This window comes from Streptomyces sp. NPDC101227, from assembly GCF_044767545.1.
Lineage (GTDB): Bacteria > Actinomycetota > Actinomycetes > Streptomycetales > Streptomycetaceae > Streptomyces.
In genome coordinates this window covers 1-57,671 of sequence record NZ_JBIWOD010000029.1, presented here as the reverse complement: position 1 = coordinate 57,671, position 57,671 = coordinate 1, and the positions used below count along the sequence as shown (strand labels likewise).

The following is a 57,671-nucleotide window of genomic DNA, read 5'->3' as shown; positions in this document are numbered from 1 at the left end:
GTGGCCGAGGTCTTCCGGGCCGGGATCGAGTCCGTCCATCCCTCGCAGCGGGCCGCGGCCCGGTCCCTGGGGCTGACCAGCGGGCAGGCGCTGCGCCATGTCGTACTGCCGCAGGCCGTACGGCGGGTGGTGCCGCCGCTGCTCAACGACCTGGTGTCGCTGCAGAAGGACACCGGCCTGGTCTCCATCGCGGGCGCGGTGGACGCGGTCTACGCGGCGCAGATCATCGCGGGCAAGGACTTCAACTACACGCCGTACGTCGTCGCCGGGCTGGTGTTCGTCGCGCTGACCATCCCCATGACGCGCTTCACGGACTGGGTCACCGCCCGGATGGACCGCCGGCGCGCCCAGGGAGGGACGGTATGAGTACGACAACGGACGGGACGACGGACGGCACGCGGGACCGGGACGGCACGGCCGGTGGGCCGGTGCTGCGGCTGGAGTCCGTACGCAAGACGTACGGGCGGGGCACGGTCGTCCTGCGGGATGTGGACCTGGAGGTCGCGCCGCACACCGTGACCGCGCTGATCGGCGCCTCGGGATCCGGCAAGTCCACCCTCCTGCGGTGCGCCAATCTGCTGGAGGAGATCGACGACGGCGCGATCTTCCTGGACGGCACGGAGATCACCGACCCCCGGGCGGACGCGGACGCGGTACGGCGCCGGATCGGGGTGGTCTTCCAGGCCTACAACCTCTTCCCGCACATGACCGTGCTGGACAACATCACGCTGGCGCCGCGCCGGGTGCACGGCGTACCGCGCGCCGAGGCGGAGGCGCGCGCCCATGAGCTGCTGGGGCGCCTGGGGCTCGGCGGGCGGGCGGGCGAGTACCCGGACCGGCTCAGCGGCGGGCAGCAGCAGCGGGTGGCCATCGTGCGCGCGCTGGCGGCCCGGCCCCGGCTGCTCCTGCTGGACGAGATCACCGCGGCGCTCGACCCGGAGCTGGTGGGCGAGGTGCTCGGGGTCGTCCGCGATCTCAAGGAGGACGGCATGACGATGGTCATCGCCACCCATGAGATGGGCTTCGCCCGGGAAGTGGCCGATCAGGTGTGCTTCCTGGACGGCGGGGTGGTGCTCGAGCGCGGCGCACCCGAGGAGGTCTTCGGGGACCCGCGGCAGGACCGCACCCGGCAGTTCCTGGAGCGGATCATCGCGGCCGGGCGGCTGTAGGGCCTTCCGGCGCCGGTCCACCGGCCGGCGCGCGGCCGCCCAGGGCGTCAGCCGAGCGGCTTGACCAGCAGCTCGAACTCCAGGTCAGCGCGCTGCGGGATGCCGAACCGCTCGTCGCCGTACGGGAACGGGGTGAGCTCGCCGGTGCGCCGGTAGCCGCGGCGCTCGTACCAGGCGATGAGCTCCTCGCGCTGGCGGATGACCGTCATGCGCATCTCGCGGGCGTCCCAGAGGGCCTGCGCGGTCCGCTCCGCCTCGGCGATGATCACCTTGCCGAGGCCGCCGCCCTGGAGGGCCGGGCGGACCGCGAACATGCCGAAGTAGGCATGGTCACCGCGGTGTTCGAGCTGGCAGCAGGCGATCAGTTCGCCGTCGCGCTCGGCGAGCAGCAGCCGGCCGGTGTCGTTGCGGACCACGGCGGCGACGCCGTCCGGGTCGGTGCGCTGCCCCTCCAGCAGATCCGCCTCCGTCGTCCAGCCGGCCCGGCTCGCGTCCCCGCGGTACGCCGACTCGATCAGCCCGACGAGCTCGGGTATGTCGGCGTCGACGGCGGTACGGAAGGTCAGCTCGCTAGTGGAGGGCATGGTGTACGGGTTCCTCTCGGGCCGGGCGGAGGGGTGCGGGGAGGGCCGGAGGGGTGAAGCTCCGAGGCTCCCCTGGAGGCTAACAAGAGGGGTGACCGCCATGTCAGGGCCTTTCGTCCTCCCGGCCGCCCCGCCGCCCCGGCCCGCGCGCCCCGGCGGCGTAGGGTCCGTCCCATGGTGCAGGTACTGAGCAGCAGGATGCTGCTGCGGCCGTCCGACCCCGCGCGCTCGAGGGCGTTCTACGGCGAGGCGCTGGGGCTGGAGATCTACCGGGAGTTCGGTACGGGGACCGACCGCGGCACGGTGTACTTCCTCGGCGGCGGCTTCCTGGAGGTCTCCGGGCGCTCCGCGGAGCCCGCCACGGGCACCCTCCAGCTGTGGCTCCAGGTGGCGGACGCGGCGGCGGCGCACGAGGAGCTGCTGGCGCGGGGGGTGGAGGTGCTGCGCCCGCCGGTGCGGGAGCCGTGGGGGCTGATCGAGATGTGGCTGACGGACCCGGACGGCCACCGGATCGTGGTGACCGAGGTCCCCGCCGACCATCCGCTGCGCTACCGCCCCTGACGGCTTCCGGCACCGTCTGCGCTCCCCCGGTGCGCCGGTGCGCTCCCGTGCGCCCGGCCGGCGCTGGGCAGTCTGCCGTCGTGCGGGAGCGCCGCCCCGCACCGATGGGTGCTGCCCGCGACGCCGGGCGTGGGGAGGTGCTCCGTGCACGGACCGCCATTGGTCGGCTGGCTGCTGGTGCTGCTGTGCGGTGCGGCGGGTGCGTACTGCCTGGCGCGGGCGCGTACGGGCACGGCCGCGCGGCGGGGAGAGCTGCGGGGCGAGGGGCTGATGGGGCTGGGGATGGCGGTGATGGCGCTGCCCGCGTCGGCCATGGCCGCGCCGGCGTGGTCGTCCTGGCTGTTCGCCGGGGCCTTCGGGGCGATGGGGCTGTGGGCGCTGGCGCGGCGTCATGTCCATCACGCGGTGGGCGCGCTGGCGATGGTCTACATGGCGCTGGCGATGGTCCTGCCCGCGGCGGCTGCCGGAGGTGGGAGCGGCGGCCCGGCACACCTGGCGGAGATGCACCACGCGGGACCGATGGGCCAGGTGGGACCGATGAGTCATGCGGCGCCGGGCGGACTGCCGTTGCTGACCGTGGTGTTGCTCGCGTACTACACGGTCTTCGTCATCGCCGCCGGGCTCCGGCTCGTCCCCGCGGCCGTGGCGGCCGAGGGGCCGGTGGCGGCGGTGGCCGCCGGCCGGCCCGCGGTCATACGCGCCTGCCGGGTGGCGATGGGCATCGCCATGCTCGCCATGCTGCTGACGCTCTGACCTGCGACGGACGCCCCGCCGCCGGTTTCCTGGCGGAACGCGTTCTCACACCTGACGCAAGGGTGGCGTACGTCACATACATCGCGCGGCCGTACCCACTGGTAGCCCACGCTCATAGGCTGGCGCCATGATGGTCCCCCTCGCGCTGATGGTTCTCGGCGTGCTGGCCGCGGCGATGGCGCCGCGCCTGATGGCCCGTTCCGACTGGCCCGACCGCGAGCCGGTGCTCGCCCTGTGGGTGTGGCAGTGCGTGGTGGCCGGGGTACTGCTGTGCTGCGGGCTCGCGATGTCGCTGAGCGCGGCCGCGGCGTGGGAGACCGTCCGCAGCCCGGTCTTCGGGTTCGCGCCGCGGGTGGTCGTCGAGGCGTATGCGCTCCAGGCGCACGGGCCGTGGGCCGGGACGCTGGCCCTCTTCCTGGCGGGCGGTGGCGCCTGGACGGCCGTCGCGCTGACCCGCGAGGTACGGGCCGCGCGGGCCCGCCGTCGCCGGAGCCGGGCCGATCTGCTGCGCCGTGCCCCGCTGCTGCCCGGCGAGGAGCCGTCCGGCGAGCGTCTGGTGGTCCTGGAGGGCGACCGCCCGGAGGCCTGGTGGCTGCAGCAGTCCTCCCCCCAACTGGTCATCACCACCTCGGCGTTGCGCAGGCTGAAGGACCGTCAGCTGGATGCGCTGATCGCCCATGAGCAGGGGCACGCCCGCGCCCGGCACGACGTCCTGCTGTACTGCGCCTCGGCGCTGGCCACCGGCTTCCCGCAGATCCCGGTCTTCGCCGCCTTCCGCGACCAGGTCCACCGGCTGGTCGAGCTGGCCGCCGACGACTCGGCCTCGCGCCGCTTCGGCCGGCTGACGATCGCCCTGGCGCTGGTCGAACTCAACGAGGATCGCGGGGTGTTCGGCCCCTGTCCGCCGCAGCTCGCGCAGGTACCGCAGCGGGTGGACCGGCTGCTGACGCCCGCGCCCCGCTTCACGCCCGCGCGCCGGCTGCGGATGACGGCGTTCGCGGCACTGGTCCCGGCCGTGCCGCTGCTGGTGACCTTCATTCCCGGGCTGAGCGCGCTGACGTAGCGCGTCCTCGCCGCTGCCCCCGCGCGTCGGCGAGGATCGGGCCCATGGCACTTCCGGCACCGACCTCGCGCCCGGCGGCCCGCCCGCGCCGCCCGTTCGTCCGCCGTCCGTTCTTCTCCTCCGCCCTCCTCGCCCTCCTTTCCGCTCTCCTCACCGCCCTCGTCGTCGCGCGCTGGGGCCCGCTCCGCTCCCTGGACGCCTCCGTGGCGAACGCACTCCACCGGTGCGCCGTCGCCGCGCCCGCCTGGACGGAGGCCAACCGGATACTGACCGACTGGGTGTGGGACCCGTGGACGATGCGCGCGGTGCTGGCGGCGGTGGTCCTCCGGCTCGTACGGCGGGGCGCCTGGCCGCTGGGGCTGTGGGTGGCGGGCACCGCGCTGACCGGTACGGCGCTCCAGCAGACGCTCAAGGCGGCGGTCGGCCGGGCGCGCCCCACCTGGCCCGATCCGGTGGACTCCGCGCACTACGCGGCCTTTCCCTCCGGGCATGCGCTGTCGGTGCTGGTCGCGGGCGGCCTCGTCCTGTGGCTGCTGCGGCTGCACGGGACGCGCCCGCGCCTGCGGCGGGCGGCCCGGGCGATCGTCGCCGTCTCGGTCGTCGGCGTCGGCTTCACCCGTGTCCATCTGGGCGTGCACTGGCCGTCGGATGTCCTCGGCGGCTGGCTGCTGGGCGGGGCGCTGGTGGCCGGGGCGGCCGCGGCGTATCCGGCGTACGCGCGCCGGGTGGGCCGCGGGGCCGCCCGGGATTGGCCCGGCGCCGGACAGCGGTGAGGATGGCCTGCATGACCACGATCAAAGGTGTGCTCTTCGACTTCTCCGGAACGCTGATGCGGATCGAGCCCGCCGAGTCCTGGCTGCGCGCCGTCCTCGACGCGTCCGGCACCGCCATGGACGACGCGGAACTCGCCCGCACCGCGGCCGCGCTCGAGCGGGCGGGTGCGCAGCCCGGCGGCGCCTCCCCCGCCCGGCTCCCCGCCGAACTGGCCGGCCTGTGGGAGATCCGCGACCGCGATGCCGTTCGCCACCGCGCGCTCTACACCGGCCTGGCGCGTCAGGTCCCGCTCCCCAGGCCGGAGTTGTACGACGCGCTCTACGAGCGCCATATGACGCCGGAGGCCTGGTCCCCGTACCCGGATGCCGCCGAGGTGCTGGCCCGGCTGCACGAGGCCGGGATCAGAACCGGGGTACTGAGCAATATCGGCTGGGACCTGCGGCCGGTGCTGCGCGCGCACGGTCTGGACCGCTCCCTCGACCACTGCGTCCTGTCCTTCGAACACGGCATCCAGAAGCCGGACCCCAAGCTCTTCGCGCTCGCCTGCGACGGGCTGGGGCTGGCGCCGTCACAGGTCCTGATGGTGGGCGACGACCGCACGGCGGACGGCGCGGCCACCGCGCTGGGCTGCGCGTATCTGCCGGTCGACCATCTGCCGGTGGAGCGGCGGCCGGGCGGGCTGCGGCCGGTGCTGGAGCTGGTGGGTCAGTGCGCGGAGGGCGGGCGCGGGGCCAGCCACTGCTGAAGCTCGATGACGTTGCCCTCGGGGTCCTTGAGGTGGGCGACGCGCATCCGGTCCGTCATCGGGCCGGGGCCGTGGACCAGTACGGCCCCGCGCCCGGTGATCTCCGCGCAATAGCCGTCGACGTCGTCGACCCGCAGCACGACGAGCGACCGGTACCCGGCCGGCCGTGCGGCCAGATCGTCCACGAACTCCGCCATGTCCGACCGCAGTTGGAGCGCGATCCCCGCCGTGCCGCCGTCGCACAGGAATTTCGCGTACGGGCCGTCCTCGGCCTCGAACTGCGGCGCCAGTCCCAGGACATCGCGGTAGAAGCGGTAACAGCCGCGGAAGTCCTCGACGAGCAGCCGGACTTGGGACAGTTCCATGGTTTCGGTATCCCCCTCGATGCGCCGTGTTGTGGGGGTAACGGTAGCCGCCTCAGTCACTTCCGTCCCGCCAAGGTGCGCCCGCGGCCCAGTTCCGCAGCGCGGCGAAGTCGTCCGGGAGGAGGCCCTTCGTCGGGTCCACGCGGTACGGGAGGGCATGGCCCGTATGGTGGCGGGCGATCCAGTCGAGGTCGGCCGGGCCGATCTCGTCGTCGACCCAGGCGAACGGGCGTCCCGCGGCGTGCGTCAGGAGCTGCCGGGTCTTCCAGTGGACGCCGTCCGGATCGCGACGGTGCATCTGCGGCCATTGCACGGCGGGCAGTTCGGGCAGTCCCAGTACCGGCCCTATCCAGGTGTTGGCCTCCTCCTTCCAGGTCGTCGCCCAGATGAGGCGGTAGCCCAGGCCCATCAGGAGCGGCCCGTGCCCGGGATTGAGCCAGACCCGCAGCGGGCCGCGCGGAGGCTCCCAGCCGGTGGGCCGCATCCGGTGCGTGGTGTAGCCGGCGGGGCGGCGGTGGGGCTTGGCGAGCCAGGGGTTGAGGGGGCCGTCGACGTCGAGGAAGAGCAGCGGGCGGTGAGAGGTCACGCCGTGATGATGCGCCTCGGGGAGGGCGGGCGCGAGGGTCCGGGCGGGGCGCATCGCCTCGCTGCGAAGCATGCGGGCCGTCCACGCGTGAGCCCTCCGGCCGCTTTACTGAACGGCAATTCAGCAGCTTCCGTTGACAGTCCACTCAGGCGCTCCGGATACTGACTCGCGGTTCAGTTACTTCCGCCGCTGTCACCGCCTGGAGGCGCCGTGCCCCCGCTCCCCTGCGCACCGGTCCCGCTCACCCCCGAACGGTCCGGCGCCGTCGACCCGACCGCCTACGGGACCGCCGCGTACCGCACCGCGCGGGGGCTGCGGTGACCACAGCGGCCAAGCACCGCGACATCACCGGCGGCGAGGCGCTCGTCGCCGCCCTGGCCGCCCACGGCGCGGACCTGGCCTTCGGTATTCCCGGTACGCACAACCTGGAGATCTACCGGCACCTCGCCGCGTACGGCATCCGGCACCTCGCACCCCGGCACGAGCAGGGCGCCGGATACGCCGCCGACGGATACGCCCGCGCCACCGGCCGCCCCGGCATCGCGATCACCACCACCGGCCCCGCCCTGATGAACATCGCGGCCGCCGTCGGCCAGGCCTACTCCGACAGCGTTCCGCTGCTGGTCGTCTCCCCCGGCATGCCGCTGCGGCACCCCCGGCTGGCCACCGGCCTGCTGCACGAAATGCCCAGCCAGAGCGGTGCGTTCGGGCAGCTGACGGCCTTCAGCCACCGGGTGTCGTCGGTGGCGGAGATCGGTGCCGCCGTCGCCCGGGCGTTCACCCGCTTCCGTACGGGGCGGCCCCGGCCCGTACACATCGAGGTGCCGCTCGATCTGCTGACGGCCGCCGAACCGGCGGGGCCGCCGCCGCTCGCGCCCGTACCCCTGCCCGTCCGCCCGCCGCCGGAGGCGGTGCGGGCGGCGGCCGAGGCGCTGGGGAGGGCCCGCCGGCCGGCGCTGGTGCTCGGCGGGGGCGCCCACGGGGCGCGGGCCGAAGCGCTGGCGCTCGCCGAACGGCTCGGCGCGCCGGTGGCCACCACCGCCAACGGCAAGGGTGCCTTCCCCGAGTCCCATCCGCTCTCGCTCGGCGTACGCCTGCACACCCCCGCCGTCCAGAAGTGGCTGGCGGACAGCGACGCGGTCCTGGCCGTGGGCACCGAACTCGCCGAGTCGGACCTGTGGTCGGCGGCGCCCGAGATCGGCGGAACCCTGATCCGCGCCGATATCGATCCGGCGCAGATGTACGCCGTCCTGCCGGCGGACATCGCGCTGGTCGCGGACGCGCGGGAGGCACTGCGAGGGGTGCTGGACGGGCTGCGGGGGCTGCCGGGCGGGCCCCGCGAGGGACGGGCCGGGCAGGCCCCGTCGGCAGGTGCGGCGGCCGCCGTGCGCGCCGAGTCCGGCGCGGCCACCGGTGAGCGCGACGCGGCCCGGCTGCCGTACCTCGCCGCGATCCGGTCCGTACTGCCGCCCGCCACGGTCCTCACCTCCGACAGCGCCCAGTGCTGCTACTACGGCGCGCTCCCCCATCTGCCCGTCGACCCGCCCGGCCGCTACCTCCACCCCACCGGATTCGGCACCCTCGGCTACGCGCTGCCCGCCGCCATCGGCGTCAAGGCGGCCGAGCCCGAACGGCCGGTCGTCGCGCTGAGCGGGGACGGCGGGCTGCAGTTCACCGTGCAGGAGCTGGCGACGGCGGCCGGGCTGGCGCTGCCGCTGCCTGTCGTGGTGTTCGACAACGGCGGTTACGGAGAGATCCGCGACGAGATGGCGGCGAGGGGCGACGTCCCGGTGGCCGTCGACCATCCGCCGCTGGACCTGGGCGCGCTGGCCCGCGCGTACGGCGGGCACGGCGTCCGCGCGGACAGCCCCGGCGCGCTCGCCGAGGCGCTGCGCACCGCCCTGACCGTGCCGGGGCCCACCGTGATCACCGTCCCCGAGCCCCGCTAGGCCGTGTCCGACGGGTCATGGCCACCTTGCCCGACCCGTATCCGCCCGGCCCGCACCTGCCCGAGCCGCCCGCCGAGCCCGCCGAGGAGACCACCCCATGACCGCACCCTCCGCACCTTCCGCTCTCCCCGCCCCGCTCATCACCCTCACCTGGACCGACGCCCTCACCGGCCGCCGCGGCCATCTCGTCATCGACCGGCTGGTGCGCGGTGTGGCCAGCGGCGGACTGCGGATGCGGGAAGGCTGCACGCTCGAGGAAGTCACCGGGCTCGCCCGCGGCATGACGATGAAAGAGACGCTGCACTACACCCCCGGTGCCCGCTACATCCCACTCGGCGGCGCCAAGGGCGGCATCGACTGCGATCCGCACGACCCGCAGGCGTACGGCGTGCTGACCCGCTATCTGCGCGCGATGCGGCCGTACATCGAGCAGTTCTGGACGACCGGGGAGGACCTCGGCCTGACGCAGGACCTCGTCGACAAGGCGGCCGCCGAGGCCGGGCTGGTCTCCTCCATACAGGCCGTCTATCCGCTGCTCGACGACGAGGAGGCCGCCCGGCAGCGGCTCGCCGACGCCTTCGCCGTGACGGTGGACGGGATCGGGCTGGACGAGCTGGCCGGCGGCTGCGGGGTCGCCGAGGCGGTGCTGGCGGCCCTCGACCGGGACGGGACGCCGTACGAGGGGACCCGGGTCGCGCTCCAGGGACTGGGCACGATGGGCGGCGCCACCGCGAGGTTCCTGGCGCGGGCGGGCCTGGTGGTCGTCGCCGTCGCCGATGCGAAGGGGACCGTGGCCAACCCGGACGGCCTGGACGTCGAGGCGCTGCTGCGGGGCCGGGACGCCTTCGGGGCGATGGACCGAACGACGCTGGGCCCGGGTGATACGGAGCTGCCGTCCGGTGCATGGCTGTCCGCGGACGCCGAGGTGCTGGTCCCGGCGGCGGTGTCGTACTGCGTGAACGCCGCCAACCAGGTGGAGATCACGGCGCGTTGGGTGGTGGAGGCGGCCAATATGCCGGTGCTGCCGGAGGCCGAGGCGCCGCTCGCGGCGCGGGGCGTCACCGTACTGCCGGATGTGGTCGTCAACTCCGGGACCAACGCCTGGTGGTGGTGGACCCTCTTCGGCGACATCGGGGCGGACGCGGATCAGGCCTTCGCCCACATACGGGGCTCCATGCGGGCGCTGATCGGGCGGATGCTGGACCGGGCGGCGGCCGACGGCACCACGCCACGAGCCGCCGCGCATGCGCTGGTCGCCGACCGGCTGCCGGAGATCGCCGAACGGTACGGGTGCCACCGGTGAGGAGGAACGCCGGCCCGCCGGGCCGCCGCGAGGTCGCCAACTGGGCGGCCCGGGCGGGCGCGCCGCGCCTGTCGCCCGCCGGCGTACGGCCACGCTGCGAGGCCCCCTGCCACGGGCGGCGGCGCGGGCGGCGGGCGAAGATGCGGGTGCCCGGCAGCTGTGAAACCGTGGACGAAGCAGCATGACCAGCATGTCCGCCGGCGGGCTCGGGTGTCGACGGCCACGTTCTCCTTGTTTCTCGTGTGAGGAGCGGGCCATGGCCTCTCGGAATCACCTCAGCGGCTGGACGGTTCTGGCCGGGGTGCTGATGATCATCGGCGGCGTGATGGCGATCCTCGAGGGGATCGCCGCCCTCGCCCACGACCACGTCTTCCTCGTGACGCGGGACTACTTCTTCAGGTACAGCCTCACGGGCTGGGGATGGATCCATCTCATCCTGGGCGTCGTCATCCTCCTCGCGGGCTGCGCGCTGTTCAGCGGCGCGGTGTGGGCGCGGATGGTCGGCGTGACGCTGGCGGCCATCGCCGCGCTCGCGAACTTCCTGTGGATCCCTAACGCACCGTTCTGGGCCATCGTGATGCTCGCCATGAACATCACCATCATCTGGGCGCTGTGCACGGCCGACCGGCGCCGCGTGACCTAGGGCCGCTCCGATGGGTCATGGCCCGGCCATGTCCGCCGTACCGGAAGGCCCTTGCCCGCGTGAGCGCGCGGCAGCCGGCAAGGCGCTGCGCCGCGAGGTCCCCCGCTCCCGGCACGCCGAGTACGCCCCGGCGGCGGACCGCGCCGATCCGATCGAGCTGATCGAGGTGCAATCGGCGCTCCGTGTCCCGGAGTTGGTGCCCCTTCGCTACGCCCGGATGCTGGAGTCACCGTTCCGCTTCTACCGCGGCGCCGCCGCGATCATGGCCGCGGACCTCGCCACCACCCCGGCCACCGGGCTCACCACCCAGCTGTGCGGCGACGCCCACCTCCTGAACTTCCGGCTGCTGGCCTCGCCCGAGCGCCATCTGCTCTTCGACCTCAACGACTTCGACGAGACCCTGCCCGGCCCCTGGGAGTGGGACGTCAAACGGCTCGCCGCGAGCCTGGTGATCGCCGGCCGCGAGAACGGCTTCGACGAGGCCGTCCGGTCGGGCATCGTCCGTACCGCCTGCGCGTCATACCGCGAGCAGCTGCGCCGGTACGCGGGGATGCGCACCCTCGATGTCTGGTACGCGCGCGCCGACATGGAGGACGTGCGGGCCGCGGAGGCGCACTGGCTCAGCAGCATCGGCCGGGGACGGCTGGCCGGCCTCATGGACAAGGCCCGCTCGCGCGACTCCCTCCAGGCGTTCCGCAAGCTGGTCCGGGTGGACGGCGACCGGGTGCGCTTCGCGGCCGATCCCCCGGTGATCGTGCCGCTGACCGACCTGCTCCCCGGTGTCGAGGGCGACGAGATGGCGGAGGTGCTGCGCGGGCTGATCCGCAGCTATGCGCGCAGCCTCCGCTCGGACCATCGCCACCTGCTGGAGCAGTACCGGGTGGTCGACATGGCCCGGAAGGTCGTCGGGGTGGGCAGCGTCGGGACCCGCTGCTGGGTCGTACTGCTTCTGGGCAAGGACACCGACGACCCCCTCCTGCTCCAGGCCAAGGAAGCCGACGAGTCCGTCCTCGCCGCGCACACCGCCCCGAGCCGCTACGCCAACCAGGGCGAACGGGTCGTGGCGGGACAGCGGTTGATGCAGGCCACCAGCGACATCTTCCTCGGCTGGGAGCGGGCCACCGGCTTCGATGGCCGTCAACGCGACTTCTACGTACGGCAGTTGCGGGACTGGAAGGGCATCGCCGAGACCAGGATCATGGTGCCGCGGGGCATGCGGCGGTTCGCCGCGCTGTGCGGGGCGACGCTGGCGCGGGCGCATGCGCGAAGCGGGGACCGGATCGCGATCGCCGCCTATCTCGGCCAGGGCGACGCCTTCGACCGGGCGCTGGCGCAGTTCGCCGAGCGGTACGCCGACCAGAACGAGCGGGACCATCAGGCGCTGGTGGAGGCGGTCGGCGCGGGCCGGGTCACCGCCGTACCGGGCTGACGCCGCCGGCCGCGCGCCCCGAGCGCCACGAAAACCACCCCCACCACCACGAAGAGCAGCAGCGGCACGACCTGACTGAGGGTGTACTGGAGCCGCTGCCCCGCGAAGCTCTCGGGCAGCGAGGCGGCGGGCGTACCCGCGGTGCCGAACCAGCCGACGCCGAAGCCGGGCCAGATGAGCACCACGACGGTGAAGGCGACCAGCCCGGTGGCCAGTACGGTGACCGCCCATGCCCCCGCCCGGCCGCCGGGTACGCGGTACGGGCGCGGGGTGCCGGGGAAGCGGCGCCGCAGCATCAGCAGGCTGGGGAAGGTGATGACGTAGGAGATGAAGGTGGTGCTGATGGTCAGCCCGAGTCCGGCCGCGAAGTACTTCTCGCCGTCGCCGCCGGTCAGCCGCAGCGCGACGACCAGCAGGACGGACGCCAGGGCCGCGGAGAGCAGATTGACCCGGACCGGGGTGCCGTGGCGCTCGGAGAACTTCCCCAGCCAGGCCGGTCCCGCGCCGTCCGCGCAGGCGACGGCCTGCGCCCGGTGGGCACCCATCGCCCAGGTGACGCCGCTGGTCAGCACGCCGACGATGAGTCCGGCCGCGGCGACACTGCCGAAGAGCGCGCCGAAGCCGGTGAGGGTGACCGTTCCATCGGCCGCGACCTCTCCCCCGTAGACGGTGAACACCGCCTTGCAGGCGTCGATGAAGCCGCCGAGGCTGCCGATGCGGTCGCCGGGCAGGACGAAGAGGATCCCGAGGATCGGGCCTCCGTAGAGGACCAGGGAGGCCATTCCGGAGCGGAGGATGGCCAGCGGGATGTCCCGTTTGGGGTGGGTCATCTCCTCGGCGGCGGTGCTGGGGAGTTCGAAGCCCACGTAGTTGAAGATGAGGACGGGGACGAGGGCGACGAAGCCGGTGTAGGTGGGGGCGAAGTCGTCGGCGGGAAGCGGGTGCACGCCGTGCCGGAGGGCGTAGACGATCACCGAGACGAGGAAGAAGCCGAGGAGGACGATCCGGGCGACGGCCCCCGCGATGGGTACCCACTTGCCGACGCGTACGGACCTGACGACGGCCAGCGCCCCGGCCCAGATGAACGCCAGGCCGGCGGCGTACTTCCACGGCCCCGGCAGCGGGGTGAAGAACTGCTCCCAGGTGGTCAGGGCGATGATGCAGAGACTGCCGCCGAGCCAGACCGGGTTGGAGAGCCAGTACAGGACCTGGTTGACGCCGGCGATCTTCCGCCCGAAGGCGAGCCGGGTCCAGACGTAGGGGCCGCCCTCGACCGGGAAGGTCGAGCCGAGTTCGGCGACGAGCAGGCCGTAGGGCAGGAAGAAGGCGACGGCCAGGACGGCCATCCAGGTCAGCCCCTGGGGTCCGGCGGCGGCCACCGAGCCGATGGTGTCCAGGCCGACGAGCGTGCAGACCAGGAAGAAGAAGACATCGCGGCGGCGCAGGTCCTTGCGGAGCCGGGCCCGCTGTTCGCGCCAGCCGGCGGACAGATCGGGCGGGTTGGCTTCGTTTGCTGGGGTCACGTACACGACCTCCTACGGGCGCGGCAGGGCACGGCGACCGGTCCGGACAGTCCTGGAACTCCAGAACTGACTGAACGTGCAGTCAGTAAGAGCAGACTGTGGACGGCGCCACCGGAGCCGGTCAAGGGGTCGTTCGCAGGTTTGTCGGCGAGCGGTTCCGCGGGTGCGCCACCGGACTTCGCGACCGACGGCGGCGACGGCGCCCGAGGCACTGAGTAGGGTGACGGCGTGGCGAGAGTACGGTTGAGCGTGGCGGAGCGGCGCGAGGAACTGCTGCGCGCGGCGGTCGGGCAGATCGAGCGGCGCGGGGTCGCGGCGCTGCGGGTGGCCGATGTCGCCGCCGAACTCCAGGTGAGCAACGCCCTGGTGCTCTATCACTTCGCGACCAAGGAGAAGCTGGTCGCGGCGGCCTTCCAGTACGCGGCGGAGGCCGATCTGACCCATCTGCGGTCACTGCTGGACCGGCGGGGCAGCGCCCTGCGCCGACTGCGCGCCGCGCTGCGCTGGTACTCCCCCACCGGCCAGGCCAAGGGCTGGAAGCTGTGGATCGAGGGCTGGGCCGCGTCGCTGCGGGAGCCCGCGCTGCGCGAGGTGGCACAGGATCTGGACCGGCAGTGGAAGGCGGCGCTCGCCGAGGTCATCGCGCAGGGCGCGGCGGCCGGCGAGTTCGGCTGCGCGGACCCCAAAGGCGCGGCCTGGCGGCTGACCGCACTGCTCGACGGCTTCGCCGTACAGACCATCACCTACGAGGGCGGGCTGCCGCGGCGGACCATGCAGCGGTGGGTGGACGAAGCGCTGACCCGCGAACTCGGCCTCGGCACCGGGGAAGGCGCCGAGGCCGCGGGCTGAGGCGCGGCCCCGTCAGGCGGTCAGCGCCGCGAGCTCCGCGTTGGCGCGCTCGGCGACCAGGGCGAGGACGCGGCCGGCGGCGGCCAGGTCCCCGGCGGGTATCCCGCCCCAGATGCGGGCGCTGATGGGGGCGGTCTCCGCGCCGATGGCGGCGAGCAGCTCGCGCCCCGCGTCCGTGGGGCGAAGGTGCGCGCCGTCCGCGACCAGCAGCTGCCCGGCCAGCAGCTCGTCGAGGGTGACGCGGATGTCGGCCGGATCGGCCTTGAGGGAGCCCTGGACCTGGCTGACGAGATCGTCCGGCGTCTGCGGTGCGTCGGCGGTGACGGCGGCGCGCAGGGCGACCTGCTGCGGGAACGTGCTGCCGTGCCGGGCCAGGACGCGGTCCAGGACGCCGCGGGCGGCGTAGTGGGCCAGGCCGAGGGCGCGGGAGTCGGCGACGGGTGCGGTGGTGGTCATCGGGTGGTCTCCTGAGTGCTCTCGTCGTTCGGTACGGATGGATCAAGAGGATGGATCAAGAGGTACGTCGAGCAGGGTGGTCAGCTCGGCGGTGAACGCGCGCGTCCGCGCGGCGTCCAGGCCGCCGAGCGGCTCCAGCAGCCTCTGCAGCAGTTCCTGGACCACCGCGACGGCCTGCCGCGTGACGGCCTGGCCCTGCTCGGTGAGGGCGAGCTGTACGGCGCGGGGGTCACGGGGATCGCGGGTGCGCTCGATCAGACCGGCCGACTCCAGGGCGCGCGCCAGCTTCGAGACGTACAGCGCCTCCAGGCCGGTGTGGTCGGCGAGTTGACGCTGACTGGGCCGCTCGCCGGCGCGCTGCATGCCGTACAGCGACGCGACCAGCGAGTACTGCGCGTGGGTGAGGCCCAGCGGAGCCACCGCGCGATCGACCGCGACGCGCCACTTGTTGGCGAGTCGCCATACCAGGAAGCCGGGCGTGGGGCCCGGTGCACCGTTGCTCATGGCAGATAGATTACATGGCTACTATGTCCATGGCTACTATTTTCTGGGGGTGAACAGCGGACCCGACTCGGCGCCACGGTGGGACGGGCCCGTTGGCGGGGGCGGATCGCGCGGGAGGAGCACGCGCGATCCGCGGTGACCGCATCCGGCCGGCTGCGGGGGCGTCCGGGCCGGTGCGGGGCGGGCGGCGGGCGGCTCAGTCCTCGGCGACGAGGGAGTCGAGGATGCCGCGTACGGTCTCCCGGGTGATGCCGGGATGCAGGAAGGCGAGGCGGGCGACGGTCTCGCCCTCCCAGACGCTCGGGGTGATGAAGGCGGCGCCGGAGGCCAGCAGTCGCTTGGACCAGGCGTAGTAGTCCTCGGGCCGCCAGCCGGCGCGCCGGATGAGGACGATGGTCAGTTCGGGCTCGCGCAGCAGCTCCAGGCCGTCGGTGCGCTCCACTTCGCGGGCGGTCCAGCGGGCGATGTCCGCGCCGTGGGCGACGGCGTCGCGGTAGGCGTCGGTGCCGTGGACGGCCAGCGAGAACCACAGCGGCAGGCCACGGGGGCGGCGGGTGAGGTGATACGCGTAGTCGCTCGGGTTCCACTCGTCGGGGCCCGCCCCGTCGGCGCCGTGGATGGCGTCGAGGTAGGAGGCGTCCTGGGTGTGGACGGCCCGCGCCAGGTGCGGTTCGCGGTAGAGCAGGGCGCCGCAGTCGAAGGGCGCGAACATCCACTTGTGCGGGTCGACGACCAGCGAGTCGGCGTGCTCGATGCCGCGCAGCCGGTCGCGCAGTCCGGGGACGAAGAGGGCGGCGCCGCCGTAGGCCGCGTCGATGTGCAGCCAGAGGTTGCGGGCGCGGGTCTGGTCGGCGACGCCCGCCAGGTCGTCGATGATGCCGGCGTTGGTGGTACCGGCGGTGGCGACGGCCGCGACGACGGGGGCGCCGCCGTCCCGTTCGGCCGCGTCCAGGGCGGCCCGCAGGGCGTCCCCGGTGAGCCGGTGGTCCTCGGTCGGGACGACGAGCGCCTCGACGCCGAGGATGCGCAGGGTGTTGCCGACGGAGGAATGGACCTGGTCGCTGACCGCGATCCGCACCGGGGCGCGGTCGTCGAGGCCGAGCCGGCGCCGTCCGGTGTCGCGGGCCACGACGAGGGCGGAGAGGTTGCCGGCCGAGCCGCCGCTGACGAAGCAGCCGCCCGCGCCGGCCGGCATCCCGGCGAGGTCGGCGAACAGCCGCAGCACCTGGTTCTCCGCGGCCACCGCGCCGGAGGCCTCCAGCCAGGAGACGCCGTGCAGGGAGGAAGCCGAGAGCACCATGTCGAACAGGGCCGCGGCCTTGGTGGGGGCGCCCGGGATGAAGGCCAGGAACGCCGGGTGGTCGCAGGAGACGACGGTGGGCTCCAGATCCTCGGCGTAGGTGCGCAGCACGTCGGCGGGCGGGCGCGGCCCGGAACCTATCGCTTCCTTGAGCGCTACGGAGAGCTCGCCGGCGTCGCCGAGGCGGCCCAGCGGCGGGGCATCGAGCCGGAGCCGGTGCAGGAGGTGCTGCATGACCTGCTGGGTGAGGTCCTCGTCGTAAGCGTGCACGGGCGTGTCTCCTGATGGCGCTGTGGGTCCGATTATTTGGATCCCGTCTGGATCCATTTCTCGGAGCGTAAGCGTCCGCGACGCGATGCGTCAATCGAGGACGGGTACGGCGGGGGCGGGGGCCCGGGGCGCGGTGGCCCGCGGGCTTCCCGGCCGGGCGCCGGCTACTCCTGCGCGGCGAACTGGTCGAGGACCGTCAGGAACTGCCGGTGCGATTCCCGCAGATGGTCGCGCATCCGGGCCTCCGCGGCGACACCGTCCCCCGCCAGTACCGCGAAGGCGATGGCCTCGTGCTCCTCGCGGAAGGCCAGCCCGAAGTCCCCCGCGGTCGGATAGACCCGGCTCCAGTCCGAACCCAGCCACAGGGCGTTGCCCGCCACGAACATCTCGGCCCGCGCCCGGGTCACCGCCTCGGAAAGCACCTCGTTGCCGCCCGCCGCGGCGATCCCGAGGTGGAAGCGGGTGTCGATGCGGTGATACGCGCCCAGGTCCTCGACCTTGGTGTCGAGCATCGCCACCAGCTCGCGGCGCACCGCGCCCGCGCCCCGCTCGGCGGCCAGCCGGGCCGCGTACGGCTCGATCGCCTGCCGGTATTCCATGTAGTCGCGCAGCGCGGCCCGGATGCCGGCGGTGACCGCCACCCGCGCGCTGTCCCCGCCGGGCCGGGCCGGCGCCACCCGGGTGCCGCCCGAGCGCCCGAGGGTGGTGGTGACCAGGCCTTCTTCGGCGAGCTCGCGCAGCGCCTGGCGGACGGTGTTGCGGCCCACGCCGAAGGCGGCGGCCAGCTCCCGCTCCGGCGGCAGCCGGTCGCCGGGCCCGAACCCGCCCAGCGCGATGCGCTGCCGCAGCGCCTCGGCCACCACGGCGCGCGACGACGTCTGCGCCGTGCCGTTCGTCAGCTCCTCGGAACCCTCACCGTTCACAGCCGCTCCCCCTCGGAACATGGCACGCCTACAACGCACTCCATGTTATTGGACTTGCGCCGGAACCTATTGACACCGGGATCGCCTGCTCTTAGCGTCACCTCAACATTTTTGGATCCCAAGCAAGCCCATTGAATCTGCCCCCGCCGACTTCCTTGGGTTCCGCCATGAGGAGCGTCAACATGAGCACAACCGCAGGTGCCCCACCCGGCACCGGCACCGGCACCGCGAAGCGGTCAGGCCCCTGGAAGATCGCCACCGCCTCGCTGATCGGCACCAGCGTCGAGTGGTACGACTTCGGGATCTACGCAACCGCCGCCGCCCTGGTCTTCCCCGAGCTGTTCTTCCCCGAACTCAACCGGGCCCTGGGCACCCTGATGTCCTTCGCCACGCTGTTCGTCGGCGCCCTCGGCCGCCCCCTCGGCGCCATCGTCTTCGGCCACATCGGCGACCGTTACGGGCGTAAGAAGGCGCTGATCTGGTCGCTGGTCCTGATGGGCGGCGGCACCGTCTGCATCGGCCTGCTGCCCGGCTACGGCACCATCGGCGTCGTCGCCCCCGTACTGCTCGTACTGATCCGGATGGCACAGTCGCTCGCCATCGGCGGCGAATGGGGTGGCGCGGTGCTCTTCGCCGTCGAACACGCCCCGCCCCGGCGCAAGGCGTTCTTCGGCTCGTTCCCGCAGGTCGGCGACGGTGTCGGCTACTTCCTTTCGACCGGCGCGTTCGCCGCGATCGCCCTCCTCGGGCACGACGCCCTCGTCGGCTGGGCCTGGCGCATCCCCTTCCTCCTGTCGGCCGCGCTCGTGCTGGTCGGCCTGCTGATCCGGTCGACGATGGAGGAATCCCCGGAATTCGAGGCCGCCCGGGAGTCCGGCGCCGCCACCGAGAAGCGGGAGACCCCGGTCGTGGCGGTGGTACGCGATGCCTGGCGGACCTGGCTGCTGGCCTCCGGCGCGTTCCTGATCACCGTCGGCGGCTACTACATCGTCGTCACCTTCATGTCGACCTACGCGGTGTCCGATCTCGGCTTCAGCGACTCCCAGGCGGCCGGCGCGGGCACCGCGGCGTCGATCGTGGTGATCGTCTGCACCCCACTGGCCGCGCTCGCCGCCGACCGCTTCGGCCTGCGCAAGGTGACCCTCACCGGAATCCTCCTCCACCTCGTCGTCGCGTTCCCGATGTTCTGGCTCGCCGAATCCCGCTCGGTGGCCGGGCTCTGGCTCGCCATGTGCCTGCCGATGCTGGCCAGCACCATCGCCTACGCCGCGATCGGCACCCTTGTCTCCGGCTGGTTCACCCCCCGCACCCGCTACACGGGCCTCTCGATGAGCTTCCAGACCGCCGGGCTGCTGGGCACCCTGGCCCCGGCCGCCACCAGCTGGCTGTTCACGTCGTTCGGCGATTCCTGGACCCCGGTGGCCCTCGCCTTCGCCGCCATGGCCCTGGTCAGCGCGGTCTGCCTGATGGCCGCCAGGCCGACGGACGGGGCGGCGGACGAGGCTGCCCCGGCGGATGTCCCGGACGCAGACCGGCAGACGAAGACCGTCACAAGCTGAACCGAACCGGCCCTTCACGCACGGAGCGCCCGGCCGGGAAACCCCGGCCGGGCGCTCGTGTCATCTGCTCGGCTGAGCCGTCAGATCACCGGGTCGTGCCCCAGCTCGATGTCGAACTCGCTGCGTCCGGTGCCCTCCAGGCGCAGCGGCCGGGCGGCCGGCGGATAGCCGGAGGCGATCACGGTGAACTCGCCGCCGTCGAGGTCGGTGAAGACATACTCGCCGTCGCGGCCGGTGGTCGCGGTGCCCACGACGTTGCCCGCCGGGTCGAGCAGCGTCACCCGGGCGTCCTCGACCGGGTTGCCGTTCGCCGCACGCACCACGCCGCGTACCCGCGCGCCGTGCGTCAGCCGGATCTCGTACCAGTTACGGGTGCCGGAGACGACCTCGACCTGGAGGGCCGAGGGGCGGTGGCTGTCGGCACTGACGGCCAGCGTGTAGCTGCCCGGGACCAGTTCACCGAAGGCGAAGCCGCCGTCCTGGCCGGCCAGGCCCGAGGCCACGACCTCGCCCCGCACATCGGTGGCCACGACCAGCGCGCCGGGCACCGGCTCGTCGCCCTTCCCCTCCCGGACCTCGCCGGAGAGCCCCGCCGAACCGCTCAGGGTCAGCTCGAACCGCACCGGCTCGTTCCCGACGACGACGGTCGCCGCCTGCGGCTGCCGGGATCCGGCGGAGCCGATCAGCACATAGGTGCCGGGTCCGGGGACGGGCAGCTCATAGCCGCCGTCCACCGACGTCGAGGCGCGGCCGAGCTGCCGCCCGCCGACGTCGATGAGGGTGACCACGGCCTGCGCCACCGGGCTGCCGTTGCCGTCGCGTACGGATCCCTGGATGACGGGACCGGCCGGCGTCTCCCCCACGGCGGCCACGGGGACCGGCTCGGGGGGAGCAGCCTGAGCGACGGTGTCGTCGATCGCGGCATCGGCCGCCGGCACGTCCGTGCTGCCGGCGCCCGGCGCCTGGCCGTTCGCCTCCGCCTCCGCCTGCGCCCGCGCCTGGAGGCCGGAGATCTGCCGCAGCGGCACCTCCTTGATGAACAGCACCAGCAAGAAGGCCAGCGCGACGACGATGGCGCCCATCAGGAAGACGGTGTGCATCGAGTCGGCGAAGCCGCGCTTGAACGGCTCGGCCAGCCGCGGGTCGAGGTGCTGGATGAACGACGAGTCGCTGAGCACCCCGGAGGAGTTGCCGCCGCCGGAGCCCTTGAGCATGTTCAGCACCGGCTTGTTGGCCGGGTCGTGCAGCACCGACGGGTCGTGCAGGGCCGCCTGGAAGCGGTCGGTGTGCATGGCGTCCTTGAACGCCGAGGAGATCTTGTCGCCGACCGTGCTGAAGAGCACCGACAGGAAGACCGCGGTACCGACGGTGGCGCCCATCTGCCGGAAGAACGTGGACGAGGCGGTCGCCACGCCCATGTCCCTCGCCGGCACGGCGTTCTGCACGGCCAGTACGAGGGTCTGCATGCAGCCGCCCAGGCCGAGGCCGAAGACGAGCATGTAGATCATGGATTCCCACAGCGGCGTGTCCCACTGGACCCGGAAGTGGAAGAGCAGCATCGCCGCGACCATCAGCACCGTGCCGACGATCGGGAAGATCTTGTAGCGGCCGGTCTTGGCGGTGATCTGGCCGGACGCGATGGAGGCGATCAGCATGCCCGCCATCAACGGCAGCATTTCCAGGCCCGACTTGGTGGGGCTGGCGCCCTTCACGATCTGGAGGTACTGCGGGATCATCAGCATCCCGCCGAACATCCCCATGCCGATCAGCACGGACAGCAGGCTGGTCATGCTGAAGGTGCCGTTGCGGAACAGCCGCATCGGGATCAGCGCGTCATCGCCGATCCACCGCTCGACGAAGATCCAGGCGATGATGCCGACGGTGCCGACGGCGTAGCAGACGATCGAGTTGGTCGAGCCCCAGCCCCACTCGCGCCCCTGCTCCGCGACGAGCAGCAGCGGTACGACGCCGATGGCGATGGTGAGCGCGCCCCACCAGTCGATGCGGTGGTCGCGCCGGGTGTGGGGGATGTTGAGCACCTTGGCGACGACGAACAGCGCGATGATGCCGACCGGCACGTTGACCAGGAAGACCCAGCGCCAGCCCGTGATGCCCAGCAGCTGGTCCTGACCGGCGAGGGCGCCGCCGATCAGCGGGCCGGCCACGCTGGAGATCGCGAACGTACCGAGCATGTAGCCCTGGTAGCGGGCGCGTTCCCGCGGCGGGACGATGTCACCGATGATCGCCAGCGCCAGCGACATCAGACCGCCGGCGCCCAGGCCCTGGACCGCGCGGAACGAGGCCAGTTCGGTCATCGACGTGGAGAACGTGCACAGCACCGAGCCCGCGACGAAGATGGTGATCGCGGCCAGGTAGTACGGCTTGCGGCCGTGCAGGTCGGACAGCTTGCCGTAGAGCGGCGTGGCGATCGTCGAGGTGATCAGGTAGGCGGTGGTGGCCCATGCCTGCTGGCTGAGGCCGTGCAGATCGTCGGCGATGGTGCGGATCGACGTGCTGACGATGGTCTGGTCGAGCGCGGCAAGGAACATCCCCAGCATCAGACCGCTGAGGATGGTGAGGATCTGCCGGTGGCTCAGTCCCCCCGAGTCGGATATCGCCGAGGGTTCCGCCACGGGTGGCGAGGTGGATGTGCTCATTCGTGTGTGTCTCCCTGCTCCACGGTGGCGCCCTGGTCTCCCCCTGGGAGCTGCCGTGCGTGTTGTTCTGCCAAGTCCTCGTTGAGCCGGCCCAGCAGCCGGATCAGATCTGCCCGGTCCTGCGGCGGCCACGGCTCCAGAAGCGCGGCCAGTTCCGCGTCGCGCTGACGCCGGTAGTGCGCGAAGGCGACGCGCCCCGCATCGGTTGCGGTCAGCAGCGTCCCGCGGCGGTCCTCCGGATCCGGACGCCGGGCGACCAGACCCCGCTCCACCAGGGAGCGCACCTGACGGCTGACCGTCGAAAGATCCAGGAACGCGTCCGCGGCCAGATCGGTGGCCCTGCGGTCGCCGCCGACCACGAGCCGGGCCAGCAGCACCCGGTCCGCGGCGCCGGCGTCCTTCTTGGCGCGCTGCTTCCATGCCGCGATCAGCCGCGAAAAGCGGACGATCTCCGTGCCCAGCCCGGAAGCCGCCTCAGCGAGCCCCGACGCCGCCGTGACCTGCGGGCCCGTCTGGTCACCGGAACGGACCGTGCCGTTGCCCATCGTCGTGATCCCCCGATAAGTCTGTCGGTAGCCCTGTCGGTCCGATAAGAATATTGCTTGTACCTAGCAAGTCTAGCCTCGCCCGGCAGTGTGACGGACCACCCCCTCCGGCTCCAAGGGTCCGGACCGCGAACCGGTCCGGACCCCACGACGGCCTGACGGCCGGCGTTCGCCGATCTCCCCGTGCCGCCCCTGCCGCCCGCTTCAGGACACCGCGGCCAGTCCCCCGGCGGCCGACCGGCGACGGGCCAATTGGGCCGCCCCCGCGCTGAGCAGCGACAACACCGCGGAGATGCACAGCACGATGCCCAGGGCGCCGGCCGAGAGCTGCGCCGAACCTCGCTCCGCGAAGGAGAGATAGACGCCTCCCAGCGTGGCGACCCCCAACGCCCCGGCGAGCTGGGCATTGGTGCTGATCACGCCGGAGAGATCGGCGGCGTAGCGCTCCGGCAACGCGAACGTCATCGCGCTGATGAGGGAGTTGGAGCTGATCCCCAGCCCCAGACCACCCAGGCCCAGCAGGACGAACATCAACGGTCCGGAACGCCCCCCGGCCAGCAGACAGACCCAGATCGCGACGTACCCGACGGCCAGGACCAGACAGCCGATCGCCGGCATCACCGCCCTGCTGCGCTCCGGGGTCCGGGCCAGCAGCGGACCGCCGAGGCCGAAGGCCGCCACCCAGGAGACCATGGCCAGACCCGCGTACGCCGGGCCCCGGCCCAGGCCGTCCTGGAGGTAGACCGCCAGGACGAACAGCAGGGCGAAGTACGTCATGGTGGTCGCGCCGTGCGCGCACAGCCACCAGCGGACGGCCCGTTGCCGGATCACCTCCTCGGCTATCAGCGGCCGCCCGCCGCGGACGGACAGCGCTCGCTGGCTCAGCCGGAAACCCGCCAGTGCGGGCAGGCTCAGCCCCAGGCACACCCACGTCCAGGCCGGCCACCCCTGATCCGTGCCGAGCAGCAGCGGCACGATCAGGAGCAGGACCGCCGCGGACAGGAGCACCATCCCCCGCAGGTCCAGTTCCTGTGCCTCGCGGGCCCTTTCGTCCCTGGGCATCATCCGTATCGCCGCCGCTATGAGCAGCACCCCCACCGGGACATTGATCAGGAATATCGGACGCCAGCCCGTACCGAAGATGTCCGCCGCGATGAGCACACCGCCCAGCGCCTGCCCCGCCACGGCACCGCCGGACAGCGCGATGGCGTAATAGCCCAGGGCCTTGATCCGCTGCCGACCGGGGAAGTGCAGCTGGATGCCGCTGAGCACCTGGGGAACCATCAGTGCCGCTCCAGCGCCTTGGACGACCCTGGCGATGATCAGTACAAGAGAGTCCGGTGCCAGGGCACAGGCGAGCGACGCCCCGGTGAAGACGGTCATCCCTATGTTGAAGATCCGGCGGTGCCCGTGCAGGGAACCGAGCCGGGCGCCGGTCACCAGGAGGACGGCGTACGCCACCACATAGCCGGAAATCACCAGGCCCGCCTCGCCGCCGGAGGCGCCCAGATCGCTCTGGATCGACGGCGCGGCGATATTCACGATCGCGGTGTCCACATTGGCCATGAACTGTGCCGCCAGAAGCACCGCGAGCAGCCGCCATCTCCGCGCCGGGCTCTCGCCGTCCCGGGCGCCGGGACGCGGCGCGATGACGTGACGGGGGGCTTCCCCGCTTTCCGTACCAGGGGGCTGTTGTTGCATGGTGAGGCCAGTCCTTGTGAGAGAGCGTCAGGCGGTCGCGTCGACCGGAAACGGCGGCCAGTCGACCGCGGTGAGATCGGGGACCACGAGATCCGCGGCCCGGAGAGCCGCGCCGGTGTGCGTCGTCGTGATCCCCACACAGGCCAGACCGGCCGCCCGGGCGGCCGCCACACCGGCGGGCGCGTCCTCGAAGGCCACCGCCTGCCCCGGCTCGACCCCCAGCGCCGCGCAACCCGCCAGATAGCCCTCCGGATGCGGCTTCCCCCGGCTCACGTCCTCGGCGGTGATCATTGCGGCGAAGAGATGCGCGCCCCCCACCAGGTCGAGCAGGGCCCCGGCGTGCTCCCGCAGCCCGGAGGTGACCACGGCCATCGGGACCCCGTCGGCGTACAGCCTCTCCACCAGTGCCCCGGCTCCCGGCACGGCGTAAGGGGGCGGCATATCGGCGCCGTTGAGATATCCGACGGCCTCGTCGAAGAGCTCCTCGACCGTGCTGCCCGGGAAGCGGTGCGCATGATCCCCCAGGGCCTCCTGGCCGCGCCGCCCGACGAAGGTGGCGAGCAACGCGTCGTCGACGACCAGGCCATGGGCCTCGAAGAGCCGGGTCCAGGCGGCACGGCTGCGGTGTTCGGTGGCGATGAGCGTTCCGTCAAGGTCGAAGAGCGCCGCTCGGGCCGCCGCGGGCAGGGGCTCGGGCTGCGGCGCTGCGGAAGAACCGTGGGTCATCAGGGAATTTTCCTTAAAGGCTTAAGGGGTCGTCTCGCCCTGTGGGGGCAGACCGGGTCGGTGAAGCGGGTGCGGCCAGTAGGGCTGGTAGGGCTGGCGATGCCGGTAGGGCCGGTGGGGTGGGTGGCTGGTGGACGTGGGGCTGGTGGTCACCGGTGCGGCGGGGATGCCGGGTCAGCCACGCTCGCGGAGCGAGCCCTCAAACTCCTGGTAGAGGCCCTGCCACGGCGACTGCCTCTGGAGAGCGACGGCGCCTCGGACCACCGCCGCGTCGTTGTGCCGGCGCGCGGCGATCTGCAGGCCGACCGGCACGCCATTGGCCGCCCGCCCGACGGGGACCGTCGCGGCGGGGCTGGCTATCAGGTTGAACGGGCTGGTCAGCGACCAGCCGACGAAGGGGTCGACCTCCTGACCCCCGACCCGGCACGGTCCGACGGTGGTGCGGGTGTCGTCGTTGGGGATCCCCGCGACGGAATTCACCGGGCTGATGACGAGGTCGAACTCGTCGAAGAGGTCCTCAAAGACATCCAGCACCTTGGTGCGCACCAGGTCACCCAGCCGGAAGTCCACGGCGCTCAGTGCGGCGCCGGTACGCACGCTCGCCAGATAGTGGGGGTCGACCACCCGCCCCTGTTCGCCGAGCAGATCGATCCCCTGGCTCCGGCTGACCTCGGCGGACTCCGCATGGCAGAGGGACAGATAGCGGCGCCACATGGCGGTCAGCTCCGCATGTGGCAGGGGAAGCCGGAAGTCGACCTCCGTGACCTCGGCGCCGGCCTCCTTGAACGCCGGCAGTGCGGCCCGCACGAGGGATTCGACTTCCGACTCGACCGGATAGCCGCCGAGGTCGGGGCTGTAGGCCACCCGCAACCCCGCCAGCGAGGGCGTCAGGGCCGAGGCGAGCGACCCGTGCAGCGGGAAGGAATACGGGTCCCTCGGATGCGGCCCCGACATCAGGTCGAGGCCGAGGACCGCATCCTCGACCGTACGGGCCAAGGGGGCGTAGCAGACCATCGGGTTGAGCCTGCGGAAGGCGTTGGGCCGGGCCGGCACGGCCACCCGGCCGAAGGTGGTCATCATCGTGAACACGCCGCAGAAGGCCCCGGGCACCCGGAGCGAGCCGCCCGCGTCGGACCCCTGCGCGAGTGGGACCATTCCCGTGGCGACCGCCGCGGCGCTGCCGCCGGAGGACCCGCCCGCGTTCATGGCCAGGTTGAAGGGCGTGGAAGTCGGCCCGAACAGGGCGTTGTCCGTGGTGGCCTTGAATCCGAACTCGGGCGTATTGGTCTTTCCGACCACGATCGCACCGGCCTTCACCAGCCGGTCCACGCACATGATCGTGTCCTGTGCCACCTCCTCGGCGAACAGCCTGGAGCCGCGTGTCACCCGGACGCCCGCAACCGGGTCAAGATCCTTGACGCCGATCGGCACGCCGTGCAGCGGGCCCAGCTCGGCCCCCGACGCCACTGCCCGATCTGCCCTCTCCGCTGCGGCGAGCGCCTCGTCATGGCAGACGGTCACGAAGGCGTTCACCGCGGGGTTGAGGAGCTCGATGCGATCGAGACTCGCCTGCACCGCTTCCGTCGCCGAGAGCTCACGCTTTCGGATGAGCTCAGCGATCTGAATAGCCGTCAGAGAAGCTGCGTTGTCCATGAATCCGGCCCTTCTCGAGAACGCTGCGGGCACAGGCGTCGCTACGATCGGCGCCCAAGAGCCCCCCGAACTCTCCGAACTCCTCCCGTGCTTCCGGCCTCCTCCCGCCGTCACCTCAAAGAACACCGGACACCGATCACGGGTTGCAGCGGCCACGACGGGGCCGGGACGGCCGGCCACAGACGACCAGTCGCAGACGACCGGTCGCAGACGGACGATGACCGATGTCCAATGACCTCGTGGCCCATGACTGATGACGCATGACCGACGGAAGACCGCGGTACCGCGGACCACACTTCCCTCCCGCGGCGTCTCAGCGCCCCCGTTCAGGACCCGCAGGCTCCGCCGTCCGAGCGAGCGTCAGCGAAACGCCACCCCGTGAACTTGCCGGGCATCGCCCCGGAGCGCCGAGCCGAGGCGGTACGTCAGACCGCCGTGGAGCGCGGCGACGCCGGAGTCGAGAGGACAGGTCACCCGCGCCCGGGGGCAGGCAGGTCAAGGGCCGCTTGTGCGGCGGAAACAAAGTCCCGCTTGGCGCGCTCGAGGTGGTCCGGCGACTGTTGACGCCGCAGACCGTCAACGACCTCGCCCGCCGCGCGAGCGACTTCCACAGGGCCTTCCAATGCCACTGCGCCGAAAGCCCGTTGGAGGGCGGCGCCGTCGCCACTGACGCCGATACCGGTGCGGCTCGTCAGCATCACGACCTCCGCGGCCTCCAGGAAGGTCACGTACGTCTGACGCCGCAGATCCAGCACTCGTACCGCCCGCTGCTCCTGAAGCGTGAGGCGGACCGTTTCGAGCAGGGCGTCCGCCTGCCGATCGCCGGCGTGCCGCGCCGCCTCCGCCTGTCTGGTGCCCGCGCTCCGCGTGTACCAGCCGGTGACCAAGCTGCCCGCGAGTGCCGCGCCCGCCGCGATCAGTGCGATCCCCCACTCACCCATGGCGGCCATTCTTCCCCACCGCCACCAGCGCCGCGCACAGGTTCGACGGCGGCGGTCGGGAAACGGCGTCGCCGATCACCCACAGGCCCGGAGGTACCATCGCAACATGCCACCCGAAGAGCCGAACAGACCCGTCCTGATCTGCGGAAACGGCATGTCCGAAGGGCCGCAGATCATTAGGATTGACGCTCGGTCGACGGGTCGACGGGTCGACGGGTCGACGGGTCGACGGGTCGACGGGTCGACGGGTCGACGGGTCGACGGGTCGAGCCGTTCTGTTCGCCGCGCGTTCGGCGACCGCGCTGCACCGGCTGCTCGACGTCCTGCCGGTATTCGCCGGTGATGAGCGCATCAGCAGGCTCTTCACGCTCGTTCCCGGTTCCGACTTCGGGGTCGACGCGCTGGCGGCCCTCGAACGGCTCCACGCCCGCACCGTGCCCTGGGACGAGGCGTGTCGCGGGCAGTACGACCTGATCGTCGCGGCGAGCCCGAAGGGTGAGATCAGGCTCCTGCGCGGCCCCCGGGTGCTGCTGCCGCACGGAGCCGGCTACAACAAGACGGTCCCCGGGGAGGGTTCGGCGGACCTGGCTTCAGGGCTGGACCCGGAGTACCTGCTCCCGGGCGGCGGCGCCCTGGCGACGCTGCACGCGTTGGCCCACCCCAGCCAGATCGCCCGGCTGACGGCCCTCAGCCCCCGGGCCGCCGCACACGCCACCGTGGTTGGCGATCCGACCCTGGAACGCATCCTCGCCTCGCTCCCGCTCCGCGGCAGCTACCGTGCCGCTCTGGGAACGGGCGCGCGGAAACTGATCGCCCTCACGTCCACCTGGGGCCCTGAGTCGCTGCTCCGACTCCGTCCGACGCTGCCCGCCGACCTCGCCGCCCGGCTCCCGCAGGACGCCTACCAACTCGCGCTCGTCGTGCACCCGAACCAGCGCAGCCGGATCGGCGACTTCGACCTGGCCGAACGCCTCGCGCCCGCGCTCGACGCCGGAATGATCCTGGCCGGGCCGCACGAGGAGTGGGCCGCGGTCCTCGCGGCCGCCGACGCCGTGATCACCGATCACGGTTCGACCGCCCTGTACTACGCGGCGGCGCTGGACGGCCCGATACTCGCCGCCTACGACGGGCGCGACGAGCTGCTGCCCGGCAGCCCGATGGCCGAACTGCTGGCCCGTATACCGAGGTTGGACCATGCCGCCGACCTGGAAGCGGCGCTCGGCAGATATCAGCCGGGCACCGGGCGCGCCGCCGCCGCGTCCGCGTTCGCCGAGCGGGGGAATGCGCTGCAACGGCTCAGCCGGGAGCTCTACCGGCTGCTCGGGCTCGCCCCACCGGCCGCCCCCCTCACCACCCGGCCGCTGCCCGCCCCGGCCCCGCCCGCCCGTACGCCCTCCGCCTTCGCCGTGCGCGTCCGCATCGACGGCGACGAGGTGCAGGTGGAGCGGTTCCCCAGCCACATCGACCCGCCCGCGCATCACCTCGCAGCAGAGCACGGAGCGGCCGGTGAACGGCACCTGCAGAGCGCCGGGTTGCTGTACCGGCGCGAGGCCCGCCCTTCGACCGGCCCGTACGGCGCCGCCTGGACCGTGGCCGGCTGGATCGCGCACGCGCTCGACAGCTATCCGGGCTGCCGCACCGCGGCGGCCGTACTGTCCCCGGGGCACTGCGTGGCACAGATCCGTCACGGTGCGCTGCTGACCGTCCGGATCGAGTCGCCCCTGGAAGACGGCCGGATCGTGTACACCGACCCCGCAGCCGTACTCTCCGCGGTCCACGCGCGACTGGCCGCGCCCGACGACGGCGTGGCCGCCCTGACCTGCGTGATCGGGGGACGACCGTACCGCGTACGCCTTTCTCCCGCCGCTCCGGAGGAGGCGGCACGCCCTTTCTAGCCGAGGCCGTTGCGCACCCGGATGGCGTGGGCGGCCGCGCGGTGCTCCTCGGCCTCGTCCGGGCGCCCCGCCTCCTCCGCCAGCGCGGCGAAGGCATCCAGGATCCGCGCCTCGTCGGCCTCGGAGCCCCGGCCTCGCGCGCCGGCCAGCGCCGCCTCGTACCACGCGCGCGCCTCCTCCGTGCGGCCGAGTCCGCGCAGCACTCCGCCCAAGGCGAAACCGGTGCGCGCCGTCAGCCGGTCGCGCTTCAGCTCGACGGCCGCTCCGTGCGCCTGCTCCAACAAGAGCGCCGCCGCCTCCAAGTCGCCGAGTTCGGCCGTCGCCTGGCCCAGCCGGTACGTCTGGAGCATCACACCGTACGGGTTGGGGATGGCGCGGTGCGCTTCGCGGGACCGCCGGAAGTCCGCCGCGGCGGCGGCCCACTCGCCTTGCGCCGAGCGCAGCATGCCGCGGAACTCCACGGCCGACGCCGTCAGTTTTCCCGCCTGCGCAAAGTCCCCGAGGGTGTTCAGCGTCGCGAGCGCCCGCTCCAGCTCGTCCGCCGCTTCGTCCGTCTCCCCCTGCTCCCACAAGGGACGGGCCAGCTGACACCGCATACGGACCAACGCGGGAAGGTGGCCGGCGCGGCTCGCGGCGGCGACGCCCGTGCGGAACGCCTCGATGTCGTCGGTGCGGTGCGGGTGGTCGAGGTAGTGGGTCCACAGCGGTTCGCACAGCGCCCATGTCTCGGTGTCGAGGCCCAGCGAGTGGGCGAGACGCACGGACGCGAACAGCGCATGCCGCTCGGTGTGCAGCCAGCGTGCCGCGCGCCGCGCTCTCGCCGTGGCCTCATCGGGGCGCTCGGCGCCCTCGGGGTCCGCGAGCGGAAGGTCGGGGGCGCCCGGGACCGGCGGCACCGCATCCGCCAGGACCAGCCTCGGGCCCGCGGCGAGGGCGTCGGCCCGCTGTGCCTGCCGCAGGAACCAGAGCACGATGCGCCGCCGCGCGTCGGCGAGCCCCGTCTCGTCACCGTCCTGCAGACCCCGGCGACGGGCGTGCGCACGCAGCAGTTCGGGCAGCCGCATCCGGCCATCCTCGGTACCAAGCACATCACGTGTGTCGAGCAGGCCGGCGGTCTCCAGCTCCTCCAGCGCCTCGTCGGCCGCGTCCCGTCCGAGTCCGAGGATCGCCGCTGCGGATTCCGGAGTGAACGACGGTCCCGGGTGCTCGGCGAGCAGCCGGTACAGCAGGGCGGCCCGGTCGCCGAGGCTGCGATACGCCGCGTCCCACACCTGCTCGACCACCGGTACGCCCTTCTCGTTGAGTTCCCTCGTCAATTCGGCGAGCAGGCGCGACAGCGGCCTGCGACGGTGCTTGCGGATCCAGCGGGCGGCGACGTGCAGGGCCGCCGGCAGCCCGGAGCACAGGTGGACGAGCCCACGCGCCGCCTCCGGCTCGTCGGTGAGCCGGGGGTCCCGCACGATGAGCCGCAGCAGTTCCGCGGAATCCGCTTCGTCCAGCGGGGGCAGCTCCAGGTCGACCGTGGCGCCGTCCTCGATGTCGTACAGCGGCCCGTGGCTCGCGATGATCGCCACGCCGGCACCGGACGCCGGGAGCAGCGGGACGACCTCGGCTCCGTAGCGGGCATTGTCGATGATCACGATCAGCCGTTTGCCGTCCGTCTGTGTCCAGTACTGCCGGCAACGGGCCTTGAACGTGTGCCCCAGCATCTCCGGCCCGATGCCCAGGGAGCCGAGCATCTGGCCCAGCGCGTCGGCGGCCTCCACCGCTCCGTCCCGCCGGAAGTCGTCGAGGTCGACGTAGAGCACGCCGTCCGGGCAGCGGTCCCGCAGCGCGCGAGCGATACGGAAGGCCAGCTCCGTCTTCCCCGAACCTCCGGGCCCGCTCAGCGCGAGACACAAGGGCCGCGACCGCCCGTTCCACTCCTCGACCGCAGCGAACGCCCGCGTCTGCTCGTCCTCCCGGTTGACGAAGTTCATGATTTCCGGAGGAAGTTCATACGCCATGCGACCCGCCCGACTCCGATATCCCGTGCCAGGAAAGCCCGGTGGACGAGACCACGACCCCCGACCTGACATGCCCTCATGTACACCGCAACTCTAGGCCGTCGGGAACATCACGGCTGGTGGTCCCGCTTCATCGGCGCCGCCAGGGCGTACGGAGTCGCCCGTCGGTCGGTCGTGGTCCGGCGACGGTGGGTGGTCGTTCCGTATGCGGTGGTCAATAGGTAGTGGTCAGTAGGTAGTGGTCAGTAGGTAGTGCTCACTACGTACGACCAGCACGTAGTGAGCAGTGCCCGTGGTCACCGGGCAGCGAAGTGCGCGGTGGCGAGGACGCGGCCGTCGGCCGACGTCAGGCGGGCGCCGGAGAGCGTGGCGAGGTCCACGGGGGCGGGGGCGCCCCAGTAGCCGTCCCCGTCGCGCAGGTCGAAGGTGCCCAGCCGGACGGTCGTGCCGTCGGTACGCTCCAGCACACAGGTGACCTTCCCGTTGTACGGAACCCCGGCGTCGGCGAGATCGACGGACATGAACATCCAGCCCGGCGACCCGGGGTGCGCATAGATCTCACCGGCCGGTTGCCGATCCGCCACACCGGCTCCGGTCAGCTGCGCACGCAGCACTCCCGCCCCGACCTGGACGGGCGGCGCCGGGGCGGCCGCCCCGTGTTCGACGGCCGTGCCGAGGGCCCAGCCACCGAACCCGAAGCCGAGCGCCAGCACGGCGGCGGCAGATGCGAGCCGCAGCCGGGCAGCCCTGCGGAACCCCACGCGCCGGCGCCCGGAGCCGCGCGCGGCCACGCGTCCGTCGCGCGCCCTCGGGACCTGGCTCAACCGCCGCGCCACCCTGGTTTCGAAGCCCGCCGGCGGCTCGCTGCCGGGCAGGAGACCGAGCAGCCCGTCACCCACGAGGGCGAGCTGCTCGACGTACTCCCGGCAGTCCGCACACCGGTCCAGATGGGCGGCCGCCCCGGCGCGCTCCCGGCCCGAGAGCACGCCGAGCGCCAGCTCGGCGCCGGCCTCGTGCAGCTCTTCGCAGGTCAGGTCGCTAGACATGGTCGCCTCGCTTCGGAGACGCGGGATTCGGAGACTTGCAAATCGGAGGAGACTTGGGATTCGGAGGAGACTTGGGATTCACAGACGCGGAATGTGCAGATGCGGAATGTGCAGACGCCCCGTTCGCAGACGCGGAATGTGCAGAAGCCCCGTTCGCAGACGCCGCATTCGCAGAGGCGGGATTCCCAGCCGCCGCGTTCGCCGACGCAGGATTCCCGGTTGCGGGATTCGGCGAAGCGAGAGTGGTCCGCAGCTTTCCCATCGCGGTCCTGATCCGCGTCTTCGCGGTGCCCAGAGGGATGTGCTCGCGGTCGGCGATCTGCTGAGCGGTCATCCCGTAGATGCCCGCCATCACCAGCGCGCGGCCCTGTTCGCGCGGCAGCCGCGCCACCGCGGCCCGCAGGGTGGACGACGCCTCGTCGGCGAGCGCCCGCTGCTCGGGAGTATCGGTCACCACCTCCAACAGCGCGTCGAGGTCCTCCGGGGCGACCGGCTCCGGCCGTCGCGCACGGACGGCGTCGATGGCGAGGTTGTGCGCGATGGTCGTCAGCCAGGTCGTCACCGATCCACGGCGCGAGTCGTAGATCTGCGCGTGCCGCCACGCACGCTCGAACGTCTGCTGGGAGATGTCCTCGGCGAGCTGCGCATCGCGCGTCACCGCGAGGGCCACGCCGAAGACCATGTGCTGGAAACGCCGTACGAAGGTGACGGCGAGCTCGGGGTCGCCCGTGGCCAGACCAGCCAGCAGCGCCTCGTCCGGGATGCGTCCGACCGGGAGCTGCAACCTCTGCATGCCCTTATATACGGTCCGCCCCGGCCGGGGGATTGCCCGGCGGATACGGAAGACCACGCTCCCATTCTCCCCCGTTCCACCGCCCCATCCATGGGCCGCGATCGCGAGATCACGGCCATCGACGGCGGTTACCGAACGTGCACCGATGCGGCGGAGCGGGTGACCGTACGGGACGGCGTGAGCGTCCTGCGCGCGCCGCACCAGGCGACGAAGGCGACGAGGAACACGGCTTCGGAAATGATGGACAGGGTCCCGTAGGGGGGATCCCAGCCTTGTTCCTGGTAGTCCGGCAGCCCGACGGTACGGGACAGCGCGAAGCCGAGAATCATGCCGCCGTTGACCACCACACCCAGCAGCCACGCCGGTACGGGGTCCCGCCGCGCGAGACCTGCGGCGACGACGAGCAGCGCAACGCTGCCCACCAGGAACAGGATTCCTATGTACGGCACCTCCTGGAGATGTTCGGGAACGAGAAGGAGATGGACCACAGCGCTGAGGAGAGCGCAGATCGCTGCGGCTCCCCTCAGCCAGGCCTCAGCACTACGGGAAGACATTGAGGACCTCCTGGAACTCGCCAGGATCGGATCTACCAGAGGTACGTAACGAGCCCGAGGAATGGTTCATGATCGTCCCCACCGTGCAGGACGGGCACGAGCCCGAACGGCTCGCCGCTCGGCAAACCCCGGCAAGGCGTACCTCGATGTGCACCGTCAACGTCCACCATTGGCGTCCATCATTGACTTGCACCATTGGCGTCCACCATTGACTTGCACCCGACACGAGGAAGAGCAGCCGGCCCATCCGCATCGCTATGAGAGACGCACTCAGTCCGAGCCGCCTTCGGCTCCGGCCGTAGACCGGTTCGGAAGCATTGCCGTTGATTCATCAACCGGTTCAGGTGGGCCAGTGCTGCGTGTACCCCTCCCGCAACGGTCCGCCGAGCAGGTCCAGTACCTGCTGCACCGCGGTCGCCAATGGCGCGGGGTCGGCGCGTTCGGCCACGACTTGATGGCCTTCCAGCAGAGCCTTGCCCCGAGTCGGGTCTGCGCTGAGCAATCTGCGGGGAAGCCATTTGCCGATCCCCGTCCACGCGCCGTGGTAGGCAGTGACCAGGTGGACCGCCTCGCGCAGGGTGTGGTCGGCGAGGGAGAGCTGTTCGTACCGGTCGGCCGGTGGGGTGTCGACCAGGTCGTCCATGTAGCAGGTGAGGACGTAGCGGCCGTGTTCCCACTCCGCCGGAGTGAGCGGGACCGGTCCGGCCGCGAGCACCGCTCGAGCCAGTTCGCACGTGCGGGCCACATGGCCGTGCGGGTCGGTCAGGGGCAGGCCTTGATCGTAGATGAACAGGACCGTGCCGCGACGGCGTGCTCTGTCCCACTCGAAGAATTTCGGTACGTCGCCGACGGTGTGCAAGAACAACTCGGCCAAGCGGCCGTCGTGACGGACCACCTCCCGACGGCTGGTGTCCGAGTCCGGGAGGAGCACGGCCACGTCCAGGTCACTGGTCGGGGTGGCCCGGCCCTGAGCAGCCGAGCCTCCGAGCATCGCCCCCAGAGCGTGCGGGAAGCGCGCTGTGACCAAGCGCAAAGCTTGAGCCTTAACGGTTTCTTGGTCATCCATGGGCGTTCATCGTGCCAGCCCCGGGATTCGATCTCCAGGTGCCAGTCGCCCAGGAAGGTTGAACTTCCCTACCCTGACGAGGAGTTCGCATACGTCAGTAGCCGTCCGTGCCGGTAACCAGTCGGCGCGACCGCTGGGACCCTCGCTCGGAAGCCTCGCGAGTCGTCGGCGCGCCATGATGAACGAGCGCTGAGCCGCCACCGGCCCGGGGCGTTCTCTGGGCCGGGTGGCGCGTGCCGCCCCGCCTCCAGTTGGTGGCGGCGCCGTGCTGGGCCGAACGGGGCACCCCCGCGACCCGTTCGGGTTGCCGGGAACCCTGCGCTCCCCGTACCGCACACCTGGCCCCCACTTCCGTCGTTGGACGTGAGCGACGGACGGAACGCGGCACCAGGTGACGCAAGGAGCGGAGGCGGCAACCTATGGCGGCGAGCGAGGACGCGGCAGTGGCGGGAGACAGGGCTGCCGGCCAGGAGGCGGTGCGCACAGTGGCGCGGCGGCTGCTGCCGCTGCTGTTCGTGCTGTACCTGGTCAACTTCCTTGACCGTGCCAACATCGGCGTCGCCGCGCTGGCCATGAACGCCGAGCTGCATCTGAGTGCCACGGCCTACGGCACGGCCGCGGGGATCTTCTTCGTCGGGTACGTCATCTTCCACGTCCCGGCGGCCGCGGCCCTGGGCCGGTTCGGCGCCCGCCGCTGGCTGGCCTGCGTGGTCACCGCCTGGGGACTGTGCTCGGCCGCCACCGCGTTCGTCACCGACGCCCGCGGCCTGTACCTGGCCCGGTTCCTGCTCGGGCTGGCCGAGGCGGGCTTCTTCCCCGGTGTCGTGGCGTACCTGACCACCTGGTTCCCCGCCCGCGAGCGCACCCGCGCGCTGGCCCTGTTCCTGATGGCCATTCCGCTCGCCACCGCCATCGGCCTGCCCGTCTCCGGTCTGCTGGTCGAGCACTCCCACCTGCTCGGCCTCAGCGGCTGGCGGGCGATGTTCCTCGTCGAGGCCGCCCCGGCCGTCGTACTCGGAATCGCCGCACTGCGCCTGCTGCCGGACTCGCCGAGCCAGGCATCCTGGCTGACGACCGGCCAACGGCAGGCCCTGGCCGCCGAGCTGGCCAACGATGCTCCCTCCACCGTCGCGCACCGCGCCGTCTTCGGCCGCGTCGCGCACTTCGGGCTGGTGCACGCGGGACTGTGCTTCGCCGCCTACTCGCTGCACTTCTTCCTTCCGCAGGCCCTCTCCGGCCTCTTCCCCGGCATGGGCACCTCCGGGGTCTCCGCGCTCGCCGCCCTCCCGTACGTCGTCGGGGCGCCCGTCATGCTCTTCTGGAGCCGCCTGAGCGGCCGGGAGGGCCGCCGGGCGTCGCTCATCGCCGTGCCCGTCGCGGCCGCCGCGCTCGCCGCCGCCCTGGCCGCACTCTCCCGCCTGCCCGTACTCACCCTGGCGGCGCTCACCGTGACGGTCGCCGGGGGCCTGGCCGCGGCACCCGTCCTGTGGAACCGGTGCACCGGCGCCCTGGCCGGTCCCCACGCCGCGACCGCCATCGCCGGCATCAACGCCCTCGGCAGTCTCGCCGGCTTCGCCGGCCCCTCCGTCACCGGACGCCTCGCCGATGCCACCGGCGACTACAGCGTGGTCTACGCCGTGCTCGCTTGCGCCTTGGCAACCTCATGGGCGGCCGCCCTCCGGCTCCCCGCCGCCCCGGCAACTCCCGCCGTCCGGCCGACGACCGCGGTACCGGACGGTCTGGCCGGGTGACGGGAGGGCGACGATCCGGCGACCGGCGCACGGCGCGTCCCGTCCGCTCGACCGCTCGAACGCTCCCGAAGGCTGATGCCGTGGCCGACGAGCGAGGGACTCCTGGTCCGAGGCCGATCGGAAACAACCTCCCCAGAAACTCCCCAGCTCCCCAGTTCCCCAGCTCCCGAAGCAGCACGAGCTGATGATCGTGGGCGACTCGCTGCGGGTATCGGCCAGCAGCAGCGAGGCGGCGAGCACCATCAGCAGTGTCTTGCCGGAACCCTGGTGATGCCAGATCCGGCCCTTCTGGCCGCCGGCTGAGACTCGCTCGTAGATCAGATGGGCGGCTTCCATCTGCGGGTAGCGGGGCAGGCGCTGCCCCGCCGCAGCTTCTGCCCCTCCTGCTCAGTCAGACCCTGAACCCTGACCGGCTCTGCCATCCCACCTCCCAACTCCCCGTGACGAACAGACGTGTCGTCACATCCCACCGGCGCAAGGTCAGTCGACACCCATCCCGGTGATCGTTTCCGGTCAGGGCACTGGCTCGCGATCACAACAGAGCCCGCCATGGCGCGCGTCGGGGCGTGGCTCGATGATCCCAACGCGCAGGGCCCACGCGCCTTTTGCAGTTCATGCACGTAATCCATGAGGCTGCCAAGAGGCCGACGATCTCCTCCCTGGTGGCCAGCGTCTCCGGCCTCATCGCCCAGACCGCCAGTCAGAACTTCGACGTCCAGAACAGCTACTCGCTCGACCGTACGGTTCCGACCAGCCTGCGCCCCCGCCCTGCGCCCGGACGCACCGCCGAGCAGCTTGCCTCCACCGGAGGTGAACCACTCGGGCCGCTGCGGCGTGAGTTAGGTTGACCACCACCGACAAGATCGGCACCAAAGGAGACAGCACCGTGACCGATTCCGATCAGGCAGGGAACAACCACGTCCTGCCTCCCACGCCTCCCCCAGCACCTCCGCACTCCGGCGCTGCGGACGGTGCACCGCAGCCCGTGCCGACGAACGAGGCCGAGGCGCTGGAGATCGGCCGACGGCACTTCCCCCGGCTCGGCTCAGCCGGCGGCCCCGTCGGCCTGTCCGTCCATGAATTCGACATCGGCTACCTGATCCGGGCCGGCTGGCCGCGCCGCGAGAACCCCACCGCCCGGCCCTCGCAGCCCGGAGGAAGCAACGTCGTCATCGCCAAAGCCGACGGCGAGGTGACCTTCCTGCCCAACTACCCCCCGAAGGAGGCGGTAGCGCTCTACCACCGCCTCCGTAGCCGGAGGACAACCTGAGGCCTGCGGCTGTCGTAGCGTCTCGGTCCACGGGGCGGCACCATCGCCCCAGCGCGCGTGGTGAGTTGTCAGTGGGACCCGTTATGCTCAACCTTGAAGTTAGCTTTACGTAACCATTGCGAGCGCGGGGGCGTTGTGGGCGGGGCAGGCGGGTTCCAGACCGATGTGGAGTCCCTCAAGGCTGAGGGCACCAACTTCGTGAAGCTCGGCGAAGACTTCTACTCGTCGGTGGAACGGCTCATGAACGGACTGAACAAGCTGGGTGCAGGGCCGCCCGCCGACCCCAGCAAAGAAAAGCAGCCCGAGGAGAAATCCTTCGGCGAGCAGTTCTGGAGCGGTCTGACCTCCTTCGCCAGCAAGGAGGGCGCGCCCCCGTGGGGTGACGACGAGATCGGCGAAAAGTTCGGCGTCGTCTACGAAGGCGTCCGCGACGGCATGAACGAGTCCATGGGCCACCTCTCCTCCAAACTCCAGGAAATCGGCAAGGCCCTGACCTCCATGTCCAAAAACTACGCCGAAGGCGAAGACTTCAGCGAGTCGCTGATCAAGCAGCACGTCAAAAACGAACAAGCCTGGCAGGACCCGACCAAGCAGAAGCCCAAGGGCACCTTCTTCCAGGCCCGCCTGGAGGACCCGCAACAGCAGCGCTAACACGGCCACCGCGCCAAATCCTTGGTGAGAGGCGGCCCAGACCCGCCGCCTCGCCGCTACTTCGGTGCGGGGCGGTCCAGCGCCTGCCTCCCACCGCGCATGTCACACACGCACATTCACGGGGGAGCTCCACCTTGCTGAACCCACCCGCCGCTGTTGAGTGGGTCCTGGAAATGCTCGGCTTCAACTGGCCGACCGCAGACGAGGACAAGCTCTTCGAATGCGCCCAGGTATGGCGCCAGTTCGCAGCCGAGGTCCAAGAACACCAGGCCAACGGCGCCACCTACGCCGCCAACGTCCTCAGTGCCAACACCGGCGACTCCATCGAGGGCTTCAGCACCACCTGGGACAAGTTCGCCGGCGGCTCCGGCTACTTCGACGACGCCGCCCAGGCCGCCGAAGTCATCGCCTTCACCTTCGAAGCCGCCGCCACCCTCGTCATCGGCATGAAAATCGCCGTCATCATCCAACTCATCATCCTCGCCACCGAACTCATAGCAGCCCAGGCCGCCGCCCCCGTCACCCTCGGCCTGTCCGAAATAGGCGGCGCAGCCGCCACCATCGCCACCCGCGAATTCGTCAAACGCGTCCTCAAAGAAGTCGCCCAGCAACTCCTCCAGGCAATCCTGGAAACCGCCAAAGAACCCGTCATCTCCGCCCTCGAAGCCATGGTCTCCGACCTCATCGCGCAGACCGTCAACCAGAACTTCGGCGCACAAAATGGCTACAACGTCGGCCGGACCCTCAAAGAGGGCTATAAAGCCGGCGAAGAAGCCTTCAAAAACTCAGGCGAAGCCCTCGGCGAAGGCCTCCGCGACGGCGCCGGCCACCGCGCCGGCCACCGCGCCCGCAGCGGCCTCGACGCCCGCGCCGAAATCGGCAGAAACAGCATCACAGGCAACAGCAACAACGGATCCGGAGACAGCGGAGGCGACGCAGACTCCGGCACCAACGGAGGCGACTCCGAAGGCAGCAGCGCCGGCAACAGCGACGGAGGCGACTCCGCCGACAGCAGCAGCAACAGCGGCTCCAGCAACAACGCCGGAAACGACTCGAGCAGCAGCTCCAGCTCCGATTCCGACTCGGGTTCCGGTTCGGGCAGCACCTCCAACGACAACAGCGGCAGCAGCGGGAGCGGGAGCGGGAGTAACCGCGGCAGCTCGGACGACGGCAGTTCCACCAGCCACACCCCCCGCGCCACGGACAACACCGGCACAACCGGAAACACCGACACAGGTGCAGGCACGGGCACAGACGCGGGCACGGGCACCAACCCGACCGCCGATAGCCCCACCAACCGCCCGGACCCCACACCCGAACCCCCCAGAGCCGAGCCCCTCCCACCCCCAGAGCAGCGCTCCCCCTTCGACGAGGGCTACCAAGCCGACAACGACACCCCCCACGGCACCACCGGCACTCCCGACACCGGCAACGCCACCCCCACCGGCAGCGCCGCCCCTCACTCCGAAGGCACCCCCGACACCTCCCGCCCCGACCCCGACTCCATCAGCATCCAGCCGGCACCGGACAACACCCCAGACTCGGCACGCCCCAGCCCGGAGCCCATCAGCACCCAACCCACCCCAGACCACACCCCGGACTCGGCACGCCCGGACTCCGACCCGATCAGCACGCAGCCGGAACGGGACAACACCGCGGACTCCGCACGCCCCGCCCCCGCGCCCGCCCCGGACCCCATCAACACCCAGCCCACAGCTGACCAAACCCCCCACCAGGCCCCACCCTCACACCCGGACCCGGACTCCTCACCGGCCCCAGGCCCGTCACCGGACCCGGACCCCTCCCCCGCCCCGACCCCTGCCCCAGTCCCCGGCAACCCACCCACCTACAGCGACAACACCCCCTCCCACGACGCAACCGGCAACACCAACAACGGGGACACCTCCCCCGGCAACGGCCGCCCCTCCATGCCACACGTCGGCGGCACACCACCCCAAAGCGCCCCCGCCCACCACACCCCGTCATCCAACCAACCCATCGGGCAACGCGACCCGGCCCCCGGCGACCCCATGCCCACCGTCCCGGACGACCGCGATGACACGAGCGTCTACGCCCAGTCCGCGGGCACAGCGACGCTTCCCCCGCCCACCCAGCACGCAGCCGACGCCAGTAGCGGCACTCCCTCGCCCAACCCCCAGCAGGCGCAGCAGTCCAACACCCCACAGGTCAATGGCCCGATGATGATGGGCGCCATGCCACCTCAGGGCGGCGCCGGCACCACTACACCTCGCGGCGGCACCCCGGCCAACGGAAACGTTTCTCCCCGCCCCAACCGCCGCCCCGACGGCACCCAGCCGATCCACGACCACACCCAGCAGCCACGCCCCGAGGCACCGCCGCACAACCCCCGCCTCGACGGGCCTGCCCGCAACAACGACTTCCGGCCCGAGAACTCCGACGGCACGCGTCCGGACTCGCCCCGCCAGGACGACAGCCGTCGGCCCCCGCAGCCTCCCGCGAACCCCAGCGGTGCCGCCACGCGACCGGACTCGAACCGGCCTGACGGCAACCGGCCCGACGCGACACATCCCGACGCCACCCGCCCGGATGCGGCAGGCCCTGACGCCACGCGCCCAGACTCAGCCCGGCCGGACTCAACCCGGCCGGGCTCACCCCGACCGGACGAGGCCCGCCCCGACGCCACCCACCCAGACGCAGCGCAGCAGCCTGGCGCCGCCCGTTCAGGCCAGCCCAGGGCCGACGGCCCCCGTCAGGCCCCGTCGCAACCGGGTGCCCAAAAACCCGGCGCGCCGAACCCCAACTCCCCCCATCCGCAACAGCAGCCGCAGCACCAGCAGTCTCAGCACCAGCCGCAGCCCACGCTGCAGAGCCACGCGCCCACCCACCAGCAGGCCCCGCAGCAGCATGCGCCTCAACAACAGCAGCCCCACTACCAGCCGCAGCAGCAGCCCGTTCAGCAGCAGCCGGCACCCCATCAGCAGCCCGCACCACACCACCCGGATGCCAATCCGACCCAAGCCAACCCGGACCAGCAGCAACAGCACCGAGCGCCGGTCCCACAACGCCAGAACCAGCGGAGTAACACCGACGTACGGATCGGCCTCAACACCGGGCCGGAAGGCCTCTATTTCCCGTTCCCGCACGACCAGAGGGCGCTGGAGGCAAGCTTTCCGCGGAATCCGGACGGTACTCCGCGACCGTTCAACGACCCGTTCCAGCCCTGGGCCCAGCTGCAGAACGACGGCGGCCCCGACGTTCTCGGACGGTCCAACAACTGCGCCGACTGCGGCCGCTCCTTTTTGGAGTCCTGGTACGGCAACCCGCAGGTGTCCGCGGTCCGCACCTACGACCCGGACGGCGAGGGCGGCATCGACCTCGAAACCGGCGAACGGGATGGCGTAGACAACATCGAGCAGTGGGCCGGCACCCCATTCCGTCAACTCGGGCTCGACTGCCCGGACGGCTACAACCAAATAGCCGACGAGCTCCGCCAGGCGGGGCATGGCGCATCAGCCGTGCTACTGGTCGCCTGGCCTGATACGGACGACGGCGAGGACGGCGGCTCGCACATCTTCAACGCGGTCAATCACAACGGCCGCGTCATCTGGGTGGACAGCCAGTCCGGCGAGGTCAGCGACCAGCCCCTCAACACAAGCGCCACCCTCGTCTGGCCCCTCGTCCTGGACGCCGACCGCAATCCGTACAACCCCGACACAGTCCAGAACCAGCCCGCCCAGCAACAGCTCCACCAGCCCGAGCCGCAGAACCAGCAACAGCAGGCCCAGTCCGAGCAAACCCCCCAGTACAACCAGCCTCAGCCGCAACAGCAGAACCCGTACGCACAGCAGCAACCGAACCCGTACGCACAGCAGCCGCAGCCACAGCAGTCCGGGCCGCACACACAGTCACAACAGCCCGCCCCCTTCCAGCAGCCGAACCCCTACACCCAGCAGCCGCACCAGCAGATTCCGCAGCAGCACCAGCCAGCCCCCTACACCCAGCCGCACCAGCCCAGCCCGTATGCGCAGCATCAGCAGCAGCCGGGCCCGTACGCAATACCGCACCAACAGCACGACCCTTACGCCCAGCAGCCGCACCCGCAGCAGCCTGGACCACATCAGCAACCCCACCAGCAACAACCGGGGCCGTACACACCTCAACAGCCACACCAACAGCAGCCCCACCAACAGCCGAACCCGTACACGCAGCAGCCGCACCAGCCCAGCCCGTATGCCCAGCATCAGCAGCAGCCGAGCCCGTACGCACAACCGCACCAACAGCAACCGGCTCCGCAGCAACAGCAGCCCAACCCGCAGCAGCAGCCGGGCCCCTACGCACCGCCCCAGCACCAGCAGCCGGGGCCCTACGCACCGCAACCGCACCGGCAGCCCCAGAACCACAATCCGTACCAGCAGCAGGCCCCGCACTCCCCACAGAACCCACAGCATCCGGCAGGCGCACCCGGCACCGCTGCCGGCTCACCGTCCCCGGACCGTCCTGCGCGCACACCCGGCTCGGACGCCGCCCGGCCCGATCAGAGGCAGCAGGCTCAACCGAACCAGCGGTCGGACCAGCACACTTCGCAGAACTCGCGTCCCGACCAGAGCCGCCCGGTACAACCCGGAATGCGAGACGGCCGCCCCATCAATCAGCGCCGTCACGAAGACCAGAGCTCAAGCACACAGCCTCGTGGCCGATTCGGCATGACGCATGGGGACCAGCAGCATCCTGACGCCCACCCAGCAGATCCTGCCCAGGATCAGTCGTCCCCGGATGACGGCCCCCTGGAACAGGAGACGCCGGCCCAGGACGAACAGCCGCTGGCCGAGAGTCTCGAAGACATCCGCGACAGCCTGAACGAGTCCCCTGGTGGCCTGCGGGAGCCCGACCCCAGGGATCAGCGAGCGCTCGAAGACGCCCATCCGCGCAACCCCGACGGCACCCCGCAGCGCTTCGCTGACCCCTTCGCATCCTGGGGCCGGCTCCAGAACGACGGTGGTCACAGACGGCTGGGTCGGTCCAACAATTGCGCCGACTGTTCCCGTTCCTTCTTGGAGAGCTGGTACGGAAACCCGCAGGTATCGGCACCTCGCACCCCGGACCGCGACACCGACGGAACACCCGACCGCTTGTCGCCGGAGAACGACTCCGAGTGGAACATGGAGCGTTGGGCGGGTGCACCACTCATCGATTGCGGCGACGATGCCTCGGCGGCCTACGACGCAATTGCCGTGGAACTGAAGCAGGCTGGACACGGTTCCGCTGCGGTGGTGGGCGTCTACTGGCCCGAAGGCGGCGGCCACGTGTTCAACGCCGTCAACTACCACGGCGACATCATCTGGGTGGACAGCCAAACCAGAATGGTCAGCGAAACCCCCATCCACCTGGACGCCGCATCCGTCTCAGGCATCCCTCTGGACCCCGATCGCAACCCCCTCATCCCGTGGCCGGACGAGTCCGACGCATCCGAGCAGTGGTCTGACGACCAGGACAACTACGACGCTGATCCAGACGATTCGCCGGTCTCCGGAGAACCGGCCGACCCCTCAGGCCTGGCTGGGGCGCCCGGCGACCAGCACACCCCGCAGCAGCCCCCCGTTCCCGATCCCGCGGCCGAGCCCCACGCCGGCCCGGCGAGTCCCGCGGACGCCGACACCACACCAAGTCAAGAGGGGAAGCCGGACTCGGATACGGCCCCGGATCCGGACGCACACCCGGATTCCGAGCAGGATTCGGGCGCCCATGCGGACTCGGGCCACGACTCCGACGCACACCAGGACGCGGACGCGTCCCCGGACCACGACTCGGGACAAGACACCGGGCCCAGCCAGGACCAGGAGCACGAAGAGCCCACCTTCCCGGCCTCGGACACCCGGCCGTACGACCAGGACCCGGGTGGTCTGGTGCGTCCGGATCCGGCCGACCAGCAGGCTCTGGACAACAACGTCCCCCGCAATGCGGACGGCACTCCGCAGCGCCACCCTGACCCCAACGACGGCACCTGGGTGCACGACGTCAACGGACAGAACCACGGCGAGCCCGGCCGTAACAACAACTGCCCCGACGCAGCCCTTTCCTTTGCCGACACCTACTCCGGTCACCCCACCGTCGCAGCAGCCCGTACCCCGGACCAGAACCCCGACGGCACGCCTTCCGATCGCGGTGAAAGTGCCGGCCGGGACCGGATGGAAAGCACGCTCGGGGCCCGATTCGCCGATCACGGGGACGGCCCTGACGCCTTCCGCCGTCTTGAGGCAACGCTTCTCGACAACGGCCACGGCTCGCAGGCCGTCATCATCACGCAGGACTCCAACGGCCGCGCCCACGCGTGGAACGTCGTCAACCACGACGGCAAGATCACTTACGTCGACCCGCAAACCGGTCGTCGCAGCGACAAGCCTCTCCACAGCGGCGACCATGGCGTCTTCGCCGTCCCCCTTGCCCCCAACCGACGCCCCATCCCCACCGGCCGTCCCACCAACAGCGCTACGACGCCGAACGCCCGGCCCCACCGCGACGCCGCCTCGCCGTCCCAGCGCCCTGGAATGTCCGGCACGTCCCACCGGGAAGCACCGGCGACCTCCGCCAGTTCGGACCGCCGGGCCCCGGCGGAACCAGCCGGAGCGGACCACACACCCGAGGACGACCGGGCCGAGGCCACGCGCGAGAGGCGGAACCAGACTCTTCCCGCCTCGGAGTCCAAAGACCAGGTTCACAACGACATTCCGCCGGATGCCTCCCAGGAAGCTGTACGGGATCACGAGGGAGGAAAGGGCAGCAAGGTCTATCGGATCGATGACCTGGAACCTGTTTACGCCCACCTCAGGGATTGGTGCGAAGTCCCCAAGGACCCAGAGGGCAACGACCTCAGGGACAAGGACGGCAACAGGGTTGAGCCGCCTCTCGCACAGCTGCTGAGACTGGCTGCCAAGCGCCGTCTGGCAGCCGAGCAGGTTACACAGCCGGTCAACGAAGCAAGGAAGGCGCTCGACAAAGCCCGACAGAGGCTTAATGCGGCCGAGAAGGAGCGTAGCGAGGCCAAGGACAAGGTAAACCAGGACCACCACGACGCTGTCCAGACGGCCGAGACCGCGGTCGCCCAGGCTGTCCAGGAGCACAACGACGCCTTCGAGGAGCTCAAGAAGAAGAACGTTCCGCCGGCCGCCCTTACCGAAAGCGAGCTCCGGCATTTCCTCGGCGAGAACTTCGCCGAAATGAACGACGGCCAGCGTCAGGTCGTCGTGGCCACCATCGCTCGAATGAGCCTCTCTTTCCATGCGAACAACGCCGTCGGCAGCGCGCCCGAGCGCATGCCCGGCAACGACAGTCCGTACGAAGGATCCACGAAGGCCAGCGGCGAGCCCGACCGGGCGCAAACCCATCACGACTCAGCAGGCTCAAGGCGACGCGCGGAAGCAAAGCCCAAGTTTCCTCCCGAGTTCCGGCGTCCGGGCACCGATTCGGCGAAGGCCTTCAAGAACCTTCAGACGGAGATGCGAGCGAGCGGGAAGCCGAGCAAGATCGATGCGGTTCTCGCTGCGTCGTTCCCCAACACCCCCGACTTCACGGACAAGAACTTCGCCGTCATTGAAGTGGTCGACGAGGACGGAAACAGCACCTACGTCATTGATTCGTCCGTTCCGGCGATGTCCGACGGCATCTCGCCGCGGCATTCCGAACCACACCTCCTGGACTGGATGGGAGCGATCAACGGGGCCAAGGGCACCAATAGCTCGTACACCATCGCCAGCCTCTACACGGAGCGAGAGCCCTGTGGTCTGCGCGCGGGGAACACTGGACACGCCGACTGTTCGCAGACAATCCGGGCCTCCGAGGCCATGGCGGGAGCTCCCGTCTACTACAGCACCACATATCGAGACGACTCCCCCCGGGAACGCCAGCGGCTCTTGACGGAACGTGACGAATTGCTCGCCGAATTGAGCGACCTGTCCTCTGCACAGCAGCAGCAGGAGCTACAGAAGGAAGGGCTGACCGACAAACAGATAGAAAAGAAGGTCGAGCAGACCCGGAAAGACAACAAGAAGGTCAACGACGCGGAGATACACAAGCACCTGGAGGTCGTCGGCGAACTGTGGTCCAAGACGCAAGCTCAGATGGTTAAGCTGGAGCGAGAGCGCCAGCAGAAGCAGCAGCAGCAGCAGCAGCAGCAGCAGCAGCAGTCAGAGGATTCGGTGTGACGGAGCGCAATCAAGTGCCGCCAGGAGTCTCCGAGCAGGAAATCACGGAACTGATTTCCCATTGGTGGCAGAACTGGCGCCCTGGGGACAAATGGGCTAATCTCGTCGACCCCTCAGGAACCGCCGGAGCTGCCGTCCTGGAGCACATCCATCGCCAGACCGAGAACAGCATCCTTGTGGACGCTGCCGGGCGGACGGCCGAGGAAGTCTTCTCCGAGGTGCTGCGCCTGCTCGGTGTCGACATGTCACCGGGTAAACGATCGCGGTGGCGTACCACACTCAGGCGACAGACCGCCGGTCGGCTCGTCCTCATTGCGCATGCTCATCGGGCGGGCAGTACCCGGGGTTCGTCCGAACCGGGTCAGCTGCTGTCCCGGACTGCCAGGGAATTGAGCAGATTCCAGTCCGCGATCGTCCTCCATCACACCCCTGAGAGGCTTCCCCGCAGGCCCAAGACGGTCTTCAGCCTTCAGGGAAACACTTTCGGACACGATGCCGGGGAGGTCTGGCCGGCTCCTCTCCGCGCGCTGGCGCTGGCTCGGCCGCGCGTCGTGCCGATGCGCGTGTGGGCGGAACTCACTGCGGCGCTGGGCCCGGAGCCGGCCGTCGAGTCGGCTCTAGGTGGCCTGTTGGAGGAGTTCTCCGCCCACCTGGTGTCCGGAGAGCACGGGGTGGCATTCGCCGATGAGGGCCTGGCGGAGGAGTTGCGTCGGGGCGCGTCGGACGAAGAAGTCAGCCGTGTCGACCGGCACATGACCGCATGGCTGCTGCGGCTCTCCCCTGAGCTGCGCCATGCGGAAGGGTGGGCCAAGTCCGGTCCGGAGGGGCGGTACGCCGCCACGGGGCTCGCCATGCACGCCGCGCAGGCCGACTTCGCCGCGCCTGGGTCGACCGGTAACGATGAGACCTGGGGCGAGGAAACTCGGGGCGAGGAAACCGGGGGCGAGGGAACCCGGAATCTTTTCGCGCAACTCCTGAAAGACGGCGGCGCGCTGGCCAATATTCCGCAGACAACGCTGATGGACGCCGCCCGCTGCGCATTCCTCGGCGACATTCCCGGGAATTCCGCAGCCGGTTCCGCGATCCACCTCTGGTCCTACGGTGTGATCCCTCCTCACCAGCGGGAATGGGCTGCCTGGCTGCACCTGATGGCAACTGCCCGTGGTGACCACGCACTCGCCACCGCCATTGCCGAATCCGGCGTGCGCCTGCCCTGGAAGACGGAGTGGACACACTGGCGCCCGCCGGGCGGCTACCACTGGCGCTATCTCGAACCAGGTCCCGTCGATGGGCTGACCGAAGTGCGATGGCAAGGCCGCCCCGCCGTCGCCGGCCTCTTCACCGGGACTTCCCGCGCGGATATTTGGGACGCGGTCACGGGCGAGCACCTTGCCGGGCCCTGGAGTGACGACATCCCGGAAGAGCATCTTGGCGATCTGTCCTGGCCACCCGCATCAGAGAAAGACCTTCCCGGCCCGGAATCCGTCGAAGACCTTGAGGAGGCCATGTCCGAAGAGGACAGCGTTCATGACCTCTTTCTGGGCAGCCCTGCCCTCCCCATCGGGAATCAGGTGATCCTTGGTGGTTCGGGCGGGCTCTTCGCCATCGCACCTGCAGAGAGTGCATACACAGAGATCACATCCGCAGAGATCGACCCCACAGAGGGAGATTCTTTCTCCCTCCTCACTTACTCCAACCAGGAGCCGTTCACAGGAAGCTACGACCTCGCCTCCGCGGTCACTCCCTTCGACGCCCCTCCGCCCACTCCCTCCGACCTGGCCGAGATTTACGGCACGCACAACATCCACACCTTCCCGGAAGACATGCTGCCCGACGGGCTGACGGACGAACCAACGCGCCGTACGCTCATCGAATTCGGCCTGCCCGCGATGAGCAACGAAGACGGCCTGGGCATCTACCCGTACGGCGATCACCGGATGGCCATCTTCGGCGAGGTTCCCTGGCCATCGGGCGTTGCCCCCGCAGAGGAAGCCGGCCCCTTCTTCCAGATCGGCTTCTGGATGGGTGGCAAACTCGTCATCGACGGCCCTACGGGACATGTGCTGCGCATGCCGTCAGAGCCGGATGAGGGGCACCTTGCGGGCCTGCCCGCCGCGCACAGCCTGGACAACTTCCTCACCATGGTCGCGCTGTGGGTCACCGGCCACCTCACCAAGGGTCTCGTAGAAGGTGACGACGAAGCGAATCTCCTGCCCGATCACGTGCTCGCCGCCCACAAGCGCATCGACCGAGTGGGGGCAGAGGCGCCTGCCTGGGCGTACGCCTTCCACAGCCATTAACAGGTAGACAAACAGCAGACTCTCCAGTCCCTGAAAACAACCTCCATCAGCTCACGCTGAGCCCGGTCAACAAGGAGTCATCTCATGCCGGAGAACGAGCCGTCCGAGCCCGGGAATGCCGTTCCCACAACCGCCGAGGAAGCACTGGAAATAGCCCGCACCTGCTTCAAGCCCCGCTGTCACGACGGCACTCCGGCATCCGTACACGTCGAAGAGTTCGACATCGGATACCTCATCTACGCCACGTTCCCCCCTACCGAACCTCGTTCGTTCGGCGGCAGCCACCTCGTCATCTCCAAAACTGACGGGTCACTGACCTATGTCCCCAACTTCCCGCCGAAATCGGCGATCGCGCTCTACCGCAGGGACCAACACCCCAACCCTTGAGAACTCAACGAGCGGAGCATGAACAGGGAGATGGACCACCATTTACGGTGATGGGACACCTTTCGGTGGAGACCCGTGATCCTGTAGTTCCGTAGGAGTCGACAAGAAGGGGCAGCAATTTGGCTGGCAGCGCCCCGCTGCCGGAAGCCCTTTCCTCGGAGGAAGCAACCGCCCGGCTCATGCGCTGGTGGCAGGACGCATCGGATCCCCTGTTGACCTCCGCAGCGCCCCGCCATGAACGTCAGACCTTGCTCATCACGCGCGCATCGACTGCCCGCTCGATCGACTCCCGGGCCGTGGGCCGCCTGCGGGTGGTGTCGCGCCCAGGAGCGGGTGGCGGTCGTACATGCACTCGCTCGCACCACCCGCGCCCCGGGCCGACGAAGAGCGTGCCCGGCGCCGGGCCGCCACTGAAAGGGCCGTGAACGCCGCACTCGTCGCGGCAGAAGTGCGCCATCATGCATGCGGGTCTCGGAATAACGGCCGGCGTATGGCCGCCAATGGCCGAGGGTTCATTGACCATGACGAGTGCGACAGACAACTTGAAGCGACGGACGAGGAAATGGCGCGGGATTACGACAGTCAGCTGCTGGAGTCAGTGGCAGTACGTCGGCGCAGGATGCGGGATGCTCTGTTGTTCGGTGCGCAGCGGGGTCGGCGCACGGCGGACGAGCGGCTGGGGAAGGTCTTCGCTGGGATCGCGATCACGGCTGTCCTGTGCGCGGGGTGCGTGGGGTGGTCGTTCCTTCAGCACACGCTGGCGACGCAGAAGGCCGAGCAGGAGAAGCAGCAGCGTCAGATGCAGCAGTACGGGCAGCCGACAAGGTCGGCCAACCCCTAGAAATAGCCAACAGATCGTATCCGGACAGAGTTTGCGGCATTCCCGACGAATGCGCGAAGAGTTCCCGTGCCGGGAGAAGGATTCGCTGACGCAGGGCCAGAGTGGGAGCATGCCCCGTTTGGCCAGAGAGTTCGTCAACCCCGCGATGATAGGTTCCGGTAAGTGGTGAGCAGAGCAGCGAGTTCCCGGACGCAACTGAGTCGAGTGACGTTGGTCGGTGAGCGACGCCGGGCCGATGTCGTCCTGCTCTCCGATACTCCGATAGGGCAGCTGATCCCGGATGTGCTGCCGTTGCTGGGCGATCGGCCCGCATCGCGGCCGGTAGCTCGGCAGTTGATTACGTCCGACGGCTCTGTCCTGCCGCATGACAGCACGCTGGCGTCGGCCGGGGTGGCCGACGGCGCCGTGCTCCGGCTGGTGACGACGCATTCTGCGCCGCCGGCTCCCGTGGTGCACGACGTCACCGATCAGGTGGCTGACGACCTCGATCTGCGGTCTTGGCGGTGGCGTCCTGCTGCGCGCCGGGCCAGTGCGGGTGTGGCGACCGTTGCCTTCGCCGTGATCGCCGCGCTGCTCGCCCGCCGTGAGTTCCCGCTTGGCGCCCTGGTCGGTGCTCTGTCAGCTGTATCACCTGTGCTCCTGGCTGCCGGTGCGCTCGTCGCCAAGATCGGACGGGGGAACCGGGGACTGGCGACCACGCTCCTACTCGCCGCTGGCGGGCTCGGTGTTCTCACGGCGTGGACGGCTGCCGATGCGTTCGGCTGGCCGGGCGCCGCGCGGCTCGCTGCCGTGGCGGGTGCGCTGGTCGTGACGCTTGTGTTCCTTGGTTACTTCTCTCCGCTGGGCAAGGGTGGGCTCGTTGGTGCGGTGACCACTGCCGCGATCGCCGTTGCGTGGGAGGCGGTGGCCGCTGTTCAGGGTGATCCGGCCCGGCTCGGTGCCGTGATGGCTGTCTTCTCTTTGGTGGTTCTCGGTGTGCTGCCGCGGCTGGCGCTGATGGCGTCGGGGCTTACCGCGCTCGATGACCGCCGCTCGGGCGGTGTCTCTGTCAGCCGTCATCAGGTGGGTACCGCGCTTGCGGCGACGCATCGCGGCCTTGCCCTCTCGACGATGGTCACTGCGATTTCGGCGGCCTCCGCCGGGTGGCTGCTCACGCTGGCCGAGAAGCCGACCGTATGGACCGTGGTGCTGGCAGCGCTCGTTGTCGTGGTGCTGGTGTCGAGGGCGCGAGCTTTCCCGTTGGTCGTTGAGGTTGTTGCGCTCTTGGCTGCTGCGTCGTGCCTGGTGGTGCGCCTGGTGACGTGGTGGATGGGGCATGCGGGGGGTGTCGGGCCGCTGGCTGCGCTGTGTGCGGCCGCGGTGCTGCCGTTGGTCGTTTTGGCGGTGCAGGTGCCGGAGCATGTGCAGGTGCGGCTGCGACGGATGGGCGATCTGGTCGAGTCCGTTGGCATGGTGGGGCTCTTCCCGCTCGCCTTTGGTGTGTTCGGTGTGTATGGGCAATTGCTCAACCAGTTCTGACAGTTCTGAGTCGATGTGCCGGCGCAGCGGGCGGGGCAGCAGAGTGGGGGTGAATGGCAGGCATGCCGAATGAAGACGGCTGGCAGGGTGATGTGCTGCGGGACCTGAGGGGCGGCGCCGAGCCTGGTGCGCAAGGCCCCGGTGGACAGGCGTACCGTGCATCCGCGCCGGGCCGCACGCTGCCTGTGCAGGGCGCCCAGGCCGCGGACGCCGCCCATGGCAGTGGCGCGCCACGGCAGGCCGGCTACCCGTACGAGGGGCAGGAGCAGCACGCGGGTCATCCGGGCGGCGGGCCGCAGCAGGCCGGGTACCGGGAACAACGGCAGGAGGAGCATGCGCCGGCCGCGTACGCTCCGGACCCACAGCCCCAGAGCGGTCCCGGCTCGCGGCCCGTGGTGGATGAGTGCTCGGCCGACGCGCTACGCAGCAAGCCGCGGCACGGCGAGTCCTTCGCGGCACGTGCTGCACGTGCCCTGCGGCGTACGCTTTCCTCGTCGGCCGCGCGCGAGATCGCCGAGATCACCCGCACCGCTACGGTGCTGCAACAGCCCGTGACGACGGGCCGGCAGATCGCCGTTACGTCCATCCGGGGCGGGTCCGGCAAGTCGACCGTCGCCGCACTGCTCGGCACCACGTACGCGCACTACCGGCAGGACCCGGTCCTCTTCCTGGAGGCCGACCCGGCGCTCGGCTCGCTGCCGCTGCGGCTCGGCGCGACGTCGTGTCGCTGGACGACCAGCGATCTCGCGGACATCGTCAAGCCGGACATGTCGCTGCTCGACGTCACCGGCCATCTCGTCCAACTCCCCGACAGCTCCTGGCTGCTGCCCGCGAGCCAGGGGCAGATCGGCGTGAAGCTGGACAGCCGGGCGTACGAGCGGGCCGTGGTCGCGCTGCGCCGCTACTTCGGCGTGATGGTCGTCGACTGCGAGACGCTGCCCGCCGAAGTCGGCCGGGTCGCGCTAGCCGCCGCCCATGGCCGTGTGCTGACCATGCCTGCCACGCCGGAGGGTCTCACCAGTACGTTCTCCGTGCTCCAGTGGATGCAGGAGCTGCCTCGACATGTGATCGCCGGCACGGTCGTCGTGCTCACTGAACTGGTTCCGCACTTGGGACTCGACCTCGACGAGGCGGCCCGGGAACTCAAGTCCACTGGAGTAAGCGTCCAGGTTCTGCCGTATGACCGGCATCTGGCAGCCGGCGGCCGAATCCATACCGAGTTGCTGGCTCACCCGACCAGGGAAGCCGCTACCCGCCTTGCCGCGGACGTCTTCCAGCTCTCCCTCTCCCAGCAGCGTCACTGACCAGATACCGAGCCCGATCGTGAATGACGGACGCCGATGAGTACCCGACTGATACACCGCCCGGCCAGGGCCACCCGGCCCCCGACCGCCTCCGAGGCGCGCATCATTGAGGCCCCGCCCAATCTCCCTGAGGGGAAGGCGGGCAACATCGCGATGTCGCTGCTGCCCGTCGCCGGCGTCATGTCGTCCGTGGTGATGATGACGGTGGTGCGCAACAGTCAGTTCGCCGGGCTGGGCGCGATCATCCTCGTCGTCACCGTCATCGGCTCCGTCGCGCTCGTCTTCTCACAGCGGGGCAAGGCCCAGCGCACCCGTCGTACCCAGCGCGAGGCGTATCTCGCCTACCTGGAGGATCTGCGCGAGGAGCTGGCCGGTGAGGAGCGTGCGCGGCGCGAGCGGGCCGATGTCCTCAACCCGCCCCCGGCCGCCCTCTACGACATCGTGCGCGATCCGGCTCGGCTGTGGGAGCGCCGTCGCGTTGACGGGGACTTCCTGCGGGTGCGGGTCGGCACCGGTGAGATGCCGGTGCGGGATTTGGGGATCGCTCAGCAGGGTTCGTCGGTGCTCACCCCGCCCGACCGCTTCATGCTCAATGAGGCATCGGCGCTCATGGCCCGCTTCCGCACCGGCACCGAGCTGCCACTGACCGTCCCGCTCGACCGTGTCGGCAATGTCAGCGTCATCGGTCCCCGCGAGGACTGCCTGCGCGTGGCGCGCGCCCTGCTCGTCCAGGCCGCCGCCATGCATGCTCCCGACGACGTGGCGATGGCGCTCGCCGTGCCCGGCGACCGGCTCGCCAACTGGGAGTGGGCCAAGTGGATGCCGCATCTGCTCGACACCGAGCAGTTCGACGGCCCCGTCGCCGCGCGCCGCATCGCCCCCTCGGCTCTCCAGCTCGCCCGGCAGCTCGGCCCGGAACTCCGCCGTCGCGCCTCCTACGCGGCAGAGGTGCGCCGCGGCCTGTCCGACAAGGACGCCCTGTCCATGACGTCCCGGCTACTGGTCGTCGCCGACGGGCATGGTGAGGACGCCGTCGACCTGCCGCGTCCCGACGAGGCGGTCGGCCTGCGGGAGATGGGCGTCACCGTCCTGCACCTGCTCGAACATCAGGTCCAGGAGCCGGGGCATGTCGGCGTACGGATCACCGTCCACGGCGATCAGGTACTCATCGAGGACTTGCGCGCGCAGGAGCCGGTCAGCTCCCACGGCACCGTGGACGAGGCCGGCATCCCGTTCGCCGAGGGCCTGGCCCGGATGCTGGCACCACTGCGCCTGTCCGCCGAATCGCTCACCGACGCCCCCCTGACCGGGCCCGTCGACTTCGCCGAGCTACTCGGCGTCGACGACGTGGCACAACTCGACCTCTCACACCTGTGGGCGCCGCGCGGCGAACGTGCCTTCCTGCGTGTGCCCATCGGCATCAACGACTCCCACGAGCCGGTGCTCCTGGACCTCAAGGAGTCCTCCGAGCTCGGCATGGGCCCGCACGGCCTGTGCGTCGGCGCCACCGGGTCGGGGAAGTCGGAACTCCTGCGCACCATCGTCCTCGCCCTGGTGGCCACCCACCCGCCGGAGGACCTCGCGCTGGTACTGGTCGACTACAAGGGTGGTGCGACCTTCGCGCCGTTCGCGGACCTGCCGCACGTCGCCGGCGTCATCACCAACCTGGAGAATCAGGCCGGCCTCGTCGAACGCGTCCACGCCTCACTGGCCGGCGAGGTCAAGCGCCGTCAGCAGGTCCTCAAGGACGCGGGCAACGTCGCCGACATCGGTGACTACGCCGCGCTGCGCGCCGGTCGTCGGCCCGACCTGGAGGCGCTGCCGCATCTGTTCGTCGTCATCGACGAGTTCGGCGAACTCCTCACCGCCAAACCGGATTTCATCGACCTGTTCCTTTCCATCGGCCGCATCGGCCGCTCCATCGGCGTGCACCTGCTGCTGTCCAGCCAGCGCATCGAGGGCGGCCACCTCAAGGGCCTGGACACCTACCTCTCCTACCGGCTCGGCCTGCGTACCTTCTCCGCTGACGAATCCCGTACGGTCCTGGACACCGCTGACGCCTTCCACCTGCCGCCGCTGCCCGGATTCGGCTACCTCAAGGTCGACACCAGCCACTACGACCGTTTCAAGGCGAGCTATGTCTCGGGCGCCTACCGCGGTCCCGTTCAGCGCCCGGAGGACGAGGACAGCGGACCCCTCGCGCTCCCCTACGACACCTTCAACACCCTTTCCACCGAGGCGGATGGGGACGTGCAGGAGCCTGCGGTGCGGCGCTGCGAGATGGGGCCTACCGAACTGGGCGTCATGGTCGAGCAACTGGCGAACGCCACTGGTACGGTGCGCCGCATCTGGCTGCCGCCGCTGCCCGAGGCGATCACGCTGGACGCGGTCGCCGGCCCCGTGAACGTCAGTGCGCGCGGTACGCAGCTCGCGGGGCGCCGCGGCCCACTGGAGGTACCGCTCGGGCTGCTCGACGATCCGGCCAGGCAGTGGCAAGGCCGGTGGTACCTGGACCTGACGGTGGCGGGCGGCCACGCAGCCGTCATCGGCGGCCCACAGTCCGGCAAGACCACACTCCTGCGCACCCTCGTCCTCTCGCTCGCGCTGACCCACACGCCGCAGGAGGTCGGTATCTACGGCCTCGACCTGGTCGGCGGCGGCCTGCAGGCGCTGGCGGGTCTGCCGCATGTCGGCGGCATCGCGGGTCGCGTCGACCGTGAGCGGGTGGCCCGCACCGTCGACGAGGTACGCACCATGCTCACGGCCAGGGAGGCTCTCTTCCGCGAGCACGGCATCGACTCCGTCGAGCAACTGCGCGACCTGCACGCGGCGGGCCGGCTGCCCCAGCTGGCCTCCGCCGAGATCGTGCTCGTCATCGACGGCTTCGGCGCGCTGCGCGATGACTTCGAGAACTTGGACGACGACATCGCCGACATCCTCAAACGCGGTGGTGGTTACGGCATCCACGTCGTCGCGGGCATGCTCCGCTGGAACGACGTACGCATCGCCGTCCAGTCGAACTTCGGCACCCGCGTCGAACTGCGGCTGAACGACCCAGGCGAGTCCAGCATCGACCACAAGCTCGCCGCGACCCTTTCTCCCGACGAGCCCGGCCGCGTCCTGACCAGCGGCAAACTCTTCGCGCAGGTCGCGCTTCCCCGTACGGACTCACTCGCGGACACCGCGGACCTGGGAGCGGTCCTGGAGCGTGCGACCCGGACGATCCGGGCCACCTGGAGCGGCGAGGTCGCCCAGCCGGTACGGGTGCTGCCGCACCTCCTGGAGGCCCACCTCCTGCCGGGCCCGGTCGCCGAGCCTCAGCGGGTGCCCATCGGCCTGGACCAGACGGCCCTCGATCCCGTTCTGCTCGACCTGTTCCAGCACGACCAGCACCTGCTGATCATGGGCGACAGCGAATGCGGCAAGACCAATCTCCTCAAGACCATCGCAGCCGGCCTCATCGAGCGCTACAGCGAGGACGAGCTGGTCTTCGCCGTCATGGACCCCAGGCGCAGTCTGCGCGGAGCGATTCCCGAAGAGTTCAACGGCGGCTACGCGTACAACGCCAAGCTGTGCGCGGGCCTGGCCGCCGGTATCGCCACTGTCCTGGAGAAGCGGCTGCCCGATGACACCGCAGGCCTCCAGGACCTGGAGCCCGGAAGCTGGGGCGGCGGCCCACGGATCGTCGTCCTCATCGACGACTACGACGTCCTGACCACCGCCGGCCAGGAACCACTGGAACCGTTCCTGCCCTACATCCCCTCCGCGGCGGACATCGGCCTCCACTTCGTCCTGACCCGCCGCGTCGCAGGCGCCTCACGCGGCATCTACGAACCCCTGGTACAGGGCCTGCGCGAATCGGGATCCTCCGCGCTCCTCATGGCCGGCGACCGCGGCGAAGGCCAGCTGTTCCCCGGCGTATACGCCACCCAGCAACCGGCCGGCCGCGGCGTCCTCATCCGCAGAGGCCGGCCCAACCGCCTGATCCAGACCGCGTACTCCCCCACGTGACGTACACGAGAACTTTCCCGCCCGCGCGGACCACGAGACATACGGCACCCATGCCACGAACGACGAAGGACCGGACGACCACATGACCAAGGACGTCATCGCCCTCACCCAGCGCATGCCCGACCCGTCGACCCTGCTCGCGGGCCTGCTCTCCGGAGGCCCCGACAACCTGGTGGACACGGCAGGCGAAGGCGCCGTCGTACGACTCTGCGACGGTGAAGGCCGACCTCTCGTCTCCGTCGAGGCACCACTGCTCGTGCAGGTCGCGGGCGAGGCCGAGCGTCTGCTCGGTGCTACACCGCCGCCGCTTCCGTACTGGTGGACGGAGGCCCGCGCCACGACAGGCGTCGAAGACGCCGAGCGGCTCGCCGGCACCTTCGCCGCCCGGCTGGCCGCTCTGGCCGACGGCTCCGCCTGGCCCCCTGAAGCCGCGCAGTCCCTGGCCGTGGTGAAGACCGACGGCGTGAGCGTCGCGCCGACGCCCGCCGCCGCGCAGCCCGCCGTCGACGTCCTCACCGACAAGGTCGCCGTCGTCATCGCGGACCGCCCGGTGGTCGCCATGACGGC

At 70.8% G+C, this 57,671-nt stretch carries 44 protein-coding genes and 2 pseudogenes (1 of these 46 running past the window's edge); 26 read left to right on the top strand and 20 right to left on the bottom strand.

Going from position 1 to position 57,671, the window contains the following annotated elements; genetic code table 11:
• Together ACIRPT_RS38945 and ACIRPT_RS38940 are read left to right on the top strand one after the other, a co-directional pair.
• Window positions 1–366: the end of an amino acid ABC transporter permease gene (locus tag ACIRPT_RS38945; protein ID WP_403836362.1), read on the top strand. Its footprint begins 534 nt before the window's first position; only the last 366 of its 900 coding nucleotides appear in the window; its start codon lies off the left edge, out of view; it ends in the stop codon at window positions 364–366.
• Complete coding sequence (locus tag ACIRPT_RS38940) at window positions 363–1,169, top strand: amino acid ABC transporter ATP-binding protein (RefSeq protein WP_403836338.1); 807 nt, start codon at window positions 363–365, stop codon at window positions 1,167–1,169. The genes ACIRPT_RS38945 and ACIRPT_RS38940 overlap by 4 nt, the downstream gene beginning before the upstream one ends.
• Window positions 1,170–1,216: 47 nt before the next feature.
• On the opposite strand, the gene ACIRPT_RS38935 is transcribed toward ACIRPT_RS38940, so the two are convergent.
• Window positions 1,217–1,753: a GNAT family N-acetyltransferase gene (locus ACIRPT_RS38935; RefSeq protein WP_403836336.1), complete on the bottom strand. Its 537-nt coding sequence runs from the start codon at window positions 1,751–1,753 to the stop codon at window positions 1,217–1,219.
• A gap of 174 nt (window positions 1,754–1,927) precedes the next feature.
• Here ACIRPT_RS38935 and ACIRPT_RS38930 point away from each other — a divergent pair, with 174 nt between their 5' ends.
• The 5 genes from ACIRPT_RS38930 (at window position 1,928) to ACIRPT_RS38910 (ending at window position 5,649) form a co-directional block, all read left to right on the top strand.
• Window positions 1,928–2,314: a VOC family protein gene (locus ACIRPT_RS38930; protein WP_403836334.1), complete on the top strand. Its 387-nt coding sequence runs from the start codon at window positions 1,928–1,930 to the stop codon at window positions 2,312–2,314.
• 144 nt (window positions 2,315–2,458) lie between these two features.
• Window positions 2,459–3,067 (top strand): DUF5134 domain-containing protein, encoded by a 609-nt coding sequence (locus ACIRPT_RS38925; protein ID WP_403836332.1) that lies wholly within the window; start codon window positions 2,459–2,461, stop codon window positions 3,065–3,067.
• A 127-nt stretch (window positions 3,068–3,194) separates the two neighbouring features.
• Complete coding sequence (locus ACIRPT_RS38920; protein ID WP_403836330.1) at window positions 3,195–4,130, top strand: M56 family metallopeptidase; 936 nt, start codon at window positions 3,195–3,197, stop codon at window positions 4,128–4,130.
• A 44-nt stretch (window positions 4,131–4,174) separates the two neighbouring features.
• A complete protein-coding gene (locus tag ACIRPT_RS38915; RefSeq protein ID WP_403836328.1) occupies window positions 4,175–4,903 on the top strand; it encodes a phosphatase PAP2 family protein in 729 nt (242 codons plus the stop codon).
• Window positions 4,904–4,914: 11 nt separating this feature from the next.
• The gene (locus ACIRPT_RS38910) at window positions 4,915–5,649 is read left to right on the top strand and encodes an HAD family hydrolase (protein WP_403836326.1); all 735 of its coding nucleotides are present in this window, start codon (window positions 4,915–4,917) and stop codon (window positions 5,647–5,649) included.
• Here the strand turns inward: ACIRPT_RS38910 and ACIRPT_RS38905 are convergent.
• Both ACIRPT_RS38905 and ACIRPT_RS38900 read right to left on the bottom strand, forming a co-directional pair.
• Complete coding sequence (locus ACIRPT_RS38905; RefSeq protein WP_403836324.1) at window positions 5,610–6,014, bottom strand: VOC family protein; 405 nt, start codon at window positions 6,012–6,014, stop codon at window positions 5,610–5,612. The two genes, ACIRPT_RS38910 and ACIRPT_RS38905, sit on opposite strands and share 40 nt — an antisense overlap.
• Window positions 6,015–6,066: 52 nt before the next feature.
• Window positions 6,067–6,600, bottom strand: coding sequence for a hypothetical protein (locus ACIRPT_RS38900; protein WP_403836322.1), 534 nt, complete (start codon window positions 6,598–6,600; stop codon window positions 6,067–6,069).
• A 317-nt stretch (window positions 6,601–6,917) separates the two neighbouring features.
• Here ACIRPT_RS38900 and ACIRPT_RS38895 point away from each other — a divergent pair, with 317 nt between their 5' ends.
• From ACIRPT_RS38895 to ACIRPT_RS38880, 4 genes are all read left to right on the top strand, one after another.
• Window positions 6,918–8,549, top strand: a complete 1,632-nt coding sequence (locus ACIRPT_RS38895; RefSeq protein WP_403836320.1) for a 5-guanidino-2-oxopentanoate decarboxylase — start codon at window positions 6,918–6,920, stop codon at window positions 8,547–8,549.
• 97 nt (window positions 8,550–8,646) lie between these two features.
• Entirely contained in the window at window positions 8,647–9,852 is a 1,206-nt protein-coding gene (locus tag ACIRPT_RS38890) for a Glu/Leu/Phe/Val dehydrogenase dimerization domain-containing protein (protein WP_403836318.1), read from the top strand.
• A 256-nt stretch (window positions 9,853–10,108) separates the two neighbouring features.
• The gene (locus ACIRPT_RS38885) at window positions 10,109–10,495 is read left to right on the top strand and encodes a hypothetical protein (RefSeq protein ID WP_403504998.1); all 387 of its coding nucleotides are present in this window, start codon (window positions 10,109–10,111) and stop codon (window positions 10,493–10,495) included.
• Between the two features lie 28 nt (window positions 10,496–10,523).
• Window positions 10,524–11,924, top strand: a complete 1,401-nt coding sequence (locus ACIRPT_RS38880) for a DUF2252 domain-containing protein (protein ID WP_403836316.1) — start codon at window positions 10,524–10,526, stop codon at window positions 11,922–11,924.
• Here ACIRPT_RS38880 and ACIRPT_RS38875 read toward each other — a convergent pair.
• Window positions 11,870–13,447 carry an APC family permease gene (locus tag ACIRPT_RS38875; protein WP_403836314.1) on the bottom strand — a complete coding sequence of 526 codons (1,578 nt, stop codon included), beginning with the start codon at window positions 13,445–13,447 and terminating at the stop codon, window positions 11,870–11,872. The genes ACIRPT_RS38880 and ACIRPT_RS38875 overlap by 55 nt on opposite strands.
• 228 nt (window positions 13,448–13,675) lie before the next feature.
• Between ACIRPT_RS38875 and ACIRPT_RS38870 the strand changes: the two genes are divergently transcribed.
• Window positions 13,676–14,296, top strand: a complete 621-nt coding sequence (locus ACIRPT_RS38870) for a TetR/AcrR family transcriptional regulator (RefSeq protein WP_403836312.1) — start codon at window positions 13,676–13,678, stop codon at window positions 14,294–14,296.
• Window positions 14,297–14,308: 12 nt separating this feature from the next.
• Here ACIRPT_RS38870 and ACIRPT_RS38865 read toward each other — a convergent pair whose 3' ends face one another.
• The 4 genes from ACIRPT_RS38865 to ACIRPT_RS38850 all read right to left on the bottom strand — a co-directional run bounded on the left by ACIRPT_RS38865 (window position 14,309) and on the right by ACIRPT_RS38850 (window position 17,749).
• Window positions 14,309–14,752, bottom strand: coding sequence for a MarR family transcriptional regulator (locus ACIRPT_RS38865; protein WP_403836310.1), 444 nt, complete (start codon window positions 14,750–14,752; stop codon window positions 14,309–14,311).
• A 42-nt stretch (window positions 14,753–14,794) separates the two neighbouring features.
• Entirely contained in the window at window positions 14,795–15,256 is a 462-nt protein-coding gene (locus ACIRPT_RS38860; protein WP_403836308.1) for a MarR family winged helix-turn-helix transcriptional regulator, read from the bottom strand.
• A 196-nt stretch (window positions 15,257–15,452) separates the two neighbouring features.
• Window positions 15,453–16,826, bottom strand: coding sequence for a pyridoxal phosphate-dependent decarboxylase family protein (locus ACIRPT_RS38855; RefSeq protein ID WP_403836306.1), 1,374 nt, complete (start codon window positions 16,824–16,826; stop codon window positions 15,453–15,455).
• A gap of 164 nt (window positions 16,827–16,990) precedes the next feature.
• Window positions 16,991–17,749, bottom strand: coding sequence for a FadR/GntR family transcriptional regulator (locus tag ACIRPT_RS38850; protein ID WP_403836304.1), 759 nt, complete (start codon window positions 17,747–17,749; stop codon window positions 16,991–16,993).
• A 182-nt stretch (window positions 17,750–17,931) separates the two neighbouring features.
• Between ACIRPT_RS38850 and ACIRPT_RS38845 the strand changes: the two genes are divergently transcribed.
• Entirely contained in the window at window positions 17,932–19,308 is a 1,377-nt protein-coding gene (locus ACIRPT_RS38845) for an MFS transporter (RefSeq protein ID WP_403836302.1), read from the top strand.
• 80 nt (window positions 19,309–19,388) lie between these two features.
• Here ACIRPT_RS38845 and ACIRPT_RS38840 read toward each other — a convergent pair whose 3' ends face one another.
• The 6 genes from ACIRPT_RS38840 to ACIRPT_RS38815 all read right to left on the bottom strand — a co-directional run bounded on the left by ACIRPT_RS38840 (window position 19,389) and on the right by ACIRPT_RS38815 (window position 27,531).
• The gene (locus tag ACIRPT_RS38840) at window positions 19,389–21,965 is read right to left on the bottom strand and encodes an MFS transporter (RefSeq protein ID WP_403836300.1); all 2,577 of its coding nucleotides are present in this window, start codon (window positions 21,963–21,965) and stop codon (window positions 19,389–19,391) included.
• Window positions 21,962–22,510 (bottom strand): MarR family winged helix-turn-helix transcriptional regulator, encoded by a 549-nt coding sequence (locus tag ACIRPT_RS38835; RefSeq protein ID WP_403836298.1) that lies wholly within the window; start codon window positions 22,508–22,510, stop codon window positions 21,962–21,964. The genes ACIRPT_RS38840 and ACIRPT_RS38835 overlap by 4 nt, the downstream gene beginning before the upstream one ends.
• Window positions 22,511–22,714: 204 nt before the next feature.
• On the bottom strand, window positions 22,715–24,211 hold the full coding sequence (locus ACIRPT_RS38830; protein WP_403836296.1) for an MFS transporter: 1,497 nt from the start codon (window positions 24,209–24,211) through the stop codon (window positions 22,715–22,717).
• Window positions 24,212–24,238: 27 nt separating this feature from the next.
• Window positions 24,239–24,937: an HAD family hydrolase gene (locus ACIRPT_RS38825; protein ID WP_403836294.1), complete on the bottom strand. Its 699-nt coding sequence runs from the start codon at window positions 24,935–24,937 to the stop codon at window positions 24,239–24,241.
• 174 nt (window positions 24,938–25,111) lie between these two features.
• Entirely contained in the window at window positions 25,112–26,590 is a 1,479-nt protein-coding gene (locus tag ACIRPT_RS38820; protein ID WP_403836292.1) for an amidase, read from the bottom strand.
• Window positions 26,591–27,060: 470 nt separating this feature from the next.
• Entirely contained in the window at window positions 27,061–27,531 is a 471-nt protein-coding gene (locus tag ACIRPT_RS38815; protein ID WP_403836290.1) for a hypothetical protein, read from the bottom strand.
• 302 nt (window positions 27,532–27,833) lie between these two features.
• On the opposite strand from ACIRPT_RS38815, the gene ACIRPT_RS38810 reads away from it, so the two are divergent.
• Window positions 27,834–29,426 carry a translation initiation factor 2 gene (locus ACIRPT_RS38810; RefSeq protein ID WP_403836360.1) on the top strand — a complete coding sequence of 531 codons (1,593 nt, stop codon included), beginning with the start codon at window positions 27,834–27,836 and terminating at the stop codon, window positions 29,424–29,426.
• On the opposite strand, the gene ACIRPT_RS38805 is transcribed toward ACIRPT_RS38810, so the two are convergent.
• The 5 genes and pseudogenes from ACIRPT_RS38805 to ACIRPT_RS38785 all read right to left on the bottom strand — a co-directional run bounded on the left by ACIRPT_RS38805 (window position 29,423) and on the right by ACIRPT_RS38785 (window position 34,891).
• Complete coding sequence (locus ACIRPT_RS38805; protein WP_403836288.1) at window positions 29,423–31,405, bottom strand: tetratricopeptide repeat protein; 1,983 nt, start codon at window positions 31,403–31,405, stop codon at window positions 29,423–29,425. The genes ACIRPT_RS38810 and ACIRPT_RS38805 overlap by 4 nt on opposite strands.
• A 323-nt stretch (window positions 31,406–31,728) precedes the next feature.
• Window positions 31,729–32,478, bottom strand: coding sequence for an anti-sigma factor family protein (locus ACIRPT_RS38800; protein ID WP_403836286.1), 750 nt, complete (start codon window positions 32,476–32,478; stop codon window positions 31,729–31,731).
• A gap of 237 nt (window positions 32,479–32,715) precedes the next feature.
• Window positions 32,716–33,271 (bottom strand): annotated as a pseudogene (locus ACIRPT_RS38795) (RNA polymerase sigma factor); the annotation flags it as partial.
• Window positions 33,272–33,399: 128 nt separating this feature from the next.
• Complete coding sequence (locus tag ACIRPT_RS38790) at window positions 33,400–33,825, bottom strand: hypothetical protein (protein ID WP_403836284.1); 426 nt, start codon at window positions 33,823–33,825, stop codon at window positions 33,400–33,402.
• A gap of 340 nt (window positions 33,826–34,165) precedes the next feature.
• The gene (locus ACIRPT_RS38785) at window positions 34,166–34,891 is read right to left on the bottom strand and encodes a nucleotidyltransferase domain-containing protein (protein WP_403836282.1); all 726 of its coding nucleotides are present in this window, start codon (window positions 34,889–34,891) and stop codon (window positions 34,166–34,168) included.
• Window positions 34,892–35,310: 419 nt separating this feature from the next.
• Between ACIRPT_RS38785 and ACIRPT_RS38780 the strand changes: the two genes are divergently transcribed.
• The gene (locus ACIRPT_RS38780) at window positions 35,311–36,642 is read left to right on the top strand and encodes an MFS transporter (RefSeq protein WP_403836280.1); all 1,332 of its coding nucleotides are present in this window, start codon (window positions 35,311–35,313) and stop codon (window positions 36,640–36,642) included.
• Here the strand turns inward: ACIRPT_RS38780 and ACIRPT_RS38775 are convergent.
• A complete protein-coding gene (locus tag ACIRPT_RS38775; protein ID WP_403836358.1) occupies window positions 36,553–36,996 on the bottom strand; it encodes a DEAD/DEAH box helicase family protein in 444 nt (147 codons plus the stop codon). The genes ACIRPT_RS38780 and ACIRPT_RS38775 overlap by 90 nt on opposite strands.
• 260 nt (window positions 36,997–37,256) lie before the next feature.
• Between ACIRPT_RS38775 and ACIRPT_RS38770 the strand changes: the two genes are divergently transcribed.
• From ACIRPT_RS38770 to ACIRPT_RS38720, 11 genes and pseudogenes are all read left to right on the top strand, one after another.
• Window positions 37,257–37,490 (top strand): hypothetical protein, encoded by a 234-nt coding sequence (locus ACIRPT_RS38770; RefSeq protein WP_403836278.1) that lies wholly within the window; start codon window positions 37,257–37,259, stop codon window positions 37,488–37,490.
• Between the two features lie 38 nt (window positions 37,491–37,528).
• Entirely contained in the window at window positions 37,529–37,912 is a 384-nt protein-coding gene (locus tag ACIRPT_RS38765) for a hypothetical protein (RefSeq protein ID WP_403836276.1), read from the top strand.
• 135 nt (window positions 37,913–38,047) lie between these two features.
• Window positions 38,048–38,563, top strand: coding sequence for a hypothetical protein (locus tag ACIRPT_RS38760; RefSeq protein ID WP_403836274.1), 516 nt, complete (start codon window positions 38,048–38,050; stop codon window positions 38,561–38,563).
• Between the two features lie 134 nt (window positions 38,564–38,697).
• Complete coding sequence (locus ACIRPT_RS38755) at window positions 38,698–46,743, top strand: toxin glutamine deamidase domain-containing protein (protein ID WP_403836272.1); 8,046 nt, start codon at window positions 38,698–38,700, stop codon at window positions 46,741–46,743.
• Window positions 46,740–49,043 (top strand): SUKH-4 family immunity protein, encoded by a 2,304-nt coding sequence (locus ACIRPT_RS38750; protein ID WP_403836270.1) that lies wholly within the window; start codon window positions 46,740–46,742, stop codon window positions 49,041–49,043. The genes ACIRPT_RS38755 and ACIRPT_RS38750 overlap by 4 nt, the downstream gene beginning before the upstream one ends.
• An 84-nt stretch (window positions 49,044–49,127) precedes the next feature.
• The gene (locus tag ACIRPT_RS38745; protein WP_403836268.1) at window positions 49,128–49,430 is read left to right on the top strand and encodes a hypothetical protein; all 303 of its coding nucleotides are present in this window, start codon (window positions 49,128–49,130) and stop codon (window positions 49,428–49,430) included.
• Between the two features lie 562 nt (window positions 49,431–49,992).
• The gene (locus tag ACIRPT_RS38740; protein ID WP_381065768.1) at window positions 49,993–50,271 is read left to right on the top strand and encodes a hypothetical protein; all 279 of its coding nucleotides are present in this window, start codon (window positions 49,993–49,995) and stop codon (window positions 50,269–50,271) included.
• A gap of 162 nt (window positions 50,272–50,433) precedes the next feature.
• The gene (gene eccD, locus ACIRPT_RS38735) at window positions 50,434–51,789 is read left to right on the top strand and encodes a type VII secretion integral membrane protein EccD (RefSeq protein ID WP_403836266.1); all 1,356 of its coding nucleotides are present in this window, start codon (window positions 50,434–50,436) and stop codon (window positions 51,787–51,789) included.
• A gap of 62 nt (window positions 51,790–51,851) precedes the next feature.
• A complete protein-coding gene (locus tag ACIRPT_RS38730) occupies window positions 51,852–53,093 on the top strand; it encodes a MinD/ParA family protein (RefSeq protein WP_403836264.1) in 1,242 nt (413 codons plus the stop codon).
• Window positions 53,094–53,129: 36 nt separating this feature from the next.
• Window positions 53,130–57,104 (top strand): type VII secretion protein EccCa, encoded by a 3,975-nt coding sequence (gene eccCa, locus ACIRPT_RS38725; protein ID WP_403836262.1) that lies wholly within the window; start codon window positions 53,130–53,132, stop codon window positions 57,102–57,104.
• Window positions 57,105–57,186: 82 nt separating this feature from the next.
• A pseudogene (locus tag ACIRPT_RS38720) lies at window positions 57,187–57,671 on the top strand (hypothetical protein); the annotation flags it as partial.

Bases quoted from the DNA above. Each gene is read 5' to 3' on its own strand.
- ACIRPT_RS38910 (WP_403836326.1), top strand. From the start codon at position 4,915: ATGACCACGATCAAAGGTGTGCTCTTCGACTTCTCCGGAACGCTGATG.
- ACIRPT_RS38840 (WP_403836300.1), bottom strand. From the start codon at position 21,965: ATGAGCACATCCACCTCGCCACCCGTGGCGGAACCCTCGGCGATATCC.
- ACIRPT_RS38860 (WP_403836308.1), bottom strand. From the start codon at position 15,256: ATGAGCAACGGTGCACCGGGCCCCACGCCCGGCTTCCTGGTATGGCGA.
- ACIRPT_RS38845 (WP_403836302.1), top strand. From the start codon at position 17,932: ATGAGCACAACCGCAGGTGCCCCACCCGGCACCGGCACCGGCACCGCG.
- ACIRPT_RS38805 (WP_403836288.1), bottom strand. From the start codon at position 31,405: ATGAACTTCGTCAACCGGGAGGACGAGCAGACGCGGGCGTTCGCTGCG.
- ACIRPT_RS38790 (WP_403836284.1), bottom strand. From the start codon at position 33,825: ATGTCTTCCCGTAGTGCTGAGGCCTGGCTGAGGGGAGCCGCAGCGATC.
- ACIRPT_RS38825 (WP_403836294.1), bottom strand. From the start codon at position 24,937: ATGACCCACGGTTCTTCCGCAGCGCCGCAGCCCGAGCCCCTGCCCGCG.
- ACIRPT_RS38835 (WP_403836298.1), bottom strand. From the start codon at position 22,510: ATGGGCAACGGCACGGTCCGTTCCGGTGACCAGACGGGCCCGCAGGTC.
- ACIRPT_RS38890 (WP_403836318.1), top strand. From the start codon at position 8,647: ATGACCGCACCCTCCGCACCTTCCGCTCTCCCCGCCCCGCTCATCACC.
- ACIRPT_RS38830 (WP_403836296.1), bottom strand. From the start codon at position 24,211: ATGCAACAACAGCCCCCTGGTACGGAAAGCGGGGAAGCCCCCCGTCAC.
- ACIRPT_RS38815 (WP_403836290.1), bottom strand. From the start codon at position 27,531: ATGGGTGAGTGGGGGATCGCACTGATCGCGGCGGGCGCGGCACTCGCG.
- ACIRPT_RS38935 (WP_403836336.1), bottom strand. From the start codon at position 1,753: ATGCCCTCCACTAGCGAGCTGACCTTCCGTACCGCCGTCGACGCCGAC.
- ACIRPT_RS38780 (WP_403836280.1), top strand. From the start codon at position 35,311: ATGGCGGCGAGCGAGGACGCGGCAGTGGCGGGAGACAGGGCTGCCGGC.
- ACIRPT_RS38820 (WP_403836292.1), bottom strand. From the start codon at position 26,590: ATGGACAACGCAGCTTCTCTGACGGCTATTCAGATCGCTGAGCTCATC.
- ACIRPT_RS38930 (WP_403836334.1), top strand. From the start codon at position 1,928: ATGGTGCAGGTACTGAGCAGCAGGATGCTGCTGCGGCCGTCCGACCCC.
- ACIRPT_RS38880 (WP_403836316.1), top strand. From the start codon at position 10,524: ATGTCCGCCGTACCGGAAGGCCCTTGCCCGCGTGAGCGCGCGGCAGCC.
- ACIRPT_RS38745 (WP_403836268.1), top strand. From the start codon at position 49,128: ATGCCGGAGAACGAGCCGTCCGAGCCCGGGAATGCCGTTCCCACAACC.
- ACIRPT_RS38865 (WP_403836310.1), bottom strand. From the start codon at position 14,752: ATGACCACCACCGCACCCGTCGCCGACTCCCGCGCCCTCGGCCTGGCC.
- ACIRPT_RS38940 (WP_403836338.1), top strand. From the start codon at position 363: ATGAGTACGACAACGGACGGGACGACGGACGGCACGCGGGACCGGGAC.
- ACIRPT_RS38740 (WP_381065768.1), top strand. From the start codon at position 49,993: ATGGCGCGGGATTACGACAGTCAGCTGCTGGAGTCAGTGGCAGTACGT.
- ACIRPT_RS38915 (WP_403836328.1), top strand. From the start codon at position 4,175: ATGGCACTTCCGGCACCGACCTCGCGCCCGGCGGCCCGCCCGCGCCGC.
- ACIRPT_RS38920 (WP_403836330.1), top strand. From the start codon at position 3,195: ATGATGGTCCCCCTCGCGCTGATGGTTCTCGGCGTGCTGGCCGCGGCG.
- eccCa (WP_403836262.1), top strand. From the start codon at position 53,130: ATGAGTACCCGACTGATACACCGCCCGGCCAGGGCCACCCGGCCCCCG.
- ACIRPT_RS38730 (WP_403836264.1), top strand. From the start codon at position 51,852: ATGCCGAATGAAGACGGCTGGCAGGGTGATGTGCTGCGGGACCTGAGG.
- ACIRPT_RS38800 (WP_403836286.1), bottom strand. From the start codon at position 32,478: ATGTCTAGCGACCTGACCTGCGAAGAGCTGCACGAGGCCGGCGCCGAG.
- ACIRPT_RS38785 (WP_403836282.1), bottom strand. From the start codon at position 34,891: ATGGATGACCAAGAAACCGTTAAGGCTCAAGCTTTGCGCTTGGTCACA.
- ACIRPT_RS38885 (WP_403504998.1), top strand. From the start codon at position 10,109: ATGGCCTCTCGGAATCACCTCAGCGGCTGGACGGTTCTGGCCGGGGTG.
- ACIRPT_RS38770 (WP_403836278.1), top strand. From the start codon at position 37,257: ATGCACGTAATCCATGAGGCTGCCAAGAGGCCGACGATCTCCTCCCTG.
- ACIRPT_RS38905 (WP_403836324.1), bottom strand. From the start codon at position 6,014: ATGGAACTGTCCCAAGTCCGGCTGCTCGTCGAGGACTTCCGCGGCTGT.